Genomic DNA, 56,277 nt, shown 5'->3' on the forward strand with positions numbered 1-56,277 from the left:
TCTGCTGGACTGCCCCACCCCAACCCCTCCCCTGAAGGGGAGGGGCTTAAGAGTAGTTACGCCGCGCCGGTCGCCTTAGGCGTCGTGCGATCCGCACCCCATTCGGACCAGCTGCCGTCATAGACCGCGGCGTTCGCCCCCAGCAGATGCGCGCCGAATGCGAGCGCCGAGGCGGTGATGCCCGAGCCGCAGGTCGTCACCAGCGGCTTGGCGAGGTCGATCCCCGCGCCCTCGAACGCGCTGCGGAGCGCGTCGCCGGCCTTCCACGTGCCGTCTTCGTTGAACAACTGACCGACCGGCAGGTTCTTCGACCCCGGGATATGCCCCGGGTGCGTCGCCGGGCGCGGGTCGGCTTCCTCGCCGGTAAAGCGCGCGGCGGAGCGTGCGTCGAGGACCTGCTCCGCGCCGCTGTCGACGTTGGCCTTCATCTGGTCGAGCGTGCGGACGCCCTTGTCGTCGGCCCAGACGGTGAAGTGCCGGTGGCGGAGCTGTTCTTTGCCGCTGGCGGTGTCGCGACCTTCCGCCTGCCACTTGGAAAGCCCGCCATCGAGGATCGCGACGTCATGCGCGCCGAAGGTGCGGAGCATGAACCACGCGCGCGCCGACGTATGATAGGGCGAGTTGTCGTAGAGCACGATCCGGCTGCCATCGCCGAGCCCGAGCGACTGCATCCGGCTTGCGAATTTCTCGGGCGTGGGAAGCATCGAGGGGAGGTCGCTCGACGTGTCGGCGATTTCGCCCAGGTCCATGAACACCGCGCCGGGGATATGCGCCGCTTCATATTCGGCGGCGGCGTTGCGGTCCCCGAAGCCCGCGAAATAGGTCGCGTCGACGATCCGCAAGTCGTTCGCGCCGAGTTCGTTCGCGAGCCATTCGGTGGTCACCAGCGAGTCCATGTCCCGTCTCCTTTTGCTTGTTTTGGGGAGACTAACCTGCCTCCGCAGCGGCGTCGAGACGGTCGAGAAAGGCTTTTGCCGACCCGCGGATCTCATCCTGGGTCGCTGGGGCCATCTTGCTCCACGTCCGGTACGGCATCGCCATGCGCGGATTGCGCGCGAGCGTGTCCTCGTGGCGGGCGATGAAGTCCCAGTAGAGCGCGTTGAACGGGCAGGCGTCGGGGCCGGTCCGCTGGCGGACGTCGTAGCGGCAACTCTTGCAGTAATCGGACATCTTGTTGATGTACGCGCCGCTTGCCGCATAGGGTTTGGAGCCGAGCAGGCCGCCGTCCGCGAACTGGCTCATGCCGAGCGTGTTGGGCAGTTCGACCCATTCATACGCGTCGATATAAATTTCGAGATACCACAGATGGACCGCGTGCGGGTCCGCGCCGATCAGCAGCGCGAAAGTGCCGGTGACCATCAGCCGCTGGATATGATGCGCATGCGCATTGGCGAGCGTCTGCCCGAGTGCCTCGGCCATGCAGTGCAGGTCGGTCTCGCCGGTCCAGTAGAAAGCGGGGAGCGCGCGGGTCGCGCCGAGCGCGTTGCGCTGGGCATAGTCGGGACCTTCGCGCCAGTAGATCCCGCGGACATATTCACGCCAGCCGATGATCTGGCGGATGAAGCCTTCCGCCGCGTTGACCGGCACCTTGCCCGCGCGGAACCGCTTCTCCACCGCGCGGCAGAGCGCGAGGGGATCAAGCAGCCCGGCGTTGAGATAGGGCGAGAGCAGCGAATGCCACAAGGCAGGCTCGCCGGTCAGCATCGCGTCCTGATAATCGCCGAATCCGGCGAGCGCATGATCGAGGAAGTGCTTCTGCTGCCGTTCGGCGTCGTGCGCGGTCACCGCCCAGGCGAAGCTGTCGAGGCTGCCGGGGTGATCCGCGAACCGGTCCGCCACCAGCGCGAGCACGTCCTGCGTGATCGCATCGGGGGGAAAACGCAGGGGGTGCGGCATCAGCAGGTCGGACTGCGCGGGCTTGCGATTGTCGTGGTCGAAGTTCCACTGCCCGCCGACCGGGTCCTTGCCGTCCATCAGCAAGCCGGTCTCGCGGCGCATCTCGCGGTAGAAATATTCCATGCGGAGTTGCTTGCGGTCCTCTGCCCATGCCTGGAACGCCGCATGAGTCGCGAGGAAGCGATCGTCGCTGCGGATCTCGACCGGAATTCCGAACAGCGTTTCCCACGCCTCGAGCATCGCCTGGACACGCCATTCGCCCGCTTCGGTTACGACGATCCGCTCCGGCTCGAGCCGCGCAACGGCGCGCGCGACCTCGCCGGTGAAGCTGCCGCTGTTGTCGGGATCGTCGAGCGTGACGTACTCCACGGTCCACCCTTGCTCGCGGAGCAGCGCGGCGTGGTGGCGCATTGCGGACAGGATGAACGCGATCTTCTGCTTGTGGTGCCGGACATAGGTCGTCTCGTCGGCGACCTCCATCAGCAGGATCGTGGTGGTCGCCGGGTCCGCATCCTTCAGCGAGGACAGGCCGAGCGACAGTTGGTCGCCGAGTATCGGGATCAGCGTGAGGGGCGGCGGTTTCATTTTTTCTGCTGCTCCCCTATCTTTTGCGCATGACACCACTTCACCTTGGCCAAACCAGCGCGCTGCCCGCTTCCCCAGAAGCCGCAGTGCTCGATTACGTTCCCAACCCCCGCGCGGGATCGCTGTATCTCGTGCGGTTCGCGGTTCCCGAATTCACCTCCCTGTGCCCGGTGACGGGCCAGCCCGATTTTGCGCATCTGGTGATCGACTATGCGCCCGGCGATACGATCGTCGAGTCGAAATCGCTCAAGCTGTTCCTCGGTGCCTTCCGCAACCATCAGGGTTTCCACGAGGATTGCACGGTCGGGATCGGCCAGCGATTGTTCGACGAGATGCAGCCACGCTGGTTGCGAATCGGTGGCTATTGGTATCCGCGCGGCGGCATCCCGATCGACGTGTTCTGGCAATCCGGACCGCCGCCCGAGCATCTGTGGCTCCCGCCGCAGGACGTTCCGGGCTATCGCGGGCGCGGCTGAGACGCTCGTTCCGTCGAGCGAATGATCGAAGTTAACATGAATCCTGTGTTGCGATGCAACATCACTGCAACCATATTGAAACTTGGCCGTTCGTTCGGTGACAGCTGAGGGGTATTCCCCCGATTTCACTCTTAGGATTACGAACATGGTGCATTTGGCAGATGTCGTGACCCCGATCGATCACCTTGCACTGATTGGCAATTTCCTGCCCCGGAAATGCGGCCTTGCAACATACACGACGGACACGTTCACGGCCCTCAAGGGCCGCTTCCCCGATCTGAAGATCGACGTCTATGCGATGGACGACCATCCCGGTCGCTACGTCTACCCGCCCGAGGTAACGCGCAGCATCCCCGAGCAGGACCGTGTCGCCTATCTCGACGCCGCACGCGCGATCGAAGCGAGCGGTGCGCAGGCGATCTGGCTGCAGCACGAATATGGCATTTTCGGCGGTCCGGCCGGCGAGCATATTCTCGCGCTGCTCGACCGCGTCTCTTTGCCGGTCATCGTCACGCTCCACACGATTCTCGAAAAGCCCGACGCCGACCAGCGTCGCGTGATGGAAGGCCTGCTGCAGCGCGCGTCGCGCGTCGTCGTCATGGCCGAGCGTGGTCGCGAGATTCTCGAGCGCGTCTATGGCGCAAGCGGTCGGTCGATCGTGATGATCCCGCATGGTGTGCCGGATCGCGATTTCGTCGAGCCCGATACGCTCAAGCCGCGCTTCGGCTGGGAAGGGCGCAAGGTCGTGCTGACCTTCGGCCTGCTCGCGCCGGGCAAGGGCATCGAAGTGATGATCGAGGCGCTGCCCAAGATCGTCGCGGCGCATCCCGAGACGCTTTACACCGTGCTGGGGGCGACTCACCCGAACCTCGTCGCCTATGAGGGCGAGAAGTATCGGGATGGCCTCAATGCGCTCGCCGAAAAGCTTGGCGTGTCGGACAACATCCAGTTCATCGATGCCTTCCTCGAGCATGACGAACTGATCGACTATCTCCAGGCCGCCGACATTTACGCGACGCCGTATCTGAACCCGGCGCAGATCACGTCGGGCACGCTCAGTTACGCGGTCGGCGTGGGCAAGGCGGTCGTCTCGACGCCGTATGTCCATGCGACCGAGATTCTGGCGGACGGCTACGGCGTACTCGTCGATTTCAGCGACTCGGACGCGTTCGCGCGCGAGATCAACGCGCTGCTCAGCAGCGATCGCAACCGCAAGCGGCTGGAGCAGCGCGCCTATGCGCGCGGTCGCACGATGATCTGGCCGCGCCTCGCCGAGGTCGCGATGCGCGAGATCACCGCGATGGTCGCGGCCAAGCCGCGGCGGCTGCACGGATCGAGCATGTCGTTCACCCCGCTCCAGCCCGATTTCGCCGCGGTCGAGCGGATGAGCGACTCGACCGGCATGCTCCAGCATTCGATCTACTCGGTACCCGACCGTCGCCACGGTTATTGCATCGACGACAATGCGCGCGCGCTCATGCTGGTGAGCCAGATGCCGGGGATGGACGAGGTCCAGCGCGATAAGTGGATGACGATCTATGCCTCGTTCGTCCAATATGCGTGGAACCCGGACGAGCGCCGTTTCCGCAACTTCATGAACTTCGACCGGACCTGGTGCGAGGATACCGGTTCGGAAGATTCGAACGGGCGCGCACTGTGGGCGCTTGGCGTGACCGCGCGCGACGCGCAGTCGTCCAAGCATCGCGACTGGGCGGTCCGGATGTTCGACATGACTGTGTCGATCACGATGGAACTGGGATCGCCGCGCGCGCACGGTTTCGCGATGCTCGGTGCTGCGGCGATGCTCGATGCGCATCCGGGGCATAGCCAGTCCAAACAGATCCTCGCGCGCTACGGCGACGAACTCTGCGCCCTGCTCGAAGTCGCGCGGCGGCCCGAGTGGGAGTGGTTCGAGATCGTCCTCGCCTATGACAACGCGCGCCTGCCCGAAGCGCTGATTCGTGCCGGCATGGCGCTCGACCGGCCCGATTTCGTCAAGTGCGGCCTCGCCACGCTCGACTGGATCGTCGGACGGCAGACCTCGCCCGAGGGGCGCTTCCGCGCAGTCGGCAGCGAGAGCTTCGGGCGCGTTTATGCCGAACCGCTCCAGTTCGACCAGCAGCCGTTGGAAGCACAGGCGACGATCGATGCCTGCCATGCGGCGTATCTGGCCTCGGACGATCTGCGCTGGGTCGAGGAAGCGGGTCGTGCGTATCGCTGGTATCTCGGGGCGAACGATCTCGATCTGCCGCTGGCGACCTCGCAGGATGGCGGGTGTTTCGACGGTCTGATGCCGACCGGATTGAACCGAAACCAGGGTGCCGAGTCGATTCTGGCGCTGCAAATGGCGAATTGCACGATTTCGGGGCTGGCAAAGCGTACGGAAAGCGTGGCAGGACCCCACAGCGCCGTCGCGTAGCCTCGCTCGCGATGCCGCCAAGGCATTGAACGAGGCAATTTGCGCGTGATAGAACTGTTCCAGCATGCCCTGCGGCTGCACGCCGACCCATCCCGAGTCGTCGTGCGGCCGTTCCATCTCGCCTGGTCGCGCAACGGCGGAAGCCGGACCGAGCGGATCGTCGCCGCGGTAATGTCGCTCGATTCGGCGCAGACCCGCGCCGAACTCGAGCTCGTCCTCAAGGACTTCGAGGCACGCCACTGGCAGACGCGCCGCGTCTTCATGACGCGTTACGACGAGATCGAGGACATGCTCGGGATCGACGGCAGCGAGATCGGCGACGAGAAGCGCCAGCTGATCGGCGCCTATTTCTGCCACGAATACAGCTATGCCGCCGCCGCGCTGATGAATCCCAGCGCGGTGCCGCATTTCGACCAGTCGGGCATGCCGGCGGGATCGCAGCGGATCCTGATGTCGCTGCGTGCGGTGGGCGAGGGGCACATTTCCTCGGTCGCGTTCCGCGAAGGGATCATCACCGACGGCAACCAGCTGAAGCTCGCGCCCGAGCCGCCGTTCGCGACCGCGACCGATGCGGTCGGGATCGACGAGGAAACGCTTCCCGAAGGGCCGATCACGGTATTCCGTCATCGCGATTCGACGCTGTCGGGCACGGTGATCTTCCCGATCACCGCGGCGCAGTCGAAGGGGCTCGAGGACCTGCGCCTCGTCCAGTTCACGCATGATGACGGCACGGTCGAATGGCTCGGCACCTATACCGCCTATAACGGCTCGGTGATCCAGTCCGAGCTGATGCGCACCCGCGATTTCCGCGCGTTCGATCTGGTACCGATGACCGGCCCCGCCGCACGCAACAAGGGCATGGCGCTGTTCCCGCGCAAGGTCGGCGGGCAATATCTGATGATCGGCCGGCAGGACGGCGAGAATCTGTTCCTGCTCAAGTCAGATACGCTGACGCATTGGGATGAGGGGCAGAAGCTGCTGACCCCGGCGTTCCCGTGGGAGCTGGTGCAGATCGGCAATTGCGGCCCGCCGATCGAGCTCGACGAGGGCTGGCTGCTGCTGACGCACGGCGTCGGCGCGATGCGCAAATACGCGATCGGTGCGGTGCTGCTCGACAAGGCCGATCCGTCCAAGGTGATCGGCCGGACGCGCGAGCCGATTCTTGCGGCGGCGAACCAGGATCGCGAGGGATATGTGCCCAACGTGGTCTATACGTGTGGCGCGATCCGGCATGGGGATACGCTGTTCGTGCCGTATGGGGTGGCGGACAGCTCGGTGGCGTTTGCGTTTATTCAGATCGGGTCGCTGCTGGAGGCGATGGAATAGCGCTTTTGGGTGGGGTGGCCAGTGTGGTGCAACCCACGCGTCCTTCCCGCGCAGGCGAGCGTTCTGCAAAGCCGTCCGTCATCCTGAACTTGTTTCAGGATCCAGCCCTCCGCGAGTCCGGACTATGCCTGTTGCACGGTGGATGCTGAAACGAGTTCAGCATGACGGCAGCATTTGGGGCGAGGGTGCCGATTAAACTCCCGATTGCCTTTACGCGGAGGGCTTGCGGAGGCGGGAATCCATTGGCACCGTCCGCCGTGTTCTGCGCGGCCAGCCAGTATAGATCCGCGCGTTCGCGGGGATGACGGGGGAGGGGAGGGATGCCCCGGAGCCTGGGATTACGAGTGCGGCGTTTGCGGCCCTGGACTCCTGCTTTCGCAGGAGAACGGTCGGTGGCCTTTCGTGCGCTACCTCGCCACCGTTCGTTTCGAGCGTAGTCGAGAAACCGGGCACGGCTCAGGTTTCTCGAATTCGCTCGAAACTAATGGGGGTGGCCGTGAGGCGTGAAATGTGGCCCCCTGATGCATTGGGATGAACGGCTATAGTTGGTGGGGACCAGACGTTAGCCGTCAGCGGGCAGAAGCAGGTGATGGCTCGTGTCCAGCGACAAATGGCCAGACCTTCCGGCGATCCGATCTGAGAACGTGATCCTCATATCGGGCGTTTGAGCCGTCATTCCAAAGGTCGTATACCGTTGGTCCGCCGACAAGCAGCATACGTCTTCGCTCGCCCGCACGATCAAGCCGCAAGCTGCAACTGTCACGCTCGCCCACTTCAAACAGCGTTTGTTCGGGACCCTTGAGGATACGAACGGCGCGAACTACCGCGTTCTGTCTGCCTTCAATGAAAGGCTGCACGACCTCACCATCAATGATGACTGTTGAGTTTTTGACCGCATCCTTCGCCATTTTCCGGAACTCGGGTGCCCCCCATTCACGCGGGATCACGACCGAGCAGGCGGATGCACACTCGACGTAGCACAGGACAGCTAAGAAAGCCGCGATGGTTTGGAGTCCGGTCCTGCCCATCAACCCATTAAGCACGGGATCATCGATGACCGCAATTGGGCGGAAGCGGAATGAGTGTTTCAGGAGTTGACTGCCAAAGCGCCGGGAACCGTTACGCCCCTTGCGCAACCACCCGCCGCATCGTCGCCCGGTACAACACCGCTACCATCGCCGCGAACAGCACCGTGCCCCCGATCAGCGCAGGCGTCGCGAACCCTGCCCCCACCACCGCCAGCGGCGAATCCGTCCCCGACCCCGCGACGACGAACGCGAACAGCACGCCGAACAGGCTCTCCCCCACGATCAGCCCGGTCGCGGTGAGCACGCCGAAGCGGCGCGCGCGTTCGGGGTTGGCGGTGCGGTCGGCCCAGCGATCGTAACACCAGCCGACCACCGCGCCGATCACCGTCGGCAGGATCACGCTCATCGGCAGGTAGATGCCGATGCCGATCGCGAGCGGCGGCAGGCGCAGCAGCTTCGCGCGCCCGAGCAGTATGTCGACGACGATCGCCACGACCCCGGCAGCGACGCCCCATTCGAGCATCGTCCAGTTGAGGTTGCCCCCGAGCACGCCCTGCGCGAGCGTCGAGATCAGCCCCGCCTGCGGGGCGGCGAGCGCGTTCGGACCCGCGCCTGGCGCGCCGACGAACCCGAACGCGGTGTTGAGCACGTTGAGCACTGGCGGCACCACGAGCGAGCCGAACACCACACCGATGATCAGCGCGACCTGCTGCTTCCACGGCGTCGCGCCGACGAGTTGCCCGGTCTTGAGATCCTGCAGATTGTCGTTCGAGATCGTCGCGACGCCGAACACGATGCCGGTGACGATCAGCGCATAGGCAATCAGTGCCTGCGTCGTTTCCGGGGGCGTGCCGCGCCCGAACAGCCCGACCAGCATCAGCGACGAGGCGATCACCGCGAGGATGCCGATCCCCGAGACGGGCGAATTGGACGCACCGATCAGGCCCGCCATATAGCCGCACACCGCCGCAATCATCAGCCCGATGACGAGGATGAAGACGAGCGCCCCGCCGATCAGCGCAAGCGCGGCGGGGGCGAGCGGGCCGCCCGCGATGACGCTCCACAACAGCCACGCGATCGGCAGCAGCACCGCGAGCGACCCGGCAAAGACGATCCCGATCGGCAAATCGCGTTCCTCGAGCGCGAGCGTAGCGCCCGCGTCGCGCGCGCGCGATGCCGCGAGCGCCGAGCGGACTCCGCCGATCACCGGGCGCGCGATGCTGATGAGGGTCCATACCGCCGCCACGCCGATCACGCCTGCGCCGAAGAAGCGGACGTCCGAGCGGAACACGGTGTTCGCCCAGGTCTCGGCATCGCCCGCGACCGGGTGGAGCGCGGTGAGATACGGCAGCAGGATCCACCAGCCGATCACCATCCCGAGCCCCTGCGCCAGCCCGACCGAGATGCCGACGAGATGCCCGACCCCGAGCAGCGCGAACGACAGCCCGCCCGAAATGCCGGTCGCGCCAGCGCCCGCGCGGAACCACACCGAGGCTTCGGCGAGCGCGAGCTTCATCTGGGTGAGCAGCGCGAACCCTGCTGCGGCGAGGGCGTTGACGGTGATGATCCGCAGGCCCGTCGCGCTTTCGGCGGCGCCGCTTGCGTCGCCATTGCCGCGCACGCCCGATCCGACCTGAAGCACTTCGGCGGCGGCGCGGCCTTCGGGATAGGGGAGGTCGGTGTCGACGACGAGCGCGCGGCGCAAGGGGACCGAGAACATCACGCCGAGGATGCCGCCGGTCATCGTGATCGCCGCGGTCGTCACGAACGGGAAGCCCTGCCACCAGCCGATCATGATCAGCCCGGGCAACACGAAGATGATCGCGGCGAGGGTCCCCGCCGCGCTCGCGATCGTCTGGACGATGTTATTCTCGAGGATCGTCGCGTCCTTGAACGCGCTGAGCACCGCCATCGAGATCACCGCGGCGGGGATCGAGGTCGCGAAGGTCAGCCCGACCTTGAGCCCGAGATAGACGTTGGCGGCGGTGAACAGCAGCGTAATGAGCCCGCCCAGCAGGACTCCGCGCAGCGTGAGTTCGGCGATCGGTTTGGCGGCGCGTGGGTCGGTCATGCGCTACCGTTGCACCAAGCGCCTGCGCCGGGACAGGGGTTTGTGGCACGCGGTATCGCCGACGTGACTTTTCGCGGACTGGTGCGTTGGCGGAACAATGAAGACTCTGTGGTTCATCACCAACCCGAAATCGGGCACCGCGACGCCTGCCAAGGCCAAGGCGCTCGAGGCGATCTGCAGCGAGCGCGGACTGACGCTTGCCGGGCGCACCGCCTTTCCCGAAGAACCCTTGCCGACACCGCGATCCCTCGACGCGGCGGGGGTCGATACCGCGGTGCTGTTCGCGGGCGACGGGACGATCAATGCAGCGGTGACCGCGCTGCTCGACTGGAAGGGGTCGATCCTGATCCTGCCGGGCGGGACGATGAACCTGCTCGCCAAGCTGCTCCACGGCGGCACCGACCCCGCGAAGATCATCGGCGCAGCGCACGACCGGGCGCGCAAGACCGCTTTGCCGTTCGCGCAGGTCGGCGAGAACCGCGCCTTCGTCGGGTTGATCCTCGGCCCGGCGGCGAGTTGGGTCCGTGCGCGCGAGATCGTGCGGAGCGGAAGCCTGCGCGGGCTGGGACGCGCGCTTCGGCATGCGTGGAGCCGGACCTTCGGCAAGGGGATCCGGCTTGAAGGCGTGGCGGGGCTCAAGTCCGGCGCGCAGGCGGTGCTGGTGCGCGCCGAGGATGACCGGCTCGACATCGCCGCGATCGACGCGCGCGATTTCGGCAGCATTACGCGGCTCGGCTGGGAATGGCTGACCGGCGATTGGGTCGCGGCGTCGGAAGTGACGCAGTGCCACGCGACCAGCTTCCGCACGGGGGGCAAGAAACCCGCATTGGCACTGTTCGACGGGGAACCCGCCATGCTGGAACCGGGTAGCGAAGTCCGCATCGGGCGGACGCGCGATCTTTTCCTGACCACGCGCGAACGATAAGAGGCGTCCGATGATCCGTCTGTTTCATGTCAGCGACGTCCATTTCGGACGCGAGGATGCCGCCGCAATCGCGTGGTTCGACGCGCTGGTCCATGCCGAGCGCCCCGATGCGGTGGTGATGACGGGCGACCTGACGATGCGCGCGCGACGGCGCGAATTCGCAGCAGGGCTCGAATGGCTCCAGCGCCTGCCGGTGCCGGTGACGGTCGAGGTCGGCAATCACGACCTGCCGTACTGGAACCTGTTCGACCGGTTCTTCCGCCCCTATCGCCGGATGGGCAAGGTCGAACGAATGGTCGAGCGGCCGATCGATCTGGCGGGCGTGGCGATCGTGCCGCTGGTGACGACCGCGCGCGCGCAGTGGCGGCTCAACTGGTCGAAGGGCTATGTCAGTCGCGGGGCGTTGCGGCGGACGCTCGACCTGATCGCGGCGGTGCCCGAGAACCGGCTGATCTTCATCGCCGCGCACCATCCGCTGATCGAGGCGGACACACACGCCTCCGCCAAGACACGACGGGGTGCCGATGCGCTCGACGCGCTGGCGGCGGCGGGAGCGGACGCTGTGCTGACGGGGCACGTCCACGATCCGTTCGACATCGCGCACGACGTTGATGGTCGTAGCATCCGGATGATCGGCGCGGGGACGCTGTCGGAGCGGACCCGGACGACGCCGCCATCGTTCAACGAGATCCGCGTCGCGGACGGGGGGGTCGAGGTGGTATGCCGGACGATGTCGCCCAAGCCCGACGCGGTGCTGGAGCGCGAGCGGGTTTAGCGCCGGCTCTGCTTACTCTTCCCCGGCGAAGGCCGGGGCCCAGTGGCGATGGCGGCGGTAATCGAGCACGGTCGCCTGCAATCTTCTGTTTCCCGACTGGGCCCCGGCCTTCGCCGGGGAAGGGATCCGAAAAGGGGTCAGCCCTTCCGCATTTCTACCGGGAAGCTGACGACGAAATGCGCGCCCCCGTCCGATTTGGCATCGACGCTGCCGTGCAGGCTGCGCGCCAACGTGCGGATCAGTTGCAGGCCGAGGCTGCTCGAGGAGCCTGCGCGGACGTCGAACGTTGCGGGCAGGCCCGCGCCATAATCGCGGACCGTGAGGCAGACCGACTCGCCGTCACGCGTCGCCGAGACCGAGACCTGGCCGCCGTCCTCGCCATACGCGTGCTTCGCCGCATTGGTGACGAGCTCGGTAATCAGCAAACCGACTGCGACGGCCTGATCCGCGTCGATCGAGATCGCGTCGGACGTGCAGTCGAGCGCGAGGCTCGGCAATTGTCCGGACAGGCTCGCGCACAGATCCTCGAGCAACGCCCGCATATCGACCCGCCCGGTGCCCTGCCGCCACAATTGGTCGTGCGTCCGCGCGATCGCGATGACGTGCCCCGACGCTTCGTTGAGCGCGCTCGATACCTCGGGCAGCGGGTTGCTGCGGGATTGCAGGTGGAGAATGCTCGACAGCATCGTCAGGCTGTTCTTGACGCGGTGGCTCGCTTCCTGGACGAGCACTTTCTGATAGTCGAGCGCCTCGGCCAGCCGCCGCTCGCCCTCCTGCCGGTCCATTGCCACCCCGAGCAAATTGGCGAAGCCCTGCAGGAACGCGATGTCGGCGGCCTCGAACTGGCCAGCGCTCGGGCTGTCGACCTCAAGCACGCCCCAGGCGCCCGCCGTGGTCGAGATCAGCACGTTGATCGCACGGCGCACGCCGTGTTCGACCATGATCTGCGGGGTACGGAAGCGGTCCTCGCCCTCGAGATGGTTGGAGATGACCGGCGTGCCGTTGCGGAACGCGAATCCCGCGGGCGACTTGTCGTCCGCACTCAGCGTGGCCTGACCGATTACCCCGGCGCGCCAGCCGACTCCGGCGCGGAACAACAGGTCGGCCTGTTGGGGACGGAACTCGAGAACCTTGCACAGCCCGGTCCGCATGCCGTCCGCGGCCATTTCGGCGGCCTTGGCGAGCAGCGCGTCATTGTCACGGCATTGCAGCGCGAACAGCCCGAAATCGGACAGGATCGCCTGCTGCTGGAGCCGATAGCCTAGCAGCGACCCCGCGCCGACCTGCTCGATCGCCTCGGTGAAGGACGTCGGCTCATTCGACGTGCCCTCGGCGGTCTCAACGACATCGTCCGAGGATCCGTCCAGCAGGGCGGACTGGGTCGTGGCGTGCGGGGTAGGGTCGTCGGTCACTGGGGCAGGTCCTGCAATCGGGTAAATGGTCGTCCCCACTGTTCGTTTCGAGCGCAGTCGAGAAACCTGCGCTGTGCCGGGTTTCTCGACTTCGCTCGAAACGAACGGACAGGGCATGTCCTTATCGTGCCAAGGTAATGGTTCGGCTCATCAATAAGGAGGACGTGCCCGAGCGGCCCAAACGAAAAAGGCGGCCCGTTGCCGGACCGCCCTTTCGCAAGCATCGATGCTCGGGAAGCTTAGCGCTTCGAGAACTGGAAGCTACGACGTGCCTTCGCACGGCCGTACTTCTTACGCTCGACAGTACGGCTGTCGCGCGTCAGGAAGCCTGCCGCCTTGACGGGCGCACGCAGGATCGGCTCGAACTTGGTCAGTGCCTGACTGATGCCATGCTTGACCGCGCCGGCCTGACCCGAAAGGCCACCACCCTTGACGGTGCAGACGACGTCATACGCACCCTGGCGATCGGTCACGCCGAACACCTGGTTGATGACGAGACGCAGCGTCGGGCGTGCGAAATACACTTCCTGGTCACGACCGTTGATCGTGATCTTGCCCGAACCCGGCTTGATCCAGACACGTGCAACCGCGTCCTTACGACGACCGGTCGCATAGGCGCGGCCGTACTGGTCGAGGATCTGCTCGCGCAGCGGCATCGTCGGAGCAGCTGGCTCCTCGATCTTCCCGGCCATGTAATCCTCGGCCTGTGCGTCCGAAGTCGTTGCGGCGGCCGGTGCTGCAGCAGCAGGCGCCGGAGTGTTGGTCAGAGCGGCGAGATCGGCCAGCGACTGGCGGTTGTCGGACATTATGCGCCCACCTTGTTCTTGCGGTTCATGCTGGCGATGTCGAGAACCTCGGGGTTCTGCGCCTCATGCGGATGCTCCGTGCCGGCGAAGACGCGCAGGTTGCGCATCTGCTGACGGCCGAGCGGGCCGCGCGGAATCATCCGCTCGATGGCCTTTTCGATCACGCGCTCGGGGAAGCGACCTTCGAGCACCTTGCCCGCGGTGATTCCCTTGATGCCGCCGGCATAACCGGTGTGCTTGTAATAGACCTTGTCCTTGAGCTTGTTGCCCGTGAACCGCACCTTGTCCGCGTTGATGATGATGACATTGTCACCGCAATCGACGTGGGGCGTGAAGCTCGGCTTGTGCTTGCCGCGCAGGATGTTCGCGATGATCGAGGCCATGCGGCCAACGACCAGACCATCGGCATCGACGATGATCCATTTTTTCTCCACCTCATACGGCAATGCCGGCTTGGTGGTCTTCATCAGCGCCTTCATGGGGCTTGTGACCTTACATAGCTAAAATGACGGATGCCGCCCCGGGGGACGGCATCGTTGGCGTGGCTAATGCTGGGACGGGCGCGGAAAGTCAAGGTTTCGGCGGGTTTCCCGACAGGTATCGGGATACCGTCCGCTATCCTGCGTCAGATCGTCCGGCGTCCGACGGCATGTGCGGCGCAAATCGCCGCAATCAGCAGCAAGGCGGCATTTGCCTGGTGCGCGACGGCGACGACGATCTCGACGCCGCTGAGCAAAGTGGCGATCCCGAGCAGGATCTGGCCCGCGACCAGCGCAATCGCGATTCCGCCGATTCGCGGCGCGTCCGCCCGGATCGCGCGCCAGCCGAGCGCGACGACCCCCGCCGCCGCGACGAAGGCGAGCCAGCGGTGGATGAACTGGACGACGATCGGATTGTCGATCGCGTTGCGCCACATCGGCTCGGTCATCGGCGTGGCGGCCGGGAAGATCTCGTTCCCCATCAACGGCCAGCTGGAGAAGGCGTAGCCGGCATCAAGCCCGGCAGTGAACGCGCCGAACATGATCTGCGTGAACAACAGCACCAGCGCGGCGGCTGCAAAGGCACGCAGCCGTGCCGGACGCGCGAGGCGAGTTGCGGCGAGATCGCGCAGGTCGAGTGCGGTCCACACCGTTCCCGCCAGCAGCGTCAGCGCGGTGACGAGGTGGATCGCGAGCCGGATATGGCTGACGTCGGTGCGCTTGGTCAGCCCCGACGACACCATCCACCAGCCGATCGCGCCCTGCAGCACGATCAGCGCGACCAGCGCGCCGAGCCGCGGCGCATAACCGCGCGGCAAGCTTCCGCGGGCCCAGAAGTACAGGAAAGGCAGCAGGTACACCATGCCGACCACGCGCCCGAGCAGGCGGTGGACATATTCCCAGAAGAAGATCGCCTGGAAGCCGGCCAGCGTCATCCCCCGGTTGATCTGCTGATATTCGGGGATGCGCTTGTAATTGTCGAACTCGGCCTGCCACTGCGCGGCGTTGAGCGGCGGAATGATTCCGCTGATCGGTTTCCACTGGGTGATCGACAGCCCCGACTCGGTCAGGCGGGTGATCCCGCCGATCACGACCATCGCGACGACCAGCGCCGCCGCGAGAAACAGCCAGAGCGACACCGTACGGGGTCGGACGCGCGAGGGGAGCGAGGATGCCTGGAGCATGATCCCGTCTTACGCGTCCCGCCCGGGCCCGTCGATTGTCGATTGCAGTCCAGCGCATGCAAAAAAGCGCGATGATATGTTGTAACTTAGCGGAGGGCATGCCACATCGCGAACAGCATGACGACTCTTGCCTCCTCACCCGCCTATCGGTGGATCGAACAGCGGTTCGACAATATGGCGATCGGGCTGTCGGGGCTGTGTGTCGTCCATTGCATCGCGAGTTCGGTGTTCCTGGCGCTGGCCGCATCGGCGGGCGGGTTGCTGCTCAATCCGCTGTTCCATGAGATCGGGCTGACGATCGCGATCGGCTTCGGCGTGATCGCGCTCGGCCGCGGGATCTTCACGCACGGCTATATGATGCCCGCGGTGGTCGGCGCGGCTGGCCTGGGCATGATGGCGGGGGCGATCTCGCTGCCGCATGACGGCGACGGGCTGGAGACGGTGTGGACGCTGATCGGCGTCGCGACGCTCGCGCTCGGCCACGATCTCAACCGCCGCGCCGCCTGCTGACCTTCGCTCGGACGTTGCAGCGAAGGCGGGGAGGGCCTATCTCCCGTCCATGGCGACGCACCGACATTATGAACCGCAGGATGCCGATCTTGCGCTCGCGGCCCAGGCAACGCTCGAGCGATCGGGCGAGCAGTGGACCACGATGCGCGCCAACATCTTCCGCGCGCTGGCGGGGTTCGACAAGCCTGCCTCGGCCTATGACATCGCCGAAGCGGTTTCCAAGACCGAAGGGCGCCGCGTCGCCGCGAACAGCGTGTACCGTATCCTCGACCTGTTCGTGACGTCCAACCTGGCCCGCAGGGTGGAAAGCTCGAACGCGTATATCGCCAATGCGCACCCCGATTGCCTGCACGACTGCATCTTCCTGGTGTGCGATTCCTGCGGGCAGATCGTCCATCTCGACGACGATCGGCTGACCAAGGGTGTGCGGACGGCGGCGATCGACGCGGGGTTTGCGCCCGAGCGTCCGGTGATCGAAGTGCGCGGCAAATGCGCGGCGTGTGCGGCGACCGCGAAGGCGGCGTAGCGGCGGGTTTTCTCCCGGCCGTCTCTTTCTGTTGCTTCCCCGGCGAAGGCCGGGCCCCAGTAGTGAAGGTGGTTGTTGAAGACGCAGCGCGAGGCGATCGACGGCCCGCTCTCGGGCCCCGGCCTTCGCCGGGGAAGGAAGGACGGGCGGCTCCTGATTATACCAGCGTCTTCCCCATCCGCACCCCCGGCACCGGCGGCCCCGCCGGGGCCATCCGCGCGACGCGCTCGATCTCGACGTAACCGCAGGCGCGGTACAGCGGTTCGCCCGCAAGCGTCGCCATCATCTCGAGCTGCGTGAACCCTGCGGCGCGCGCGGCATCCTCGCACAACGCGAGCACGAGCCGCCCGACCCCGCTTCGGATGTAATCGGGATGCGTATACATCGCGCGGATTCGCGCGGCATCGGTCGCCGGATCGAGCGTCCGCGCATCGCGCGCGACCGCGCTCGCGTCCCCGCCGAACAGCGTCGCGCGGTAACTCCAGCCACCGCAACCGGCGAGCGCACCCGCTTCCTCGACGACGAAATAGGTCCGGTCCGCAATCAGTTGCGTGTCCAGCCCCATGCTCAACCGACTCGCTGCCACTTCGGCGTCGGAGAGAAACGCGGATTGCAGCGCGGTGATCGCGTCTTCCATCAACGCACTGATCGCGGGGATGTCGGCTTCGGTCGCCACCCGGTGGGAAAAATCGCGCATGCCGCCTTGTCGGTCGCGCAGGCGACGGCCGTCAAGAAAATGTCGCTTTGTAACGGAAGCAACTAGCAGCAATCGACAGCGTGAAGGACCGGCGCTAAACAGGTCCGATGGTTGACTCTCATAAGACGCCGTTGCTCGACACGGTTAACGTTCCCGCGGACCTGCGGACCCTCCCTGCGACAGAGCTGCGCGCGCTTGCCGACGAGCTGCGGCAGGAGACGATCGCCGCGGTCGGTGTGACCGGTGGCCACCTCGGGTCGGGCCTCGGCGTGGTCGAGCTGACCGTCGCGATTCACTATGTCTTCGATACGCCGCGCGACCGCCTCGTGTGGGACGTCGGGCATCAATGCTACCCGCACAAGATCCTCACCGGTCGTCGCGACCGGATCCGCACGCTGCGCATGGGCGGGGGCCTCTCCGGCTTCACCAAGCGGTCCGAAAGCGAATATGACCCGTTCGGCGCGGCGCACAGCTCGACCTCGATCTCGGCCTCGCTCGGCTTCGCGATCGCCAACAAGATCGCGGACAAGCCCGGCAAGGCGATCGCGGTGATCGGCGACGGCGCGATGTCCGCGGGCATGGCGTATGAAGCGATGAACAACGCGGCGCAGGCGGGCAACCGGCTGGTCGTGATCCTCAACGACAACGACATGTCGATCGCGCCGCCGGTCGGCGGGTTGTCGGCGTATCTCTCGCGAATCGTGTCGAGCCGCGAGTTCCTGGGGTTCCGCGAACTCGCCAAGCGGCTTGCCAAAAAGCTGCCACGGCCGTTCGCCTCCAGCCTCAGCAAGGCGGACGAATTCGCGCGCGGGCTTGCGATGGGCGGGACGTTGTTCGAGGAACTCGGCTTCTATTACGTCGGACCGATCGACGGGCATAACCTTGAGCAGCTCATTCCGGTGCTCGAGAACGTCCGCGATGCGGAGGAGGGCCCGATCCTCGTCCATGTCGTGACCAAGAAGGGCAAGGGCTATGCCCCGGCCGAGGCCGCTGCGGACAAGTATCACGGCGTCCAGAAGTTCGACGTGATCTCGGGCGTCCAGACCAAGGCCCCCCCGGGGCCGCCGCAGTATCAGAACGTGTTCGGCGCGCAGCTCCTCAAGGAAGCCGAGAGCGACCCGACGATCTGCGCGATCACCGCGGCGATGCCGTCGGGGACCGGGCTCGACGGATTCTCCAAGGCCTTTCCCGACCGCTTCTTCGACGTCGGCATCGCCGAGCAGCATGCCGTCACCTTCGCGGCGGGGCTTGCCGCGCAGGGGATGCGGCCGTTCTGCGCGATCTATTCGACCTTCCTCCAGCGTGCGTACGACCAGGTCGTCCACGACGTCTGCATCCAGAACCTGCCGGTCCGCTTCGCGATCGACCGTGCCGGGCTGGTCGGCGCGGATGGCGCGACGCATGCCGGGTCGTTCGACGTGACGTATCTCGCGACGCTCCCCAACATGGTTGTGATGGCGCCGTCGGACGAAGCCGAGCTGGTCCATATGACCCACACCGCGGCGTTGCACGACAGCGGGCCGATCGCGGTGCGTTATCCGCGCGGCAACGGCACCGGCGTGGCGATGCCCGAGGTCGCCGAGCGGCTCGAGATCGGCAAGGGGCGGATCGTGCGGCAGGGACACAAGGTCGCGATCATGGCCTTGGGGACTCGTCTCGGCGAGGCCTTGAAGGCGGCGGATGCTCTCGAAGCCAAGGGGTTGTCGACCACCGTCGCCGATCTGCGCTTCGCCAAGCCGCTCGACGAGGAACTGATCCGCAAGCTGCTGACCACGCATGAGGTTGCGGTGACGATCGAGGAATCGTCGGTCGGCGGGCTCGGCGCGCACGTGCTGACCTTTGCGAGCGATACCGGGTTGATCGACGCGGGCCTCAAGCTGCGCACGCTGCGCTTGCCCGACGTGTTCCAAGACCAGGACAAGCCCGAGGCGCAATATGCCGAGGCGGGTCTCGATGCGGACGCGATCGTCGAGACGGTGCTCAAGGCGCTGCGGCATAACTCCGGCGGCGTCGTCGAGGGCGCGCGGGCCTGACTTTACTTAAGCCCCTCCCCTTCAGGGGAGGGGTTGGGGGTGGGGCCGTGCCTTCTTCCGACGGCGGTTCTGCTGAACTGCCCCACCCCAACCCCTCCCCTAAAGGGGAGGGGCTTCAAGAAGTCCCGCCCTTCCCACTCAACCCAAATCCCCCCACACAGGCCCCGGCGGTTCCGCGCCCGAGGGACCGACCATGTGCTTCTCCGCCACCGCCAGCTTCACCGCCGCCGCCGTGCTCGCCACGATCGGCGTTGCCACGCTGCGCCATGTCCGCGAACCGCGCGCGCTGCTCTTCGCGAGCGTGCCGCTGCTGTTCGCTTTCCACCAGTTTTCGGAAGGGCTGGTGTGGCTGTCGCTCGAGGGGCGGCTCGGGCGCTATGCGGTCGATCACAGCGTGTTCTTGTTCTCGCTCTACGCGATCGGAATCCTCCCGCTGCTGATGCCGACCGCGGTCGCGCTGATGGAGCCGCCGGGATGGCGGCGACGCGTGATCCTCATGCTGACCGGCGTGGGGGCGGTGGTGTTCGCGTGGGACATGGCGGGGCTGGTGATCGCGCCGACCTGCGCGGTGATCGACCAGCATTCGATCGCCTATAGCAACCCGGTGACGAGCCGCCTGTGGGTGTCGCTGCTGTACATCGCCTCGACCTGCGGCGCGCTGCTGCTGTCGTCGCATCGCGTCGTGCGCGGCTATGGCGTACTCAACGTGGTCGGGCTGACGATCGTGCATCTGGTGAAGGGCTATGCCTTCGCCTCGGTGTGGTGCTTCTATGCCGCGGTGCTGAGCGTGGTGCTGTACCGCCAGTTCCACCGGCAGGACATCGACGTGGCGGTGCCGAACGGGACGAGCGGGGTGCGGCGGCCGTTTGTTTTGGCGTGATTGCGGTGAGAAATTAAGCCTAGACACTGGTCATTGACTAAACGGCAGTGACGACTTGCCGCTATCTGTGAATGTCAGGCGGCCTTCGATGCCAGCAGTGTCAGTAGGTCTGCAGCGACGAGATAATTTTCACTGCCTTTTCCCATCAGTTTTTCGTCCATACCCAGGTCCTGCCTGACCGCATTTCTAATATCGCTGATCATATCTTTCCTCTTGATCCATTTCCAGTAAGGCCAAGAGCTTATAAGATCTGCGGTAACAGGAGATCCTCCGGTCTTATCATATCGAGTGTTTATATTTTTCCTTTTATTGGAAAATGTCGACTGATATTCTTTGAGGTTATTTTCGATAACCGTATCGATAAGAGAAATTGCGTCCTTTAGGGAGATATTATATATTGTTGATATATAGCCCGGATCACAAAAATAACTTTCCACGTCAGAGCCAGTTGTAATCCAAGTACTAATACTATGGTTTTTGTATTCATTTGCCCACGCTGAAACCTCTTCGTCGGTCAGGCCATCCCGATCACGGTGTACGATAACCTTGTGAGCTCCACCTAATTTTTCTCTTAAGTCGGCTAAGATGCTCCCTTTTCCGAGCGTCGAAACGCCATTAAACGGAAAAACGGCTACTTGACCTTCGAGATCGGGATGCTGCTTTAGCAATTCTATAAGGTCGTTGGCATTCTTATCTTCCGTTATCAGTAATATGGGTTTGTCCAAAGCGCCCCAGCCGAGAAGGCTTTTAATCAACTCGCTTTCTTTTGCTTCGGTTACCCCTCCTGCTTTGACCCAAACAACACTTGATCCAAGAGGTAGGCCCCTTGCCACAAACGGACTATGAGTTGTTATAAGCGCAGATGAACCAGCTTGACCGATCCGACGACGTAGTTGACGCGTAAGCTTTGTCTGCAGAGTCGGATGTAGGTGAGACTCCGGTTCATCGATTAACATTATCGTTGGTTTAAACAAAACAAGATATGAAAAAACCTGAACGACGTGAAGAAAGCCTGTTCCGGCGAACTCAAGTGGTCTAGGAGACTTGTCTGTCCCCAGCATAGTAGTTTCTATAAATAGATCTTTTGTTTCGTTAAAAGAAACGTCAAAGCTGGTTCCTGGATACACACCCCGAACAAACTCTTGAAGCTCTCCCAGCTTGTTCCGCTCTTTTATTAGGAGTAATATATTTCTCAGAACGACATTACTGTCGCCTGAAGCCACCTTGCGATAAATATGACGTTTTGTGAGTCGCTGTTCTTCCAAAGGAATGCCGGCAATCCCTGGAATATACGCAGAGAATACTGCATCTCTATTTCTGAAAAATGGGAACAACGCTTGCGGTATAGTAGGATTGACCGACAGGCCTTCATTTCTTGCAGACTTTAGCCGAACTGATGCCTCTAAAGCCTTGTCGCCATCGCTAAACTTAAAAGTAACGCTGCTTTCAGGTGATGTTTGCGCATTTCCCCATAACGCATTGTGACCCAGCATTTTATAAGAATTGGCGGGCAGATATTCTAAATCGGATATCGATAACGTCGTTTGCTTGTTAGCTTCTGAGGCGGAAGCCATCGCCCGAGCGGCAAAGTGCACTGCCTGCAGAATACTTGACTTTCCGGCATTATTTACACCGACGAGAACCGTAGTGTCTTGTACGGGTATCCTTGCCAGCTTCACCCCTTTAAAGCTTTTGACCTCAATCTCGACCAACTTCATTTTCGACCGCCCCGATGATATGTGGCAAAGTTATGGTTTAGTTGATATTCTCTACAGTCAGCTATTTGTCGCATCGATACGGTAATTAGGTTGCCGGTGAAGGACTTCTAAAGGACGAAGGTGACGGGCGCGCTGATAGCCGTAGTTGAGCTAGTTCTAGTTAACGAGTTGTGAGCTCCCCCCAAATTGGGAGGAGCCCTGCTTTGCTCACTCAGCCGCAACCCCAGCCCGCGAGAACATATCCCCCGCGTCCGAATCCTCGTTCGCCGAGAACAACTCGACCGGCCCGGCCTTCGCCTTCTGGCGCTTGTCGAACCCGTCCCACACCTCGTTCCAGTTGCCGCGCGTCGCTGCCTTCGAATATTCGGTCGCGCGCTGTTCGAAGAAGTTGGCGTGCTCGACGCCGTTGAGCATCGGCGCGAGCCACGGCAGCGGGTGTTCGTCGATCATGTAGATCGGCTTCATGCCCAACTGCCCCAGCCGCCAGTCGGCGATGTAGCGGATGTACTTCTTGATTTCCTTGGGCGTCATGCCGTTGACCGGGCCCATTTCGAACGCGAGGTCGATGAAATTGTCCTCGAGCCGGACGGTGTGCTGGCACATGTCGGCAATGTCGTCGCGCACCGATTTGGTGAGGCAGTTCCGCTCCGCGCAGAAGGCGTGGAACAGCTTGATGATGCCTTCGCAATGCAGCGATTCGTCGCGGATCGACCAGGTGACGATCTGCCCCATGCCCTTCATCTTGTTGAAGCGCGGGAAGTTCATCAGCATCGCGAACGACGCGAACAGCTGCAGCCCCTCGGTGAAGCCGCCGAACATCGCAAGCGTCTTGGCGATGTCCTCGTCGCTGTCGACGCCGAACGTCTGCAGGTAATCGTGCTTGTCCTTCATCTCGCTATATTCGAGGAAGGCGCCGTACTCGCTCTCGGGCATCCCGATCGTGTCGAGAAGATGGCTGTAGGCGGCGATGTGCACCGTCTCCATGTTGCTGAACGCCGCCAGCATCATCTTGATCTCGGTCGGCTTGAAAATGCGGCCGTACTTCTCGTGATAGCAATCCTGCACCTCGACGTCCGCCTGGGTGAAGAAGCGGAAGATCTGGGTGAGCAGGTTGCGCTCGTGGTCGCTGAGCTTCTGCGCCCAGTCGCGGCAATCCTCGCCCAAGGGCACTTCCTCGGGCATCCAGTGGATCTGCTGCTGGCGCTTCCAGAAATCGAATGCCCAGGGGTATTCGAACGGCTTGTACTGCTTGCGGGCTTCGGTGAGGGACATGGGGTTACTCCAGGACGCTTTTCAGGAAAGATAGGAAAGAAGGAGAGGGCAGGCGATCATCCGCCCGCCCGCCGGATCAACAGGCCGCCGACCAGCCCGATCGCGAGCAACACGTAGGCGGTGATGCCGAGCGCGCGACCACGCTGCGGCGTGTACCAGGCGTTGCGGTGCGCCATCACCTGGCGATCGATCAGGTACCACGCAACGATCGCGACCGGGATCGCCAGCAGATAGGACAGCGCCTCCTGCACGACCGACGGCCCGTAGCCGAGCCGGCGCGCCACGGAATGCACCGCGAACCCGCCGATCCAGTGGTTGAGATACAACGGATAGGATATCGCGCCGACGAACACGCCGACTGCCCCGCGCGTCCCCGGGATCGCCGCGGCAAGGACCACCGCAACCGCCAGCAACGCGCGCACCTGCGGGATCGGCCAATAGGCCGCCGCAACGAACAACGCGACGGCGACAACCGCCGCGATCGCAGGGCCGCGATAGCGCACGTTCCACACCACGCCGGCGGCATTGGTCCCATGATCGCGATGGACGATCGCCGCCACGACGCCAAGCGCGATCGGGGTGAATTGCGATCCTTTCAAGAGCAGCAACGCGGCGACCACCAGCCACACCCACAGCCGCTTCCCCCACGCCAGGAACAGCATCAGCAACGGCGCGAAGAGGTAGAACTGCTCCTCGACCGAGATGCTCCAGAAATGATTTCCGGTGCCCAGCAGGGGCATCTCCCCCGAGGCGCGCGGGAATACGGTCCAGGTGTAATGCGTGAAGGACGCGTCGTAGAAAAGATATTTGAACCAGTTGGCGTCGACGCCGTGGACTGCCGCGGCGAGCCCGTAGAGCAGGATGACCGTCGCGAAATACGGGCACCAGATCCGCGTCGCGCGATTGTAGAAAAAGCGCGGTAATTCCGCGCGTTGCGTCTCCAGCAGGATGCCGCCGATCAACCAGCCGCTCAGCGCCAGGAACACGCAGACCGCGAGGTTGCCGTCGAGTGGCGCGGGGAAACGCGCCCCGGCATGGACCAGGACGACGACGGAGGCCAGGACGAACCGCAGCCAGTCGAACAGCGGATAGGCCGCAATCTTGCGCTGCTCGGGATTGGCAAGCGGAAGCGGCGCGGCGTGCGCCATGTTCCGGGTGGCAATCGTATCAGTCATGCGCTCACGCTCCAATGCCACATCGCACTTGCGGACATGATCAGCACCACGCCGAGCGACAGCGCCATGATCCCGACCATCCGGAACGCATAGACGCGCCCCTCGCTCCCCGGGCGGACGAGCGCGAGCAACAGGCCCGCGCCGATCAGCGTGAACACCGCCGCCACCGCATACATGATCGCGATCCCCGGCGTCATCGCCGTACCACGCGCGTGACGTAGACGGTGCGGGTCCGGTTCGCGCCGACGCCCAGGAAGACGATCCCGAGGAAATAGCCGAAATCGTACCAGCCACCGTTGTTCGGCACCGCATAGACCGCGATGTCGGGCACCAGCAGCGACAGGACCCAGGCAACCGGGAAGATGAAGCCGTGCCACACGCCCAGCACGAAGCCCGGCGCGGCCGGCGCGACCGCGCTCGCGACCTGGTGCGCGCACCCGGCCAGCGCGAGCACGCCCGGCAGCACCGCCTGCCCGCGGAGGGTGGGGCCGGTCATGCCGCATTCCTTGCATCGATTTGGACGGGCGTGCGTTGGGAGTCCGCAACCGTAACGAAGGAGCTACCACCATGGTCGACGCATCGCAGATTCAGGAACATGCCGAAGTCATCGGCGCAGACGGCGTCCATGTCGGCACCGTCGACCACGTCGAGGGCGGCCGCATCAAGCTGACCAAGAAGGATTCGGGCGCGCAGGTCAACGAGGGCACCGGCAGCCACGAAGGGCATCACCACTTCATCTCGCTCGGCCTCGTTGCCGATGTCGAGGACGGCAAGGTCCGCCTCAGCGCCAACGCCGATGTGGCCGTGACGTTCGAAGAAGAGAAGTAAGCCCGTCGCCGCGGTGCCACCGGCATCGCGCGTGAGGGATTGGCGGGCGTCGCTCATGCGGTGCCCGCCGTCTTGCGCAGGACAACGGTGACATTGGGCCCAAGCGGAGCACGGAACCCGTAGAGCCGGCACAGAAAGGCCTCGAAGCCGGTACGAACGACACCACGGGCCTTTCGGGCAAGGCCGTGATCGGGGTATGCACTGCTCTCGGCGCGCACGATTTCGAGGACGCTACCGCTGACCAGTTGCGTCATGATCGACGCGGACAGGGTCGAGACATGCGTGTAGTCCCCAGACTGATACAGTCCCGACAAAATGCTCTGACCGTTGGGAAATCGCGCTACGCAATGGCCACCGGGACGCAACATCGCAGAGATCTGGTCGAGCATTCGTCGGATTTCGTCGAGCGACAAATGTTCGAGCACATCGAACGCGGCGATCACCCCGAAACGATCGCGGTGACGGTCTACAGACTGCGACAGATCGGTTGGCAACACGGTGACATCGCGGGCGGCAGCAAGCGCCTTGCCCTGCTCGGACATTTCGGTGCCGTAAAGACGGGCACCTCGTGCCGCCGACCAACCCAGGAACCGGCCGTTGCCGAAACCGATTTCCAGCAGATCCTCCCCTGCCACCGGGATGCCCCGCATCTCGAGATCGAAATAGGCGCGGTCGCTTGGCGTGACGGCCATGAAATCGGTCGAGTTCCAACCCTTCCACACTTCATACCCGTGATAGGCAGTCGCATTGGTCATCGCTTCGCCCCTCGGCTCTGGCGGCGCAACGACCGTCAAGACCGGAACGGGCGACGCGCGCATGGTTGGTGTCTTGTGGACAACAGGATACGCTCGTCTGTGCAAACCCGGCATCGGAATGCTGGTACAGTGCGATTCAAAACGTCTGTCCGCTCTGCGGCGCGGCGCATGGCGCGCAACGCCGGCGGACGGACGAAACGCTGAACCGGAAGCACGCAACCCCGAGAGGCACAACCGCTCCGAATCAGTAACGCATGACAAGCGGCTGCGCCACCTGTCATGCGTCGTCTTGATCTGAGGGTCGAGCATCGTGACTGTTACCTATCTTGGACCGCCGACGCCGGGGTCGCCGTCGGACGGTGCGTAAAATCGGTTGATCCGGCGCGGCCATCCTCCGCGCTCAAGATTATGCCGATGCCCCGCAAAGTGCCTCTATTGGCAGGCGAGACACTCGTCGTAATCGGTCGTCTCGAACTCGTATTGCGGCTTCTCGATCGTGTTGTCGTTCTCGACACCGCCCGCGAAACCGGCGCGCTGCACCGACTTGGAGCGGAGGTAGTAGAGCGACTTGATCCCCAATTCCCACGCGCGGAAGTGGAGCATCAACAGGTCCCACTTCTCGACGTCGGCCGGGATGAACAGGTTGAGCGAGGTCGACTGGTCGATATAGGGCGTGCGGTCGGCCTGGAGCTCGAGCAGCCAGCGCTGGTCGATCTCGAAGCTGGTCTTGAAGCAGTCCTTTTCCTCGACGTCGAGGAAGTCGAGATGCTGGACCGACCCGCCCTGCTCGAGGATCGAATTCCAGATCGCGTCCGAATTCTTCGACTTGGCGATCAGCAGCTTTTCCAGATACGGATTCTTGATCGAGAACGAGCCGCTGAGCGTCTTGTGTGTGTAGATGTTCGCGGGGATCGGCTCGATGCACGCCGAGGTGCCGCCGCAGATGATGCTGATCGACGCGGTCGGCGCGATCGCCATCTTGCAGCTGAACCGCTCCATCACGCCGCGATCCGCCGCGTCGGGGCAGGGCCCGCGCTCGACCGCGAGGTGCATCGACGCTTCGTCGACCTGCGCCTTGATGTGCTTGAACATCCGCAGGTTCCACGACTTGGCCATCGCGCCCTCGAACGCCAACCCACGCGCCTGGAGGAACGAGTGATAGCCCATCACGCCGAGGCCGACCGAGCGCTCGCGCATCGCGGAATAAGCGGCGCGCTCCATGCCGGGTTCGGCGCGGTCGATGAAGTCCTGCAGGACGTTGTCGAGGAACCGCATGACGTCCTCGATGAAGCCCTTCTCGTCCTTCCACTGGTCCCACGTCTCGAGGTTGAGCGACGACAGGCAGCAGACCGCGGTGCGCTCGTTGCCGAGATGGTCGGTCCCGGTCGGGAGCGTGATCTCGCTGCACAGGTTGGAGGTCGACACCTTGAGCCCGAGCTCGCGGTGATGGCGCGGCATGCCCTTGTTCACGTGATCGGCGAAGACGATGTACGGCTCGCCGGTGGCAAGCCGCGTCTCGACCAGCTTCTGGAACAGCGAGCGCGCATCGACCGTGGCGCGCGCCGAGCCGTCCTTGGGGCTGACCAGCGTCCACTCGCCGCCCTCGCGGACCGCTTCCATGAACGCGTCGGTGATCAGCACGCCGTGGTGCAGGTTGAGCGCCTTGCGGTTGAAATCGCCCGAGGGTTTGCGGATTTCGAGGAATTCCTCGATCTCGGGGTGCGACACGTCGAGATAGCAGGCGGCCGAGCCACGGCGGAGCGAGCCCTGGCTGATCGCGAGCGTAAGCGAATCCATCACGCGGACGAAGGGAATGATGCCCGAAGTCTTGCCGTTGAGGCCGACCGGCTCGCCGATCCCGCGGACGTTGCCCCAATAGGTGCCGATCCCGCCGCCGCGCGAGGCGAGCCAGACGTTCTCGTTCCACGTGTCGACGATCCCGCCGAGGCTGTCGGGGACCGAATTGAGGAAGCACGAGATCGGCAGGCCGCGCCCGGTGCCGCCGTTCGACAGCACCGGCGTCGCGGGCATGAACCACAGGCGTGAGATATAGCCGTAGAGCCGCTGCGCATGCGCTTCGTCATCGGCATAGGCCGAGGCGACGCGGACGAACAGGTCCTGGAACGTCTCGCCCGGGAGCAGGTAGCGGTCGCGCAGCGTTTCCTTGCCAAAATCGGTCAGCAGCGCGTCACGCGAGTGATCGACCTCGACCGGATACAGCTGGACGTGGACTTCCTTCGAATCGCCACGCGCCGCGAGCTTGCGATCCGCGCCGTTGCGCCCGCTTTCCTGGGCGGTGTCCTGGGGAGCCTGGACGCTCGCCGCGAGCGCCTCGATCATATCGCTTGCCATATCCGCCTTCACTTCCTCGGTATCCCGAAAATCCATTGTCCCGCCCCTGTTTCCGTCTCAAAGCTACAGGATCGGACACGACATACGTTCCCGATCCGTTCGATCTTCGTTCGACTCGGGGGACGTTCCCCCGTGCTAGCATTTCAGGGGCTTCCGGCGAGAACGAAAAGTGACCATCATCGCGCTCGCGCATCCGGCCCGGGTGCTGTCCCGATATGGGGTCGCCCGCTTCGCTCTACCAGTTCTTGGGTTCGCCCCCGAACCTGACCCCTACAGATTGTGCCCATCGCGTCCATCACGCAATACGATAAATGACAGTTCGGGGACTCAGTTCGTCGCTAATTTCCGCCCGCTCGCGGTGTCGCGAAACCGGGCATGCGCGGCGACGCGTGGTCAAAGCTGGCGTTACGGAAAGGCAAGAGACCGAACCGGGAACATGACATTTATTTCACGCCGACCCGCCCGAGCCGAGCGGCAACGTCACATGGACGGCCAGGCCCCCAAGCGCGGCCGTATCGAGCCGCAGCGTGCCGCCGTAAAGAGTCGCGAGCTCGGTCGCGATCGACAGGCCGAAGCCGTGGCCGTCGCCGCGTTCGTCGAGCCGCTGCCCCGCGGCGAGCGCGGCGGCGCGGGTTGCTTCGGGGATGCCGGGGCCGTCATCCGCGATCGTCAGCACGAGGAACCGGCCGCCGTCGGCGCGCGCCTCCACCGCGATTCGGCGGGTGGCCCAGCGCCACGCGTTGTCGAGCAGATTGCCGATCAGTTCATCGAGATCCTGCGGGTCGACCGCAACCGCCAGCATGGGGTCGATCGCGACCGCTGCGGTGATTCGCCGCTCGGCATGGATTCGCGACAGCGCGTCGACCAGCCCGGCGACGGTCGACGCGAGCGGGGTCGCGACGCGGGAGGCGATTCCCGGCGTCGCGGCGCGCGCGCGACCGAGGTGGTGTCGCACCGCCTGGTCGATCCGTGCGATCTGTGCGCCGAGCGCGCCGTCCGGGTCGAGCGGGCGGACCGTCAGCGCGAGCGTCGCGAGCGGGGTCTTGAGCCCATGCGCGAGATTGGCGACATGCCCGCGCGCGTTGGCGAGCGCGGCGGCGTTCTCCTCCAGCAGCGCGTTGATCTCGCTGGCGAGCGGGGCGAGTTCGCGCGGCTGGTCGGCGGGAATCGCGGTCGCCTGTCCGCTGCGCACCGCCGCAAGACCCTCGCGCATCCGCTTGAGCGGGGCGAGCCCGACGCGCAACTGCACCAGCGTCGCCGCGCCGAGCGCAAGGCCCAGCAGCGCGAGCGAGCCAAGCAGCGGCGCCATCGCCGCGCGCAGCGGCCGGTCGACGATCGCGCGCGGGGCGGACGCGGTGATGCGGACCTGCCCCGCGGGGGTGGCGAGCGTCAGGCTGCGCGCGTGGCGCTGACCGTGGCGGTCGCGCCAGTCGAGCGCGCCCGGTTGCGCGGGATCGCGCCCGGCAAACGGCGGCGGGGGGCCGTCGCGGGGCGGGCGCATCGCGTCGAGATCGGGCGGCGCGGGGGAGGCGACCGTCCGGCCCGCGGCGTCGATCCGCCAGCCCCAGCCGTTCGCGGGATCGTCATAGGGCGCGGCGAGGATCAGCCGGGTGCGGTCGATCCGGCCATCGGGGCGGACCGCCTGCGCGAGGATCGCGATCTGCGCGTCGAGCCGTTCGTCGAGCCCGTGCATCACGAACCGGTCGAGCACCGCGCCGATCGTCAGCGCCGCGAACGCGAGCGCGGCGAGCGTGGCAACGAGCGCGGTGACGAGCAGGCGACCGTAAAGCGAGCGCGGGAGGAGCGTCATGCGGCGCACCCGCTGCCGTCACCCTGAACGCGTTGCAGGGTCCACCGCGCGGCGCTGGCTGTCCGGGGGTGTTGCACGGTGGATGCTGAAACAAGTTCAGCATGACGGCGGGGGGAGGAAGGACGCGCGGCCCCACCACAGCCGGCGTCACCCTGAACGTGTTTCAGGGTCGACCGCGCGGCGCTGGCTGTCCTGGCGTGTTGCACGGTGGATGCTGAAACAAGTTCAGCATGACGGCGGCGAGGGGGTGGGGTGCGGGTGTTTCCACTACACCCGGCGTCACCCTGAACTCGTTTCAGGGTCCACCGCGCGGCGCTGGCTATCCGGAGGTGTTGCGCGGAGGATGCTGAAACAAGTTCAGCATGACGGCGGGGGGAGGAAGGACGCGCGGCCCCACCACAGCCGGCGTCACCCTGAACTCGTTTCAGGGTCCACCGCGTAACGACGGCTGTCCGGGCCTGTCGCACGGTGGATGCTGAAACGAGTTCAGCATGACGGCAGTGTGGAGAAAAAGCGCCGTGTACATTCACGCCGCGACGATCCGATAGCCGCGCCCGCGGACCGTCTCGATCAGGTCCGCGCCGATCTTCTTGCGCAGCCGCCCGACGATCACCTCGAGCGAGTTCGAATCGGGGTCGGCATCGCCTTCGTAGACATGCTCCATCAGGTCGAGCCGCTCGACCACCACGCCCTTGCGCAGCATCAGCGTCGACAGCACGCGCCATTCGAGCGCGGTCAGCCGCAGCGGGAGACCGTCGCGCTCGACCTGCCCGGTCTGCGCGTCGAAGGTGATCGCCCCGCACACGATCCGCGCCGAGGCATGCCCCGCCGAGCGCCGTACCAGTGCGCGCAGCCGCATCACCAGTTCCTCGATCCGGAACGGCTTGACGAGATAATCGTCCGCGCCCGCGCGGAACCCGGCGACCTTTTCCGACCAGCCATCGCGCGCGGTGAGGATCAGCACCGGGAGCATGCGCCCCGCCGCGCGCCATTCCTCGAGCACCGTAATCCCCGATTTGCGCGGCAGCCCGAGGTCGAGCACCGCCGCGTCATAGCTTTCGGTATCGCCGAGATGCGCGCCATCCTCGCCATTCGCGGCAACGTCGACCGCGAAATGCTCCGCGCGGAGCGCCTTGGCGGTCGCCTCGGCGAGTGCGGTGTCGTCCTCGACCAGCAGGATGCGCATGGGTGCAGATCTTTCGTTCGAGCAGGCAGGACGGGTCGCCGCAGCAACATTGCGGCTATCTCCCCGCGCTAAACCCAATCTGAACGACAAGGTTCAGCGGGCCGGGGGCACGACTCGGTAGAAGGCTGCATACCAACCGAAGGAGCATACCGATGACCGAAGAAACCCACACCACCCAGCGCCGCAAGATCTCGACCCGCGGCGCGCTGATCGGCGCCGCCTTGCTTGCGGTCGGGGTCGGCGGCGGCGCGACCGTCGCGCAGATGACCGCGCCCTCGGTCGAGATGGCACCGATCAAGCCGGTCGCGATCCGCAGCCTCAGCGACACCGGAAACATCGTCACGGTGCGCGGCAAGGTCGCCGAGACCTATGGTCCGATGTTCATCCTCGCCGATGGCAGCGGGCGGACGCTGGTCGCCGGCGGACGGCCGGTCGATGGCACCGGCCTCGTCAGCGCAGGGCAGACCGTCAGCGTCCAGGGGCGCTTCGGGCATGGCATGCTCCACGCTTCGTTCCTCGTCGGCGCGGATGGCAAGGTGACCGCGCTCCGTCCGATGCCGCCACGCGGTGGACCCGGTGGGCCCGGTGGCCCGGGCGGCCCGCGTGGCCCGCACGGGCGCGGGGGGCCTGATGGTCCCGGCGGCCCGGGTGGACCGGACGGTCCCGATGGCCCCGGTGCTCAGGATGCCGCCCCGCCGCCGCCGGTCGCTGCGCCCGGCGCAGCCACGGGTGCGACGCCCGCCGTCGCACCGGCTACGCCTGCGGCTACGACCACGACCGCAAGCAAGTAAATGACCGGGCCGCGCGATGTCGTCGCGCGGCCCGTGTTTCCGGCCTTGCCAAACCTTTCCGTCATGATCGTGGAAGTGCGACCTGTGCATAAAGTCAATCGGACGTTCGATCGTCATTCCTCGCCCAAAAACTGCCGTCATGCTGAACTTGTTTCAGCATTCACTTCGCAACAGGCATTGTCCGGACTCGCGGAGGGCTGGATCCTGAAACGAGTTCAGGATGACGGACGTTCTCGCACAAGTCTCGCATTCGCGGGAATGACGGCGTTAGGGGGAAGTCACCCACCACATCCGTCATCTCCGCGCGTTCCCGCCCAGTCTTACCCCGCCTTGCGCGCTGCCTGCGGGACGCTCGGCGCGGCAAGGCGTTCGAGGTTGAAGGTCTCGGCGAATTCGAGCCCCGCGCGGCCATCCGCCGCCCAGCGCAGCTTGGCGGGGAACATCTGGTCCTCGAGCAGCTCGATCAGCACGTCGAGATCGGTCGTGCCGTCGTCGACCTCGATCCCCTCGATCATCGCGCCGGTCGACGAGATGTTGCGGATCCGCACTTCGCCCGACACCGCTCCCGCCTCGATCCGCGCGCTGCGCAGCATTGCGGTGCGCGGGTTGCGCGTGATCTGATAGCCGGTCGCGGTCGCCATCCCCCCGCCGATCGTGAGCTGCTGCAAGACGTCCGCAGCGCGCGCGGGCTTGCCATAGACGAAGCCCTGGATGTGGCTGCACCCCAGATCGCGGATGAGCGTGATCTCGTCACGATTCTCGACCCCCTCGGCGGTGGTTTCCATCCCAAGCGCGTCCGCGAGCGAGACGATCGCGCGGATGATCGCGGCGTTGCGGTTGCCCGGGATCGTCGCGCCCTTGACGAAGCTCTGGTCGATCTTGATCTTGTCGAACGGCGCTTTCTTGAGATAGCCGAGCGACGAATAGCCCGTCCCGAAATCGTCGAGCGCAAGCCGCACGCCGCAGCCCTTCAGCGTCTTGAACATCTGTTCCGATGCGGCGGATTCGTCGAGGAACACGCCTTCGGTGATCTCGAGCTCGAGCCGGTGCGGCGCGATCCCCGATTTCGCGAGCGCGGACGTGACGAGCGAGGGGAGCACCGGATTGGCGAACTGAATCGGCGAGACGTTGACCGCGACGCGGACATCCCCCGGCCAGCCCGCCGCCTCGGTGCAGGCGGTCCGCAGCACCCATTCGCCGATGGTCTCGATCAGCCCGCAATCCTCCGCCACGGGGACGAACTCGGCGGGGCTGACCAGCCCGCGCGTCGGATGCGCCCAGCGCAGCAGCGCCTCATACCCGACGATCCGTTCGGAGCGGGTATCGACCACCGGCTGATAGGCGAGATAGAATTGGTTGCCGACCAGCGCCTGGCGCAGATCGTCCTCGAGCTGCTTGCGGCTTTGCGCGCCGACCAGCAGTTCGTCGCGGAAGAAGCGGTGGATCCCGCGCCCGTCGCCCTTGGCCGCGTACAGCGCGAGATCGGCGTTGCGGATCAGCGTTTCCGAATCGCCGCCGTCCTGCGGCGCGATCGCGATGCCGATCGAGCAGCCGATGCTGATCGCCGAGCCTTCGATCGAATAAGGCTGCGACAAGTCGAAGATCACGCGGCGCGCAAGCTCGGCGAGCTTCTCGCGATCGGCCTGGCCGGGCATGATCACCTGGAACTCGTCGCCGCCGAGCCGCCCGACCAGCCCCGCCTCGCCGATCCCGCGTTGCAGCCGCTGCGCGACCTGCTTGAGCAAGGCATCGCCCATCTGGTGCCCGAGCGTGTCGTTGACCGCCTTGAACCGGTCGAGATCGAGCAGGAACAGGCTGGTCATGCGCTGGGGCGATGCGGGCTGCGCGAGCATCTGGTCGAGCGCGAGGCGGAGCCGCTGGCGGTTGGCGAGCCCGGTCAGCCCGTCGAACAGCGCGAGCCGGGTGATCTCGGCATCCGCGCGGCGGCGTTCGGTCAGGTCGCTGCCGCTGCCGACGAAGCCGATGAAGATGCCGTCCTCGTCGAAGATCGGGCGGCCCGACATCGACCACCAGCGCTCGAGCTTGGCGCGGCTCGCGGGGCGGACCGAATAGTTGGAAAAGGCGGTGCGCGACGAGAGGTGGAACGCGATCGTGCGCTCGGTCTCGGGGAGCGCGCTGTCCATCCGGAACAGCCGGGAGAGCGGCGCGCCGATCGCGGGGGCATCGGGCGTGTCGAGCTCGCGCGCGACCTTGTCGGTCAGATAGGTGACTTCGCCCTCGCTGTTGGTCTGCCAGAACCAGCCGCTCGAATGCGTCTCGAATTCGGCGACGAGGCGAGTCGCCATCCGCCCCTGCGCATGGTCGAGATCGCGCTGCGCGACCGCGCTGCGCTCGAACAGCGCGAGCCGGTAGGTCGAGCTCGTCAGCGCGAGCAGCAGCACCGTGCCGATCCCGAGCCCGATCCCGATCCCGTCCTGCGCCCCCAGCGTCACCAGCAGCCCCGCGCCGAACCCGAGCGTCGCCGCGCGGACCGGATACAGCGCGATCACCAGGACGATCATCGCGCCGAACGCGGTGACGAAACCGGCGAGCCGCGCCGGACCGGGACTGAGCTGAGCGGTCGCGAACACCAGGAGAAGCAACGCCGCCCCGCCGACCGCGCCGAGCGCCATGGCGGTGCGGACCTTGCCGTGCAGCGACCAGCGCCGCGTGATGCCGCGCCGGATCGCCAGCAGCAGCAGCGTGCCGAACAACGCCAGCACCGCCGCGCAGGCCAGCGCGACCAGCATCACCCCCGGCCGCGCCTGCTGCCAGCCGGTCCACGCGACCTGCAGCGGCGCCGCCAGCGCGACCAGCAGCGCAAACGGCCAGCTTTGCGCAAGCTGGCGCAATTGTCGGCGCAAGGTGTTGCGATGCCCCTCGGATTCGGTCGCGCTGGGGGAAAGGTCGGTCCACAGCGCGGCAAACGCGACGCGGAGCGCACGAAAGGGGGTTACACGGATACGCATCGCCGCGATCTTACCGCAGCATCCTTGCACAGAGCCTTGCGGGAGGTGGTTAACGCGGTGCTGTGCGTGCGCGTTTATCGCGGGCGGATGGCTTGGCGAGGCTGCGCGGGGCGCATAAGGCAGGGCAAACGCCAGAACGGAAAGCGCTTATGACCACGATGATCCGCGAAGCCGACCTGATCGAAAGCGTCGCCGACGCGCTGCAATTCATCAGTTTCTATCACCCGATGGATTATATCCGCGCGCTCGGCACCGCGTATGAGGCCGAGCAGGGCCCCGCCGCCAAGGACGCGATCGCGCAGATCCTGACCAACTCGCGGATGTGCGCGGAGGGGCATCGCCCGATCTGCCAGGATACCGGCATCGTCAACGTCTTCATCAAATGGGGGATGGACTGCCGGCTCGACGACACCAGCCGCTCGCTCCAGCAGGTCGTCGACGAAGGCGTGCGGCTGGCGTATCTCAACCCCGAGAACAAGCTGCGCGCGTCGATCCTCGCGGACCCCGCCTTCACGCGGCGCAACACCAAGGACAACACGCCGTCGGTGCTCCACGTCGAGCTGGTGCCGGGGTCGCGCGTCTCGGTCGACGTCGCGGCGAAGGGCGGCGGGAGCGAGAACAAGTCCAAGTTCAAGATGATGAACCCGAGCGATTCGATCGTCGACTGGGTGCTCGAGATGCTCCCGCAGATGGGCGCGGGCTGGTGCCCGCCGGGGATGCTCGGGATCGGCATCGGCGGGACCGCGGAGCATTGCATGCTGCTCGCCAAGCAGGCGCTGATGGAGCCGATCGACATGGGGCCTTTGAAGGCGCGCGGGCCGAAGACCGATATCGAGGCGCTGCGGATCGAGATCTTCGACAAGGTCAACGCGCTCGGCATCGGCGCGCAGGGGCTGGGCGGGCTGTCGACCATCCTCGACGTCAAGATCCTGGACGCGCCGTGCCACGCGGCGGGCAAGCCGGTCGCGATGATCCCCAATTGCGCCGCGACCCGCCACGCGCATTTCGTCCTCGACGGCTCCGGCCCCGCCTATCTCGAGGCGCCCAAGCTCGATGAATGGCCCGACGTCCACTGGGTGCCCGACCAGGCCGCGATCCGCGTCGATCTCGACACGCTGACCCCCGCCGACGTGCAGGGCTGGAAGCAGGGCGACCGGCTGCTGCTCAACGGCAAGATGCTCACCGGGCGCGACGCCGCGCACAAGCGGATCAAGGACATGCTCGACAAGGGCGAGCCGCTGCCGGTCGAGTTCGCTGGGCGCGTCATTTATTACGTCGGCCCGGTCGATCCGGTGGGGGATGAGGTGGTTGGTCCGGCGGGGCCAACGACTGCGACGCGGATGGATTCGTTCACGCGGATGATGCTGGGGCAGGGCCTGCTCGCGATGGTCGGCAAGGCCGAGCGCGGGCCCGATGCGACCAAGGCCATCGCCGAGGGCAAGTCGGCGTATCTGATGGCGGTCGGCGGCGCGGCGTATCTCGTCGCGCGCGCGATCAAGGGCTCGAAGGTCGTCGGGTTCGAGGATCTCGGGATGGAGGCGATCTACGAGTTCGAGGTGGTCGATTTCCCGGTGACGGTGGCGGTCGATTCCTCGGGCGCGAACGTCCACCAGCTCGCGCCGCTGGTGTGGAAAGACAAGATCGCACGGGAGGGCTTGCTGCCCGCATAAGGGTCCGGGGTCCATTGCGCTGCGCTCTCAAGGTTCTGAAATTGCAGCGTAATGGACCCCGCTTCGGTTTCCCCGGGCGGCGGCGGATCGCAGGTCGAGGGCAGGGTGCGCGGCATCTGGATGGCGGCGCGTGGGATGTCGATGCGCGCGCCGAGCTCGAGGATGTCGGCGAGACGATCGACGAACGGCTGGCCGAGGGCGATGGCGACATCGACACGATCGTCGGACACGCCGCGGTGCTGGCGGGGCATATGCCCAAGGTCGGCGCCTCCATCGTCCACGACGGCGGCTGGACGCTCGAGGTGATCGCGGCGGATACGCGGCGCGTGCTGAGCTTGCGGCTGCATCCCCCCAAGCCCGAGCACGGTTAACCCGAGATATCCATGACGATCAGCGGATGTTCAGCTGAAAATGGCAAGTTTCGTTTCGCTATCGTAGCGAAAAGGGGGAATTGCCATGACCTGCCAAGCCGTCGCGGTTACGTTCGTCGGTATCGTCGCCATGCTGTCCGCACCGTCCGCCTCTGCGCAGGCGCGGCCCTTCACCGGGCCGTTCGGCGGCATCGAGGCCGGGGCGCGGGAAGATCATGTCTTTTTCGATGTAGCCAACCTCGACACGGGCGAGACATTGAGCCGTTACTATCGCGCGGTCGGCCCGAGCGGTGGCGCGTTCGTCGGATATGACGTCGCGGTTGCGCAGAACGTCCGCATCGGCGGCGAAGTCGGGGTCAACATCGGTGGCGGGCGACCGGTCGCGCGCTTGCCCGACGGCAGGCGCTTCTTCGAGGAACACCCTCGCTACGGCTATCGCCTGAGCCTGCGCGCCGGATATCTCGCGCCACCGCGCCTGTTGCTTTACGCAACCGGCGGATATGGCGGCAATCGCTATCGAATCGACTTCAACCCCGGGATTTCCGATATCCATCAATGGGGCAGCAGCTTCATCGTCGGCGGTGGCATGGAATATCGGTTCCGCGACCGCACCGCCGTGCGAATCGATTTCAAGCATGTCGACAATCAGGCCAGCCAGCTGATGCTGGGCGTGCCGATCCGCTTTTAGCCCCCGTCGCAAATATCACCCGTCCGATCACTCTCTTCGGTTTAATGCATTTCATCGATCGAGGGGATCGTGGCATTATGCAGTCTCAGATTCAAAAGAGTCGATTGGAGAGACCCATGGACGCAATTACCAAAGGCAGCCCGCTGAGCGACCCGAGCAAGGAACCGGCCGCGATGCGCACGCTGCTCGGCCGCACCAACCGCGATTGGTGGCCGAACCAGCTCAGCCTCGAAATCCTCCAGCAGAACGGCCTGTCGGCAAATCCGATGGGCGACGACTTCGACTATGCCGAAGCCTTCAACGCGCTCGACTATGCCGCGGTCAAGCGCGACCTGACCGCGCTGATGACCGACAGCCAGCCGTGGTGGCCGGCCGATTACGGGCATTACGGCCCGTTCTTCATCCGGATGGCGTGGCATTCGGCGGGCACCTATCGCACCGGTGACGGGCGCGGTGGCTCGTCGTCGGGTTCGCAGCGGTTTGCGCCGCTCAACAGCTGGCCGGACAACGGCAACCTCGACAAGGCGCGTCGCCTGTTGTGGCCGATCAAGTCCAAGTACGGCAAGCAGCTGAGCTGGGCCGATCTGTTCATCATGGCGGGCAACGTCGCGATCGAATCGATGGGCGGACCCGTGTTCGGCTTCGGTGGCGGGCGCGAGGACGTGTTCGAGCCGATGAAGGACATCTACTTCGGCACCGAAGAGGAGTGGCTCGGCGATACGCGAATCGAGGAAGAAGAGGGCCGTGCGCTCGAGAGCCCGCTCGCCGCGATCCAGATGGGCCTCATCTACGTCAACCCGGAAGGCCCGGGCGGTTGCCCCAACCCGATGGGCTCGGCCCGCGACATGCGCGAGACGTTCGCGCGCATGGGCATGAACGACGAGGAAACCGTCGCGCTGACCGCGGGCGGCCACACCTTCGGCAAGGCACATGGTGCGGGTGACGCCTCGCTCGTCGGCGTCGAGCCGGAAGGTGCCGACATCGCGACGCAGGGCATGGGCTGGGTGTCGACGCACGGCACCGGCATGGGCGACGACACGATCACCTCGGGGATCGAAGGCGCCTGGACCCCGACGCCGATCACCTGGGACCAGACCTATTGGGACATGCTGCTCGACCACGAATATGAGCTCGTGAAGAGCCCGGCGGGCGCGCACCAGTGGCAGCCGGTCGGCAACCCCGAGGAAACGCTCGCCCCCAAGGCGCATACGCCGAGCGTCAAGGTCCCGACGATGATGACGACCGCCGACATGGCGCTCAAGAAGGACCCGGCGTACCTCGAGATCAGCAAGCGTTTCCAGAAGGACCCGGCGGCGTTCGCCGATGCCTTCGCGCGTGCCTGGTTCAAGCTGACCCACCGCGACATGGGGCCGAAGGTCCGCTATCTCGGGCCCGACGTTCCGGCCGAGGATCTGATCTGGCAGGACCCGATCCCCAAGGCGGACTATCCGCAGATCGACGCGGGTGATGTCGGTGGCCTCAAGCAGGCGATCGCCAATTCGGGGCTTTCGGTGGCCGAGCTGGTGACGACCGCCTGGGCGTCGGCCTCGACCTATCGACAGTCGGACCACCGCGGTGGGGCGAATGGCGGCCGCATCCGGCTCGCGCCGCAGAAGGACTGGGAGGTCAACCAGCCCGACCAGCTCGCACGGGTGCTTGGCATCTATGAAGGCATCAAGGCCGAGTTCGACGGTCAGGGTGCGAAGAAGGTGTCGATCGCGGATCTGATCGTACTCGGCGGTTCGGTCGGGGTCGAGGCGGCGGCGAAGGCGGCCGGCAAGACGATCGAAGTGCCGTTCCTCCCGGGTCGGACCGATGCGTCGGCCGAGCAGACCGATGCCGAGAGCTTCGACGTACTCGAGCCCAAGGCGGACGGTTTTCGCAACTATCTGTCGGTCAAGTTCAGCGTTCCGACCGAGGAACTGCTGGTCGACAAGGCCCAGTTGCTTGGGCTGAGCGGCCCTCAGATGGCGGTTCTGCTCGGCGGGCTTCGGGTCCTCGGGGCGAACCACCCCAAGGCCGGGAAGCATGGCGTGTTCACCGACCGCGAGGGTCAGCTGACCAACGACTTCTTCGTGCATTTGCTCGACATGCAGACCGCATGGAAGCAGATCAGCGACGACAGCGACGAGGAATATCTCGGCACGCTGCGCGCGACCGGCGAACAGAAGTGGACCGCCTCGCGCACCGACCTGGTGTTCGGCGCGAACTCGCAGCTGCGCACGGTGGCGGAGGTCTATGCTTCGTCCGACGCTGGCGACAAGTTCGTCAAGGACTTCGTCGACGCGTGGGTCAAGGTGATGAACGCGGACCGGTTCGACGTCGCGTCGGGCCATGTCGAAGGCGAGCCTGCGGTCGCCTGATCGCGGTTGCGGCGTTGAATGCGGGAGCTTCGGGGTTGCGGGCGTTTGCTCGTACCTCCGGGCTCCCGTTTTCGTATCGAAGTGCGGCCCCGCCGCGTGGCGGTGGGACTGGCCCGGTCAGATATGAGAAACGGAAAACCCCCATCCGTTCGTTTCGAGCGTAGTCGAGAAACCCGGCACAGCGCAGGTTTCTCGACTTCGCTCGAAACGAACGGTTGTGGAGAGGTGCCTCCCCCAACTCTAGCCCTTCCACCGGGCGGCGGCGCACCCTATCAAGCGGTATGCGCAAACATATTTTCATCCTCCTCGGCATCTTCGCGGTCGTCGGGGCGGCGGTCCTCTGGTGGATGTTCCAGCCCGAACCCGCCCAACTCCCGATCGCCCAGGTCGAAGGCGAACGCCCGACCATCTCCGCACCGCGTGAGCAGACGATCCCGACGACCAAGGTCGCCAAGGCGGTCGGCTGGCCCGCGGGCACGACTCCGGTCCCCGCCGCCGGGCTCAAGGTGGCCGCGTTCGCGCGAGGGTTGGAGCATCCGCGCTGGCTCTACCGCCTGCCCAACGGAGACGTGCTGGTCGCCGAAACCAATTCCCCACCGCGCAAGGGCCGCAGCATCACCGACACCGTGATGCGCTATCTGCTCGGCCGGGCGGGCGCGGGCGTTCCCTCCGCCAACCGCATCACGCTGCTGCGCGATGCAAATAATGACGGCGTCGCGGAACAGAAGACCGTGCTGATCGGCGGGCTCAACTCGCCCACCGGCATGGCGCTGCTCGGGGGCTATCTCTACATCGCGAACACCGACGCGCTGGTCCGCGTGCCGTTCACGCCCGGTGAGACGAAGATCACCGCGACCCCCGAGAAGGTGATCGCGCTCAACGGCGGCGGCAACCACTGGGCGCGCACGCTGCTCGCGGACCCGAACGGCAAATATCTCTACGTCGGAGTCGGCTCGTCGTCGAACATCGCCGAAAACGGCATGGACAAGGAAAAATACCGCGCCAACATCCTCCAGGTCGACCCGCAGGCGAAGACGTTCCGTGTGTTCGGCGCGGGCCTGCGCAACCCGCAGGGGATGGCGTTCGAACCCAAGTCGGGTGGGCTGTGGGTCGCAGTCAACGAGCGCGACATGCTCGGGTCGGATATCGTCCCCGATTACATCACGCGGGTCGGCCTCGGCGATAACTTCGGGTGGCCGTGGTATTATTGGGGCGGCTACCCGGACACGCGCGTGAAGCCCGAGAACCCGGCGCTGCAGGAATATTCCAAGCGTCCCGATTTCGCGATGGGGCCGCACGTGGCGGCGCTTGGGCTGACCTTCGCGTCCGAGGCGAAACTCGGGGCGGCGTATGCAAACGGTGCGTTCGTCGGCGAGCATGGCTCGTGGAACCGCGTGCCGGTGTCGGGCTACAAGGTCGCGTTCGTGCCGTTCGGGGAGCTTGGCTTTCCCAGGAAGGGTGTGAAGCCGGTCGACGTGCTGACGGGGTTCCTCAACGCCAAGGGCGAGGCGCAGGGCCGTCCGGTCGGGGTGACGTTCGATCGCGGCGGCGCGCTGCTGGTCGCGGACGACGTGGGCAACACCGTGTGGCGGGTCACCGCGAAGTAGCGCGCGCCCACCCCCAATCCGCCGTCATGCTGAACTTGTTTCAGCATCCACCGTGGTCTTGTCCTGCCGGCCGCAGGATGCATTCACCGGTGGATGCTGAAACAAGTTCAGCATGACGGTCGTATAGGGGAGCGTTACTCCAGCATCTTCGGCGCTTCCTTCGCCAGCTTCGCGCGGATCTTGTCCGCGAACAGTGCGAGGAACGGCGGCAGGTCGACCTCGGCGCGGACCGAGGTCTCCGCGACCGTCAGCCGGCTCGCGACGCGTTGACCCATCGCGGCGACGGTGAAGAACATCGTGTCCCCCTCCCAACGATGATCGACCGCGGCACCGCCCGGGAACATCCCGGCGAGCTTGCCGATCCCGCCATCGATGCGCGCGCGCGCGGCGGCAAGGCCCAGCTTGTGGGGGATATCGACGACAATTGGTTCGCTCATGGTCTGTCCTTCACGCGACGGCGTATCACTGCGCGAAGATCATCGCGTCGTCGGCAAACGCCTTGAACTCAAGCGCGTTGCCGCTCGGGTCATAAAAGAACATCGTGGCCTGCTCGCCCGGCTGACCGACGAAACGCGTGTGTGGTTCGATTCCGAAGCGAGTCCCCGCCGCGGTCAGCCGCTCGGCGAGCGCGTGCCAGTCGGGCATCGTCAGCACGACGCCGAAATGCGGCACCGGCACCGCATGCCCGTCGACCGCGTTCGACACCGCGACCGGCTTTGCGGCTGGGTCGAGATGCGCGACGATCTGGTGGCCGTAGAGGTCGAAGTCGATCCAGTGATCCGAACTGCGCCCCTCGGTGCACCTGAGCGTCCCGCCGTAGAAGGCGCGGGCCGCGGCGAGATCGTGGACGGGGAAGGCGAGGTGGAAGGGGCGAGTCATGCGGGGACGATAGCGGCGGGGGTGGGGGGCGTCACGTTCAAGATGCCCGCCAAGTTGAAGCCACTTCCCCGGCGAAGGCCGGGGCCCAGGAGAGGAACGGCAGATTGCGAGCCTCTGCACTTCGTTATCTTGGCCATCGCTCCTGGGCCCCGGCCTTCGCCGGGGAAGGGTAGAGAAGAGAAGAGAAGCGGAAGAGGAAGAAGTGCAAGGGGGGAGGCGGCAACGGGCGGGGCGTGGTTCGCGCTCCCCGTTGCGTCCCCACCTCGATCACGCGATAGCGACCGCATGACCCAGCGCCCCGCTCTTTTCTCTTTCCTCCTCGGCGGGATCGCCGCGGTCGGCTTCGCGCCGCTCGCGCTGTGGCCCGTCACGCTCGGCTGTTTCGCAGTCTGGATGCTGCTGGTGCATCAGGCGCCGACGCGGCGTGCGGCGCTGTGGCGCGGATGGCTGTTCGGGGTCGCGCATTTCTCGATCGGCAACAACTGGATCGCCAAGGCCTTCAGCTTCCAGGACGCGATGCCGCATGCGCTCGGCTTCTTCGCGCCAATCCTGCTATCGCTGTATCTCGCGATCTTCCCGATGGCGGCTGCGGGGGTCGCATGGCGGCTGCGCAAGCCCGCGCTCGACGCATCCTACGTGCTGATCTTCGCCACCGTCTGGATCGCGACCGAATATCTGCGCGGCACACTGCTGACGGGGTATCCGTGGAACCCGCTCTCCGAAATCTGGCTCCCGACCCCGGTCGCGGCGAGCGGGGCCTGGCTCGGCACCTATGCGCTGTCGGGAATCGCGGTGCTGACGGCAGGTGCGGTCCTGCTTGCCGCGCGGCGGACGTGGCGCTTCCCGGTGTCAGTCGGCGTGTTGCTCGTCGTGCTGTCCTTGTCGGCGCTCGACACCGCGCCCGCGCCAAAGCCGCTCGCCAACGCCCCGCGCATCCGTGTCGTCCAGCCCGATCTCGACCAGGAACAGCGCCCGCGCGAGGATTATGCCGAGACCAACCTCCGCGCGCTGTCCGGCCTCAGCGGCACGCCGCACGCCGCGCCACGGCTGATCGTCTGGCCCGAGGGCGCGCTGCGTTATCTCCCCGAGGACGGCTATCCCCCGCAATATTACTTCCGCGGCGCGCCGTTCGTCATCCGCTCGCGGATCGCCGCGCTGCTCGGCCCGCGCGATGTCGTGCTGACCGGCGGCAATGCCCTGAAATTCGACGCATCCGGCGAGGTCAACGCCGCCACCAACGCGATCTTCGCGATCGACGCGAACGCCAGGGTCATCGGCCGCTACGACAAGGCGCACCTCGTGCCGTGGGGCGAATATCTCCCCGCGCGCCCGCTGATGTCCGCGATCGGGCTGTCGCGGCTCGTCCCCGGCGACCTTGATTTCGCGTCCGGCAAGGGGCCGGACGGGCTCGACATTCCCGGCATCGGCCGGGTCGGTTTCGCGATCTGTTACGAAATGATCTTCTCGGGCTCGATCGTCGACCGCAAGCATCGTCCGGCGCTGATCTTCAACCCCTCGAACGACAGCTGGTACGGCAGCTGGGGCCCGGCGCAGCATCTCGCGCAGGCGCGGATGCGCGCGATCGAGGAAGGCCTGCCGATCATCCGTGCGACGCCGACCGGCATTTCCGCGATCATCGATGCGCGCGGTCATGTCCTCGCGTCGATCCCGTGGGAGACGAAGGGCGCGATCGAACTGCCGATCCCGCCGGCCGCACCGCCCACCCTGTTCGCACGGTTCGGCAACCTGATGGCGCTGCTGACCGCCCTCATGTTGGCGCTAACGGCAATTGCCATCCGACGGCGGGCACGATAGGAGCACATATAAGGAAAGCTTTATATGCGTGTTCCGGTCGCACCGGTCCGCGCCCAGACGAGGGTTTCATCAATGCGCGCATCGTTTCTCTTCACCTCCGAGTCGGTCTCGGAAGGTCATCCCGACAAGGTCGCCGACCAGATTTCGGACACCGTCGTCGATCTGTTCCTGAGCAAGGACCCGCAGGCGCGCATCGCGTGCGAGACGCTGACCACGACCAACCTCGTCGTCCTCGCAGGCGAGATCCGCTGCAAGGGCGTGTACGAGAACGGCGCCTGGGCCGATGGCGCGCTCGAGGAGATCGAGGCGGCAGTGCGCAATACCGTACGCGAGATCGGCTATGAGCAGTCGGGCTTCCATTGGGAAAACTTCCGCTTCGAGAACAACCTCCACGGCCAGTCCGCCGAAATCGCGATGGGCGTCGACGAGGGCGCGAACAAGGACGAGGGTGCCGGCGACCAGGGCATCATGTTCGGCTACGCGACCGACGAGACCCCGGGCCTGATGCCCGCGACTCTCTATTACAGCCACAAGATCCTGCAGCAGATGGCCGCCGACCGGCACTCGGGGGCGGCCCCGTTCCTCGAGCCCGACGCCAAGAGCCAGGTCACGCTCGAATATAAGGACGAAAAGCCGGTCCGCGCGACCGCGCTGGTCGTGTCGACCCAGCACAAGGCGGGCTATTGCCTGCAGGGCGACAACGCCAACCCGGCGCTGTACGAGGAACTCCGCAGCTACGTCGCTGGCGTGATGAAGGACACGTTGCCCGAGGGCTTCGTGACCGACGACACCAAGATCTACATCAACCCGACCGGCGCGTTCGAGATCGGCGGACCGGACGGCGACGCGGGCGTCACCGGGCGCAAGATCATCGTCGACACCTACGGCGGTGCGGCGCCGCACGGCGGCGGCGCGTTTTCGGGCAAGGATCCGACCAAGGTCGATCGCTCGGCCGCCTATGTCTCGCGCTATCTCGCGAAGAACGTCGTTGCTGCGGGCCTCGCGCGCCGCTGCACGATCCAGCTGAGCTATGCGATCGGCATCGCCGAGCCGCTGTCGCTCTACGTCGACCTGCACGGCACGGGTACGGTGCCTGAGTCGAAGATCGAGGAAGTGCTCCCGCAGCTCGTCCGCCTGACGCCGAAGGGCATCCGCGAGCACCTCAAGCTCAATGCGCCGATCTACAAGCGCACCGCTGCTTACGGCCATTTCGGGCGCGAGCCCGATGCGGATGGCTTCACCTGGGAAAAGACCGACCTGGTCGACGCGCTCAAGGCCGCCGTCGCCTGAAGCCGATCGGGCGCGGGTTCTCCCGCGCCCGGTTCCCGCGACGGATCCCGCCGTCGCATTCCAGCCCCTAGCGCTGGCTGCTCGAAAATACCGACGGATCGAACCGCGCGGGCAAAGCGCGCTGCATCTGGCCGGGACTATCCGGCAAGGCAGCCACGGCCTGACCGCCGTCCGACTGCACCGTGAAGCGAAGGTCGTCGGCAAGATAGGCGGTGATCGGCGTATCGGCCGGCAGGCGACCGCTGGTCCCGTGGATGAACATCATCGGCCAGGACACGACGAGCGCTCCGCCGATCGACAACAGCCCTTGCCCGGTTCCGTTGCGCGATGTCCGCCCCGAAATGCGCACGGGTCCGCTCGGCGTCTGGACATAGCTGAGCCGGACGTCGATCGTCCCGCGCTTGCCGAAATGACCGTTGCGTTCTGCCCGCATCACCTCACCGACAGCGACGGCCCCGGCGGGTATGACGACCTGCCCGCGGTATACCAGCGGTTCCGCGACCTCGAGGTAGAAGCGGTCCCCGGCATGGCGTTCCTTGGTGTTGAGTTCCGTCCGCGTCGTCAGGTGCAGCGCGGTCCCCAATGGGAAGAAGGCGGTTTGACCGGTCATGGCGGCGGGGGCCGACCATTGCACCACCTCTTGCGCACCCGCCGCGACCGGCATCGAAAGCGCGAGCGCAACACTTGTCCAGAAAATCGCCTTCATGATATTCCCCTTGCAAATTCAAGGGGCAGGTAACCGATACAAACTTGCGTTCGGCCTATCGCATATCGTGAACTCGTTCTTTAGGATGAATGTCGCCGCCGCCGTCTGATCGCCCCAACCAGCGCGCGTTCGGCAAGGCGGACGGCGGTGTTCGCCGCACGCTGCGCGACGAAGCCGACCACGGCACCCGCGACGGTATCGAGAACATAGTGCTTCCCGCGCGGCATCTGAACCGCAGCGACGCCGCTTGCGAGCGCATAGGCGGGGGCGCCCAGCGCCGGCACGTCCTTCGCCAGCGCCCCCGCGACCGCCACCGCGCCCGCGGTATGACCAGAGGGGAACGAGCTTTCGTCGTGCGCCGTATTGTCGCCGGGCTTGAAGTCGTGCTTCCCCGTCTCGATCGCCTTCTTCGGCCGGGTGCGATCGACCGAGCGCTTGATGATCGACTTGATTCCCGTCGCCACCGCCTCGCTCGCGAGCATCCGCGCGCCGGTGCGCAGCATCACCGGCTGGCGGAGCAGCGCGCCGACCACCATGGTTCCCACGCCGAGCAGCAGCAAGGGCGGCTGGTCCGCGCCTTCGCTGAGCGCGCCGAACGCCTTGACGACGGGCGCGTCGCGGTGTTGCGCCGCTTCGTGCGTGACCTTGCGATCGGCCTTTGCCAGTTTGCTTGCCGCCTTGCTGATCGTGTTCATCGTCCGCCTCTCCATCTGTGCCGCACCGAACGGGCGAAGCGGACGTTTCGGTCCATCGACGGCGCGATCATACCCCCTCCTCGCGCACCTGCGCATGCGCCAGCACGGCGAACAGCCCCGCGCCGCCGAACAGATTGCCGAGCACCGCGGGCACGAGGAACGACAGCGCGCCGCCGATCCCGATCTTGCCCGTCCACAACAGCAGGAACGCCTCGCTCGAGCCGACGACCGAATGGCTGAACCCGCCGATCGCGACGACATAGACGATCCCGAAGATCACGAAGAACGCCTGCTCGCGCGCATTGGGGAGCGACCAGGCGACGATCGCGATCAGGAACCCGGCGGGCACCGCATTGAAGAACGTCTCCAGCGCAGCGTGTTCGGTAATCTTCATCGACACCTCGATCATCCCCGCATCGAGCGACGAATCGCCGAGCCCGAGCCCCGCGAACGCGCCGGTCGCCAGCGCCGTGCCGATGCAGTTGGCGAGCAACACCACGGCCCACAACCGCAGCGTCCGTCCCAGCGCATCCCACGACGGCGTGGTGACGAGCGGGATCATCGCGGTGACGGTGCTTTCGGTAAACAGCTGCATCCGCCCCAGGATCACCATCACGAAGCCGATCGGATAGCCCAGCGCGATCAGCAGCGGGCGCGTCGGCCCCGGCGGAACGTGCGACGCGATCGCGCCCTCCGCGATCAGCGAGGCGGTGACCGCGAGCCCCGCCGCCACGCCCGACCAGAACAGCGCGCTGACCGGTCGTTCGAGCTCCTCCTGCCCCTCTTCGCGCACCGCGCGGTGGAGCTCCTTGGCGTTGGCGGCCTTCAGTTCCTCGACCGTGCCGGTGCCCGCTTCCGTGTTCTCGTCCTGCGACGTCGTGTCAGCCATGCTGCCCCAATCCTTCGTTACCCCGCTGTAACGACGGCAACGGTGCTTTGCTCCCCCTTTAACGACGCGGCGTCCCGCGCTACACGCCCGCCCGATGACCGATCCGATGACGACACGCCGCCTCTATGGCCGGCGCCAGGGCCACAAACTGCGGCTGGGCCAGGCCGACCTCGTCGAAACGCTGCTCCCGCAGATCAGCGTGCCGACCGACGGCCCGCTCGATGCGACGACGTTGTTCGGCGCGGATCGCCCGCTCGAGGTCGAGATCGGCTTTGGCGCGGGCGAGCATCTTGCGGGGCAGGCGGGGATGCGGCCCGACACCGGGTTCATCGGCTGCGAGCCGTTCCTCAACGGCGTGGTCGGCGCGCTTGCGCATATCCGCGACGATGCGCTCGACAACGTCCGGATCCACATGGGCGATGCGCTCGACGTGGTGGAGCGGCTCCCCGACGCCTCGCTGTCACGGCTGTATCTGTTGCACCCCGATCCGTGGCGCAAGGCGCGCCATGCCAAGCGTCGGATGGTCAACCACGGCCCGCTCGACCTGATCGCGGCAAAATTAAAGCCCGGGTGCGAGTTCCGGCTCGGCACCGACGATCCGACCTATTGCCGCTGGGCGATGATGGTGATGGGGCAGCGCCGCGACTTCGAATGGACCGCGCGCACGCCCGCCGATTTCCTGACCCGCCCGGAGGACTGGCCCGAGACCCGCTACGAGCGCAAGGCGCGGCGGCAGGGGCGGGAAGTGTGGTATTTCCGCCACCTGCGGGTCTGACCCCCTGGGGTGGCGCTAGCGCTTGCGCGACCGCCCCTTCGTCATCAGGTCCGGCTTGGGGGGTGGCGTCCAGCCCTTGGGCGGGGTCATCCGCTGCTGGCTGGAGCCAAGCCCCATCGCGCCGGGCTGTTGCCGCACCAGCCCCGCGGTGTCCGCCGCCGCAGCATCCTGCGCGCCCGCGCCGCCCCGCAGCAGGCTGATCCGGTCACGCAACCGCCGCGCTTCCTCATAGTCGAGCGCCGCGGCGGCGGCTTCCATCTGTGCCTGCAAGTCCTCGAGTTCGCTCATCGTCCTATAACGCCGAAATCACCGGTCCGCTCCGTCCGGCTTGCGTCGTCGCCACGCATTGCCCACAAAGCCTGCAATGAACCCCTATCCCGCCGTCACCACGATCGCCCAGACGATCCAGCTCTCGCTGTCCCCCGTCTTCATGCTCGCCGGGATCGGCGCGCTGCTCAACGTGCTCGCGGGGCGGCTGTCGCGCGTGGTCGACCGCGCGCGCGCGGTCGAGGCGCTGCATCCGGCCTCGCAGGGGCCGGAGCATGACCGGCACGTGTGGGAATTGCGCCTGCTCGACAAACGGATGATCGTCATCAACGCGTCGCTGGTGCTCGCGGTGTCGAGCGCGGTGATGACCTGCCTCGTCGTCGCGCTGCTGTTCGTCGCCGAACTGGTCAAGCTGCATATCGGCACGGTGGTGGCGCTGTCGTTCATCCTCGCGATGGGGCTGCTGATCGCCTCGCTCATTTCCTTCCTGATCGAAGTGCGGATGTCGCTGATCGCGATTCACATCCGGCCGGAATTGCTGGAGAAATAGCGTTGCTCTGAGCGGCGCGGTGATGACGGGCGATGACGGCTTTTCTTCCCGTTCGTTTCGAGCGAAGTCGAGAAACCCCGCGCTGTGCCAGGTTTCTCGACTACGCTCGAAACGAACGGGAAGGTTGGGGTGACCTCAGCTAAGATCGTCAAGGTCACCCGCCGCGGCGTTACCGCGCGCCCGCCAGCCCCGGCCCGGCATCGTTGGTCGCCAGATACCCCGGCGCGACCCGCGCCTTGGCCGCCTGTTCGAACACATAGCCCGCGTTGAGCACCGCCTGGTCCGCCCAGCGCGTCGCGATGAACGACAGCCCTACCGGAACCCCGCGGACCAGCCCCATCGGCACCGTCAGATGCGGATAGCCCGAGATCGCAGGCAATTCGCTCGCGCTCGGGCCATTGAAATTGTCGCCGTAGACGGTGTCGGAGAGCCACGGCATCCCGTAGGTCGGCGCGACGACCAGCGTCGCCTGCGCCTTCGTCAGCAGCGCGTCGATCCCCTCCGCACCCGCCAGCCGCAGCGACTTCGCGCGCGCACCGAGATATTCGGGATCGCGCAGCCCCCGCGTCTTGGCCGCGGCAACGAACGTCTCCTGCTCGAAGAACGGCATTTCGCTGGTGGCATTGGCGGTGTCGAATGCGATCACCTGATCGAGCGTCCGCGTCTTCACCGCCGCTGGCGTGGTTGCGAGATATGTATCCAGATCCGCCTTGAGCTCGGTCTGGAGCACCAGCAGTTCGGCCTCGCCGATCCCGTCGAGCTTGGGCGTCTCTACGTCGACGAGCACCGCGCCCTGCGCCTTGAGCACCGCGAGCGATGCCTCATACTTTGCCTTCAGCACGTCGGACATGTCGGGCCGCAGGACCGCAACGCGCACGCCCGACAGCGACGCGGTCGCGAGCGGGGCGGCGAAATCGTGGAGATGCGTCCGACTGTCGCGCGTCGCCGCGTCCTCGGGATCGACCCCGACCATCGCGTTGAACAGCAACGCGGCATCGCGCACGTTCCGCGCCATCGGGCCGGGCGTATCCTGGCTGTGGCTGATCGGCACGACACGGCTACGGCTGACCATCCCGAGCGTCGGCTTCAGTCCGACCAGCCCGTTCATCGACGACGGGCAGACGACCGATCCGTCGGTCTCGGTCCCGATCGCCACCGCCGCGAAGCTCGCCGCGACCGCCGCGCCCGACCCGCTGGAGGATCCGCACGAGGTCCGGTCGAGCGCATAGGGGTTGCGCACCAGCCCGCCGACCGCGCTCCACCCGCTGATCGAATGCGTCGAGCGGATGTTCGCCCATTCGCTGAGGTTGGTCTTGCCGAGGATCACCGCGCCCTGTTTGCGCAACGCCGCGACCACGGGCGCGTCGCGCCGCGTGACGTTGTCCTTGAGCGCGAGGCTCCCCGCGGTCGTCGCGATCGGATCCTTCGTCTCGATATTGTCCTTGATCAGCACCGGGATGCCATCGAGCGGGCCGAGCGGTTTGCCCGCCTTGCGCCGCGCGTCGCTGGCCTTGGCCTGCTCGAGCGCATCGGGGTTGGTCGCGATCACCGCGCGGAGGGTCGGCCCGGTGCGGTCCATCGCGGCGATCCGCGCAAGATACGCCTGGGTGATCGCGACGCTGCTCGTCCCGTGCGCGAGTTGCGCGCGCAAGCCGTCGATCGACTGCTCCTCGACCACGGGCGCCTGTTGCGCCGAAGCGGCCGCGGAAACCATCACCATCGCCGCAAACGCTGCCCGTATCCGCATGCCCGTCATCCCCTTTTATCGTTCGAGACGCCGATCATGCGATCATCCTTGCAGGACAACAAGCGGGGGGAAGGGGCTTTTTTCAGAGGTCGCGCGGCGCCCCAAATGAAAAGAGGCTGCCGGGGGTCTTCACGACACCCCGGCAACCTCCTGACATGGTCAGCGGCCGGAAGCTCCAGCTTGGGAGACCATGCGAACCGCTAGTGCCTCGATCGCCGCTTCGCGTTGACTGGGGGACCATACCCCCCGCGCCGGCGATCGAACGGGTTTCCCCAAAGGCCTAGCGGTGCGTCCCCCGCACGAACTGAACCGACCCCATTGCTGAACCATGAGACATCGGATCACCTCCTTTCGCCAGTTGAAAAGTGCGTGACCTGCGCTGGTCACGACTCGTGTTTGAATCATCTAAATTCGCGAAACAAGTCTTGTAATAATCCGCAGATTCGACGATTCTCCTCCGCCTGCCCGAAGCGCGCCGAAGCGCTGGCTTCAGCGGCGGCAATCCTCCGTAACCCGCGCGATTTCGGCCCATGCCGGCACCACCAGCGTCGTTGTGCCCGCCTGTTCGACGATGAAGCGGCCCCGGCTGAACACCATCGCGTCGAGCAGCGGGTCGCGCGCGGTGAGCCGCGTCGCGACATAGCTCGGCGCGCCGACCGGGCCCGGACTGGTCGGCTGGACGGGCACGCTGCGCGCGACGCTCGACGTCCGCACGGTGAGCGGCGTGACCACCGACCCCTGCCGCGACAGATACAGCGTCGCGCTTGCGCTGTCGCAGCGCAGCGTCAGCAGCGCGTTGCCGCCGGTCGTGCCGAACAGCGCGGTCGATCCGCCCTGATCCTGCCGATACGCCCAGTCGCCGGGCGTGACCGCCCAGTCGCGCCAGTCCGCGCTTGCCACCGGGACGGGCCGCGGGACGACGGCGGGGCGGACGACAGGCGCGGCGACGGGACGCGGCGCGACCGGTTTCGCCACGCACCCGGCAAGAACGGCCAAGGCCACCAAGGGAATAATGTTACGCATAGCCAAGTCTATGCGCGATGCGGACGGCCCGCTCAACCGCGCGCGCGACGCCGCCCCGCGTTTTCCACCCACTCAGCCGCATGGAGGAGGGGAACCGGGAGCGGCCTCTCTCCGTTACGCCCGCGAACTGTTAGGATTGATCCATGTCACAAACCGAACCCACCCAGCTGCTGCTCCAGTCGAACAAGAGCGACGCGATGCAGGTCCGTAGCCGCGACGGCGACAAGATCGGCTCGGTCCTGACGCTGATGGTCAACAAGCGCACCGGCCAGACGATCTACGCGGTGCTGACGATCGGCGGCTTCCTCGGCATGGGCAAGGCCTATTACCCGATCCCCTTCTCGCTGCTCCAGTTCGACCCGGTCAACGACACGTACATCGTGACGATCGACCGCCGCGTCCTCGAAGGCGGCCCGAGCTGGGCGAGCAACGCACCGACGTTCGACCAGGCCTATGCCGACCGCGTGTCGAAATATTACGACGTGGCGAGCGAAGACCTGTCGGTCGATTAAGCCGCGCGGGGGACGATCCGGTCAAGCGCGCCATTGAGGGCGCGCTTGGCCTCGACGATTTCGTAGCGATCTTGCAATCGTAGGAAGAATCCTTCGGACATCCTGAAATAGCGTGCGAGACGCAGATCCAATTCTGCGTCCATCGGACGCGTACCGTCTATCACGGCGGAGATCCGCTCCGGGCTTACCTCGATAGCAGCAGCCAGCCCTTCAACGCTTAGCGCGTCGGGCTCCAAAAACTCGCTTACCAGCAATTGCCCGGCGTGTTCGTTTTCAAGCCAGTCCGGATCAGTGAGTCAACGATTGCGACGTCATATGCGTCTCCGTTCTTCCATACGAAGCATATACGCCATTGGTCATTGATGGAAATGGAATGCTGCCCGGCGCGATCGCCGGTAAGGCGATGCAGCCGGGTTCCGCGCAGATTTCCAAGCTCTTCCAACGAATTTGCAGAATCTAGCAGCGTCAAACGGCGCATGGCTCGTAGCTGAATCTCGGGCGGCAGTCGGCGGCTGAATTACCGATTCTATATACATTCGGCATCAGCTGAAGCGAAGGTTCTTATCATGGCGTCGTCTCCGTCGGACACGGCAAAACTAACGCCTAGATTTCGTTTATAAGGGTCGGTTCGATAGCCTCGCAAGCGATCTTACGCCACGTCATTCATGGCAACCGTCGACTTCGCGCGAAACCCGAACCCCCTGATCACCGAGCCCGCCGAGAACTCCCCGCCATCCCAGCGCGCATCTTCTGGCTCTTGCCGTACCGCGTCTTGCGGGTCCCCGGCTTGCCCTCGTTCGAGCGCCCCATGATCGGCAACTTCTGCTGCTCCACCGGAAGCCCGAGCTCTTCCTGCTCGAGCTGCCGGATCTCGTCGCGCAGACGGCCCGCGGTCTCGAACTCGAGATCTGACGCCGCCGCGCGCATCTTCTTCTCGAGATCCTCGATGTACGCGCGCAAATTGTGCCCGACCATGTGCGGACGGTCCTCGTCGATCTCGACCGTGACCTGATCGCGGCTCGACACGTCCTGAATGATGTCGCCGATGTTGCGCTTGATCGTGGTCGGCGTGATGCCGTGTTCTTCATTATACGCGCGCTGCTTTTCGCGGCGACGCTCGGTCTCGTTCATCGCGCGCTCCATCGAGCCGGTGATGCGGTCGGCATAGAGGATCACGCGCCCGTCGACGTTGCGCGCCGCACGGCCGATCGTCTGGATCAGCGAGGTTTCCGAGCGAAGGAAGCCTTCCTTGTCCGCATCGAGGATGGCGACCAGCCCGCACTCTGGAATATCGAGCCCCTCGCGCAACAGGTTGATCCCGATCAGCACGTCGTACACGCCAAGCCGCAAGTCGCGGATCAGCTCGATACGCTCCAGCGTCTCGACGTCGCTGTGCATGTAGCGGACGCGCAAACCCGCCTCGTGCATGAACTCGGTCAGATCCTCCGCCATCCGCTTGGTCAGCGTCGTCACCAGCGTGCGATAGCCAAGCTCGGCGGTCTTGCGCGCCTCGACGATCAGGTCTTGCACCTGCTCCTCGACCGGCTTGATCTCGATCGGCGGATCGATCAGCCCGGTCGGGCGAATGACCTGCTCGGCGAACACGCCGCCGGTCTGCTCCATTTCCCACGCGCCCGGCGTCGCCGAGACATAGGTCGTCTGCGGACGCATCGCTTCCCATTCGTTGAAGCGCAGCGGCCGGTTGTCGATCGCCGAGGGCAGACGGAAGCCATATTCGGCCAGCGTCAGCTTGCGACGGTGATCGCCGCGCGACATGCCGTTGATCTGGCCGATCGTCTGGTGGCTCTCGTCGACGAACAGCAACGAATTCTCGGGAAGATATTCGAACAAAGTGGGGGGCGGCTCGCCGGGCATGCGCCCGGTGAGGAAGCGCGAGTAATTCTCGATCCCCGCGCACGAACCCGTCGCCGCGATCATCTCGAGATCGAAGTTCGTGCGCTGCTCCAGCCGCTGCGCCTCGAGCAACTTGCCCTCGGGCACCAGCTCCTTGAGCCGCTCGGACAGCTCGAACTTGATCGCTTCCATCGCCTGCTTGAGCGTCGGCCCCGGCGTCACATAGTGCGAATTGGCGTAGATGCGGATGGTGCCGAGGCTCGCGATCTTCTTGCCGGTCAGCGGATCGAACTCGACGATATCCTCGATCTCGTCGCCGAAGAACGACACGCGCCATGCGGTGTCATCATAATGCGACGGGAAGATTTCGAGCGCATCGCCGCGCACGCGGAAATTGCCGCGCTGGAACGCCGCATCGTTGCGCTTGTACTGGAGCGCGACGAGCTTGCGCACGATCTCGCGCTGGTCGACGGTCTGGCCCTTCTTGAGGTCGAAGATCATCGCCGAATAGGTCTCGACCGAGCCGATGCCGTACAGGCACGACACCGACGCGACGATGATCACGTCGTCGCGTTCGAGCAGCGATCGGGTCGCCGCGTGACGCATCCGGTCGATCGCCTCGTTGGTCGAGCTTTCCTTCTCGATGTACGTGTCCGACCGCGCGACGTACGCCTCGGGCTGGTAGTAATCATAGTAACTGACGAAATATTCGACCGCATTCTCGGGGAAGAACGACTTCATCTCGCCGTAGAGCTGCGCCGCGAGGATCTTGTTGGGCGCGAGGATCAGCGCGGGGCGCTGCACCGCCTCGATCACCTTTGCCATCGTGAAGGTCTTGCCCGACCCCGTCACGCCCAGCAGCACCTGGTCGCGCTCGCCAGCTTGCGTCTGCGCGACGAGCTCGGCGATCGCAGTCGGCTGGTCGCCCGCTGCGGTATATTCGGAGACGAGCTTGAACCTTTTGCCCCCTTCCGCCTTGAGCGGCCGCGCCGGGCGGTGGGGGACGAAGCTGACCCCGGTTTCGGGTTCATCGAGCGTGGTGCGAATCTGGATTGCCATCACCGAGCAATATGGGAAGGGATGCGGCAACAGACAATCGTGCCCGGCCCCGTGTCGCGTACAGCTTTCCCCGGGGATATCTCATGGCGTTTCATCGCATCGCGGCACTCGCGCTGCCGGTCCTCGCGGTCGCGGCATGTTCGTCCGAGCCGGTGATCCGGCGCCAACCCGGTAGCTGGTCGCAGAAGGTCGAGATCCTCCGGCTCGAGGGCAAGGGCGCGACGCCGCAGGTCAAGGCGCAGATGCAGGCGATGTTCGATGCGATGGCGGGGATGTCGATCTGCCTCACCCCCCAGGCGGCCGCGAAGGAAGACCTCGCGCAGACGACGGAGCAGATCGGCCCGCGCGGCCAGAACTGCAAGATCGGCAAGCGGGACGACACCGGTCCAACGGTCGGGCTCAGCGCGGTCTGCCCGCAGGATGGCGGCGGGACGGTCAAGGTCAGCGTCACCGGCACCAATGCGGCCGGCGATCGCAACCTGACGATGAAGTCGGAAGGTTTCGATGCCAGCGGCGTGGCGGAGGGCGTGATGGAGATGCGCGTCCACACCGTTCGCAGCGGCCCGTGCAGGGCGGGCGACATCACGCCGCCGCCCGCGCCAATGGCGGTGAAGCGCTAGCACGCCGCAACCG

Annotated in this window: 51 protein-coding genes and 1 pseudogene; 22 read left to right on the forward strand and 30 right to left on the reverse strand. The window is 65.5% G+C overall.

Features of this window, described 5'->3' with window-relative positions; all coding sequences use genetic code 11:
* Positions 1-56 precede the first annotated feature (56 nt).
* Together sseA and RH91_RS07545 are read right to left on the reverse strand one after the other, a co-directional pair.
* Positions 57-896, reverse strand: coding sequence for a 3-mercaptopyruvate sulfurtransferase (gene sseA, locus RH91_RS07540; RefSeq protein WP_010162041.1), 840 nt, complete (start codon positions 894-896; stop codon positions 57-59).
* A gap of 31 nt (positions 897-927) precedes the next feature.
* Positions 928-2,481, reverse strand: coding sequence for a cryptochrome/photolyase family protein (locus RH91_RS07545; protein WP_010162042.1), 1,554 nt, complete (start codon positions 2,479-2,481; stop codon positions 928-930).
* 29 nt (positions 2,482-2,510) lie between these two features.
* Between RH91_RS07545 and queF the strand changes: the two genes are divergently transcribed.
* From queF to RH91_RS07560, 3 genes are all read left to right on the forward strand, one after another.
* On the forward strand, positions 2,511-2,957 hold the full coding sequence (gene queF / locus RH91_RS07550) for a preQ(1) synthase (RefSeq protein WP_037478623.1): 447 nt from the start codon (positions 2,511-2,513) through the stop codon (positions 2,955-2,957).
* Between the two features lie 145 nt (positions 2,958-3,102).
* Positions 3,103-5,376 (forward strand): glycosyltransferase family 4 protein, encoded by a 2,274-nt coding sequence (locus RH91_RS07555; RefSeq protein WP_010162044.1) that lies wholly within the window; start codon positions 3,103-3,105, stop codon positions 5,374-5,376.
* A gap of 45 nt (positions 5,377-5,421) precedes the next feature.
* Complete coding sequence (locus tag RH91_RS07560; RefSeq protein ID WP_010162045.1) at positions 5,422-6,702, forward strand: glycoside hydrolase family 130 protein; 1,281 nt, start codon at positions 5,422-5,424, stop codon at positions 6,700-6,702.
* Positions 6,703-7,271: 569 nt separating this feature from the next.
* Here the strand turns inward: RH91_RS07560 and RH91_RS23080 are convergent.
* Both RH91_RS23080 and RH91_RS07565 read right to left on the reverse strand, forming a co-directional pair.
* Positions 7,272-7,838: a hypothetical protein gene (locus RH91_RS23080; protein ID WP_157136878.1), complete on the reverse strand. Its 567-nt coding sequence runs from the start codon at positions 7,836-7,838 to the stop codon at positions 7,272-7,274.
* Entirely contained in the window at positions 7,822-9,801 is a 1,980-nt protein-coding gene (locus tag RH91_RS07565) for an OPT family oligopeptide transporter (protein ID WP_010162046.1), read from the reverse strand. The genes RH91_RS23080 and RH91_RS07565 overlap by 17 nt, the downstream gene beginning before the upstream one ends.
* A 97-nt stretch (positions 9,802-9,898) precedes the next feature.
* Between RH91_RS07565 and RH91_RS07570 the strand changes: the two genes are divergently transcribed.
* Both RH91_RS07570 and RH91_RS07575 read left to right on the forward strand, forming a co-directional pair.
* Positions 9,899-10,726, forward strand: coding sequence for a diacylglycerol/lipid kinase family protein (locus RH91_RS07570; RefSeq protein ID WP_010162047.1), 828 nt, complete (start codon positions 9,899-9,901; stop codon positions 10,724-10,726).
* 10 nt (positions 10,727-10,736) lie between these two features.
* A complete protein-coding gene (locus RH91_RS07575; protein ID WP_010162048.1) occupies positions 10,737-11,501 on the forward strand; it encodes a metallophosphoesterase family protein in 765 nt (254 codons plus the stop codon).
* A gap of 137 nt (positions 11,502-11,638) precedes the next feature.
* Here RH91_RS07575 and RH91_RS07580 read toward each other — a convergent pair whose 3' ends face one another.
* The 4 genes from RH91_RS07580 to RH91_RS07595 form a co-directional block, all read right to left on the reverse strand.
* Positions 11,639-12,913 carry a sensor histidine kinase gene (locus tag RH91_RS07580; RefSeq protein WP_010162049.1) on the reverse strand — a complete coding sequence of 425 codons (1,275 nt, stop codon included), beginning with the start codon at positions 12,911-12,913 and terminating at the stop codon, positions 11,639-11,641.
* A gap of 239 nt (positions 12,914-13,152) precedes the next feature.
* Positions 13,153-13,719, reverse strand: coding sequence for a 30S ribosomal protein S9 (rpsI, locus tag RH91_RS07585; protein ID WP_010162050.1), 567 nt, complete (start codon positions 13,717-13,719; stop codon positions 13,153-13,155).
* On the reverse strand, positions 13,719-14,198 hold the full coding sequence (gene rplM / locus RH91_RS07590) for a 50S ribosomal protein L13 (protein ID WP_010162051.1): 480 nt from the start codon (positions 14,196-14,198) through the stop codon (positions 13,719-13,721). The genes rpsI and rplM overlap by 1 nt, the downstream gene beginning before the upstream one ends.
* A gap of 146 nt (positions 14,199-14,344) precedes the next feature.
* On the reverse strand, positions 14,345-15,382 hold the full coding sequence (locus tag RH91_RS07595) for a COX15/CtaA family protein (protein WP_029623695.1): 1,038 nt from the start codon (positions 15,380-15,382) through the stop codon (positions 14,345-14,347).
* Between the two features lie 117 nt (positions 15,383-15,499).
* On the opposite strand from RH91_RS07595, the gene RH91_RS07600 reads away from it, so the two are divergent.
* Positions 15,500-15,892 (forward strand): MerC domain-containing protein, encoded by a 393-nt coding sequence (locus RH91_RS07600; protein ID WP_010162054.1) that lies wholly within the window; start codon positions 15,500-15,502, stop codon positions 15,890-15,892.
* 49 nt (positions 15,893-15,941) lie between these two features.
* Positions 15,942-16,418 (forward strand): Fur family transcriptional regulator, encoded by a 477-nt coding sequence (locus RH91_RS07605; protein WP_010162055.1) that lies wholly within the window; start codon positions 15,942-15,944, stop codon positions 16,416-16,418.
* Between the two features lie 157 nt (positions 16,419-16,575).
* Here the strand turns inward: RH91_RS07605 and RH91_RS07610 are convergent, their stop codons facing one another.
* On the reverse strand, positions 16,576-17,115 hold the full coding sequence (locus tag RH91_RS07610) for a GNAT family N-acetyltransferase (protein WP_010162056.1): 540 nt from the start codon (positions 17,113-17,115) through the stop codon (positions 16,576-16,578).
* Positions 17,116-17,222: 107 nt separating this feature from the next.
* On the opposite strand from RH91_RS07610, the gene dxs reads away from it, so the two are divergent.
* A complete protein-coding gene (gene dxs, locus RH91_RS07615) occupies positions 17,223-19,148 on the forward strand; it encodes a 1-deoxy-D-xylulose-5-phosphate synthase (RefSeq protein ID WP_010162057.1) in 1,926 nt (641 codons plus the stop codon).
* 193 nt (positions 19,149-19,341) lie between these two features.
* On the forward strand, positions 19,342-20,028 hold the full coding sequence (locus tag RH91_RS07620) for a DUF6629 family protein (protein WP_010162058.1): 687 nt from the start codon (positions 19,342-19,344) through the stop codon (positions 20,026-20,028).
* A 74-nt stretch (positions 20,029-20,102) separates the two neighbouring features.
* Here the strand turns inward: RH91_RS07620 and RH91_RS21570 are convergent, their stop codons facing one another.
* From RH91_RS21570 to RH91_RS07640, 5 genes are all read right to left on the reverse strand, one after another.
* Positions 20,103-21,746, reverse strand: coding sequence for an ATP-dependent nuclease (locus RH91_RS21570; RefSeq protein WP_081469521.1), 1,644 nt, complete (start codon positions 21,744-21,746; stop codon positions 20,103-20,105).
* Positions 21,747-21,953: 207 nt separating this feature from the next.
* Complete coding sequence (locus RH91_RS07625) at positions 21,954-23,018, reverse strand: ribonucleotide-diphosphate reductase subunit beta (RefSeq protein ID WP_010162059.1); 1,065 nt, start codon at positions 23,016-23,018, stop codon at positions 21,954-21,956.
* Between the two features lie 56 nt (positions 23,019-23,074).
* Entirely contained in the window at positions 23,075-24,193 is a 1,119-nt protein-coding gene (locus tag RH91_RS07630; protein ID WP_051116678.1) for an acyltransferase family protein, read from the reverse strand.
* The gene (locus RH91_RS07635) at positions 24,190-24,390 is read right to left on the reverse strand and encodes a hypothetical protein (RefSeq protein ID WP_010162061.1); all 201 of its coding nucleotides are present in this window, start codon (positions 24,388-24,390) and stop codon (positions 24,190-24,192) included. The genes RH91_RS07630 and RH91_RS07635 overlap by 4 nt, the downstream gene beginning before the upstream one ends.
* Entirely contained in the window at positions 24,387-24,689 is a 303-nt protein-coding gene (locus RH91_RS07640) for a hypothetical protein (protein ID WP_010162062.1), read from the reverse strand. Before RH91_RS07640 ends, RH91_RS07635 begins: the two co-directional genes overlap by 4 nt.
* Positions 24,690-24,760: 71 nt before the next feature.
* Between RH91_RS07640 and RH91_RS07645 the strand changes: the two genes are divergently transcribed.
* On the forward strand, positions 24,761-25,021 hold the full coding sequence (locus RH91_RS07645; protein ID WP_010162063.1) for a DUF2171 domain-containing protein: 261 nt from the start codon (positions 24,761-24,763) through the stop codon (positions 25,019-25,021).
* A gap of 53 nt (positions 25,022-25,074) precedes the next feature.
* Here RH91_RS07645 and RH91_RS07650 read toward each other — a convergent pair whose 3' ends face one another.
* The 4 genes from RH91_RS07650 to RH91_RS07665 form a co-directional block, all read right to left on the reverse strand.
* A complete protein-coding gene (locus RH91_RS07650; RefSeq protein WP_010162064.1) occupies positions 25,075-25,839 on the reverse strand; it encodes a class I SAM-dependent methyltransferase in 765 nt (254 codons plus the stop codon).
* A gap of 369 nt (positions 25,840-26,208) precedes the next feature.
* A complete protein-coding gene (locus RH91_RS07655; RefSeq protein WP_010162065.1) occupies positions 26,209-28,164 on the reverse strand; it encodes a ribonucleoside-diphosphate reductase subunit alpha in 1,956 nt (651 codons plus the stop codon).
* A 412-nt stretch (positions 28,165-28,576) separates the two neighbouring features.
* Positions 28,577-29,938, reverse strand: coding sequence for a sensor histidine kinase (locus tag RH91_RS07660; protein ID WP_037478626.1), 1,362 nt, complete (start codon positions 29,936-29,938; stop codon positions 28,577-28,579).
* Between the two features lie 526 nt (positions 29,939-30,464).
* Positions 30,465-31,124: a response regulator gene (locus tag RH91_RS07665; RefSeq protein WP_010162067.1), complete on the reverse strand. Its 660-nt coding sequence runs from the start codon at positions 31,122-31,124 to the stop codon at positions 30,465-30,467.
* 152 nt (positions 31,125-31,276) lie between these two features.
* On the opposite strand from RH91_RS07665, the gene RH91_RS07670 reads away from it, so the two are divergent.
* Entirely contained in the window at positions 31,277-31,915 is a 639-nt protein-coding gene (locus RH91_RS07670) for a hypothetical protein (RefSeq protein ID WP_010162069.1), read from the forward strand.
* 320 nt (positions 31,916-32,235) lie between these two features.
* Here RH91_RS07670 and RH91_RS07675 read toward each other — a convergent pair whose 3' ends face one another.
* Entirely contained in the window at positions 32,236-34,884 is a 2,649-nt protein-coding gene (locus RH91_RS07675) for a putative bifunctional diguanylate cyclase/phosphodiesterase (RefSeq protein WP_010162070.1), read from the reverse strand.
* Between the two features lie 149 nt (positions 34,885-35,033).
* Between RH91_RS07675 and RH91_RS07680 the strand changes: the two genes are divergently transcribed.
* The 5 genes and pseudogenes from RH91_RS07680 (at position 35,034) to RH91_RS07700 (ending at position 41,583) form a co-directional block, all read left to right on the forward strand.
* Entirely contained in the window at positions 35,034-36,554 is a 1,521-nt protein-coding gene (locus tag RH91_RS07680) for a fumarate hydratase (RefSeq protein ID WP_010162071.1), read from the forward strand.
* A gap of 116 nt (positions 36,555-36,670) precedes the next feature.
* Positions 36,671-36,925: pseudogene (locus tag RH91_RS07685) on the forward strand (transporter associated domain-containing protein); the annotation flags it as partial.
* Positions 36,926-37,010: 85 nt separating this feature from the next.
* Positions 37,011-37,613: an outer membrane protein gene (locus RH91_RS07690; protein WP_010162073.1), complete on the forward strand. Its 603-nt coding sequence runs from the start codon at positions 37,011-37,013 to the stop codon at positions 37,611-37,613.
* A 116-nt stretch (positions 37,614-37,729) separates the two neighbouring features.
* Positions 37,730-39,976, forward strand: coding sequence for a catalase/peroxidase HPI (gene katG, locus RH91_RS07695; RefSeq protein ID WP_010162074.1), 2,247 nt, complete (start codon positions 37,730-37,732; stop codon positions 39,974-39,976).
* 281 nt (positions 39,977-40,257) lie between these two features.
* Positions 40,258-41,583 (forward strand): PQQ-dependent sugar dehydrogenase, encoded by a 1,326-nt coding sequence (locus RH91_RS07700; protein ID WP_010162075.1) that lies wholly within the window; start codon positions 40,258-40,260, stop codon positions 41,581-41,583.
* A gap of 134 nt (positions 41,584-41,717) precedes the next feature.
* On the opposite strand, the gene RH91_RS07705 is transcribed toward RH91_RS07700, so the two are convergent.
* Together RH91_RS07705 and RH91_RS07710 are read right to left on the reverse strand one after the other, a co-directional pair.
* A complete protein-coding gene (locus RH91_RS07705) occupies positions 41,718-42,020 on the reverse strand; it encodes a polyhydroxyalkanoic acid system family protein (protein ID WP_010162076.1) in 303 nt (100 codons plus the stop codon).
* Between the two features lie 25 nt (positions 42,021-42,045).
* On the reverse strand, positions 42,046-42,462 hold the full coding sequence (locus tag RH91_RS07710; RefSeq protein ID WP_010162077.1) for a VOC family protein: 417 nt from the start codon (positions 42,460-42,462) through the stop codon (positions 42,046-42,048).
* A 285-nt stretch (positions 42,463-42,747) separates the two neighbouring features.
* On the opposite strand from RH91_RS07710, the gene lnt reads away from it, so the two are divergent.
* Positions 42,748-44,277 (forward strand): apolipoprotein N-acyltransferase, encoded by a 1,530-nt coding sequence (lnt, locus tag RH91_RS07715; protein ID WP_010162078.1) that lies wholly within the window; start codon positions 42,748-42,750, stop codon positions 44,275-44,277.
* Between the two features lie 72 nt (positions 44,278-44,349).
* Positions 44,350-45,567: a methionine adenosyltransferase gene (gene metK / locus RH91_RS07720; protein WP_010162080.1), complete on the forward strand. Its 1,218-nt coding sequence runs from the start codon at positions 44,350-44,352 to the stop codon at positions 45,565-45,567.
* Positions 45,568-45,634: 67 nt separating this feature from the next.
* Here metK and RH91_RS07725 read toward each other — a convergent pair whose 3' ends face one another.
* The 3 genes from RH91_RS07725 to RH91_RS07735 form a co-directional block, all read right to left on the reverse strand.
* Entirely contained in the window at positions 45,635-46,273 is a 639-nt protein-coding gene (locus RH91_RS07725; protein ID WP_010162081.1) for a hypothetical protein, read from the reverse strand.
* Between the two features lie 80 nt (positions 46,274-46,353).
* On the reverse strand, positions 46,354-46,968 hold the full coding sequence (locus RH91_RS07730) for a phosphatase PAP2 family protein (protein ID WP_010162082.1): 615 nt from the start codon (positions 46,966-46,968) through the stop codon (positions 46,354-46,356).
* A gap of 67 nt (positions 46,969-47,035) precedes the next feature.
* A complete protein-coding gene (locus tag RH91_RS07735; protein WP_010162083.1) occupies positions 47,036-47,857 on the reverse strand; it encodes a formate/nitrite transporter family protein in 822 nt (273 codons plus the stop codon).
* Between the two features lie 94 nt (positions 47,858-47,951).
* Between RH91_RS07735 and trmB the strand changes: the two genes are divergently transcribed.
* Complete coding sequence (gene trmB / locus RH91_RS07740; protein WP_010162084.1) at positions 47,952-48,632, forward strand: tRNA (guanine(46)-N(7))-methyltransferase TrmB; 681 nt, start codon at positions 47,952-47,954, stop codon at positions 48,630-48,632.
* A 15-nt stretch (positions 48,633-48,647) separates the two neighbouring features.
* Here trmB and RH91_RS07745 read toward each other — a convergent pair whose 3' ends face one another.
* A complete protein-coding gene (locus tag RH91_RS07745; RefSeq protein WP_010162085.1) occupies positions 48,648-48,920 on the reverse strand; it encodes a UvrB/UvrC motif-containing protein in 273 nt (90 codons plus the stop codon).
* Between the two features lie 76 nt (positions 48,921-48,996).
* Between RH91_RS07745 and RH91_RS07750 the strand changes: the two genes are divergently transcribed.
* Positions 48,997-49,449, forward strand: coding sequence for a DUF2721 domain-containing protein (locus tag RH91_RS07750; RefSeq protein WP_010162086.1), 453 nt, complete (start codon positions 48,997-48,999; stop codon positions 49,447-49,449).
* A gap of 169 nt (positions 49,450-49,618) precedes the next feature.
* On the opposite strand, the gene RH91_RS07755 is transcribed toward RH91_RS07750, so the two are convergent.
* Together RH91_RS07755 and RH91_RS07760 are read right to left on the reverse strand one after the other, a co-directional pair.
* On the reverse strand, positions 49,619-51,205 hold the full coding sequence (locus tag RH91_RS07755; protein ID WP_010162087.1) for an amidase: 1,587 nt from the start codon (positions 51,203-51,205) through the stop codon (positions 49,619-49,621).
* Positions 51,206-51,685: 480 nt separating this feature from the next.
* Positions 51,686-52,219 (reverse strand): hypothetical protein, encoded by a 534-nt coding sequence (locus RH91_RS07760; RefSeq protein ID WP_029623696.1) that lies wholly within the window; start codon positions 52,217-52,219, stop codon positions 51,686-51,688.
* Between the two features lie 143 nt (positions 52,220-52,362).
* Between RH91_RS07760 and RH91_RS07765 the strand changes: the two genes are divergently transcribed.
* Complete coding sequence (locus RH91_RS07765) at positions 52,363-52,731, forward strand: PRC-barrel domain-containing protein (protein ID WP_010162090.1); 369 nt, start codon at positions 52,363-52,365, stop codon at positions 52,729-52,731.
* Here RH91_RS07765 and RH91_RS07770 read toward each other — a convergent pair.
* The 3 genes from RH91_RS07770 to uvrB all read right to left on the reverse strand — a co-directional run bounded on the left by RH91_RS07770 (position 52,728) and on the right by uvrB (position 55,644).
* Positions 52,728-52,985: a HigA family addiction module antitoxin gene (locus tag RH91_RS07770; RefSeq protein WP_010162091.1), complete on the reverse strand. Its 258-nt coding sequence runs from the start codon at positions 52,983-52,985 to the stop codon at positions 52,728-52,730. The genes RH91_RS07765 and RH91_RS07770 overlap by 4 nt on opposite strands.
* Positions 52,976-53,209 carry a type II toxin-antitoxin system RelE/ParE family toxin gene (locus RH91_RS21575; RefSeq protein WP_010162092.1) on the reverse strand — a complete coding sequence of 78 codons (234 nt, stop codon included), beginning with the start codon at positions 53,207-53,209 and terminating at the stop codon, positions 52,976-52,978. The genes RH91_RS07770 and RH91_RS21575 overlap by 10 nt, the downstream gene beginning before the upstream one ends.
* Before the next feature lie 227 nt (positions 53,210-53,436).
* Positions 53,437-55,644 carry an excinuclease ABC subunit UvrB gene (gene uvrB / locus RH91_RS07775; protein ID WP_010162093.1) on the reverse strand — a complete coding sequence of 736 codons (2,208 nt, stop codon included), beginning with the start codon at positions 55,642-55,644 and terminating at the stop codon, positions 53,437-53,439.
* Positions 55,645-55,727: 83 nt separating this feature from the next.
* Here uvrB and RH91_RS07780 point away from each other — a divergent pair, with 83 nt between their 5' ends.
* Positions 55,728-56,264 (forward strand): DUF3617 domain-containing protein, encoded by a 537-nt coding sequence (locus tag RH91_RS07780; RefSeq protein ID WP_010162094.1) that lies wholly within the window; start codon positions 55,728-55,730, stop codon positions 56,262-56,264.
* Positions 56,265-56,277: the final 13 nt, after the last annotated feature.

It is taken from the genome of Sphingomonas sp. PAMC 26617, assembly GCF_000242835.1.
Lineage (GTDB): Bacteria > Pseudomonadota > Alphaproteobacteria > Sphingomonadales > Sphingomonadaceae > Sphingomonas.

Excerpts from the sequence above, each read along its gene's own strand:
- RH91_RS07735 (WP_010162083.1), bottom strand. The coding sequence starts at position 47,857 with ATGGCTGACACGACGTCGCAGGACGAGAACACGGAAGCGGGCACCGGC.
- RH91_RS07575 (WP_010162048.1), top strand. The coding sequence starts at position 10,737 with ATGATCCGTCTGTTTCATGTCAGCGACGTCCATTTCGGACGCGAGGAT.
- RH91_RS07595 (WP_029623695.1), bottom strand. The coding sequence starts at position 15,382 with ATGCTCCAGGCATCCTCGCTCCCCTCGCGCGTCCGACCCCGTACGGTG.
- RH91_RS07690 (WP_010162073.1), top strand. The coding sequence starts at position 37,011 with ATGACCTGCCAAGCCGTCGCGGTTACGTTCGTCGGTATCGTCGCCATG.
- RH91_RS07620 (WP_010162058.1), top strand. The coding sequence starts at position 19,342 with ATGTGCTTCTCCGCCACCGCCAGCTTCACCGCCGCCGCCGTGCTCGCC.
- RH91_RS07640 (WP_010162062.1), bottom strand. The coding sequence starts at position 24,689 with ATGACCGGCCCCACCCTCCGCGGGCAGGCGGTGCTGCCGGGCGTGCTC.
- queF (WP_037478623.1), top strand. The coding sequence starts at position 2,511 with ATGACACCACTTCACCTTGGCCAAACCAGCGCGCTGCCCGCTTCCCCA.
- RH91_RS07570 (WP_010162047.1), top strand. The coding sequence starts at position 9,899 with ATGAAGACTCTGTGGTTCATCACCAACCCGAAATCGGGCACCGCGACG.
- RH91_RS07700 (WP_010162075.1), top strand. The coding sequence starts at position 40,258 with ATGCGCAAACATATTTTCATCCTCCTCGGCATCTTCGCGGTCGTCGGG.
- RH91_RS07760 (WP_029623696.1), bottom strand. The coding sequence starts at position 52,219 with ATGCGTAACATTATTCCCTTGGTGGCCTTGGCCGTTCTTGCCGGGTGC.
- uvrB (WP_010162093.1), bottom strand. The coding sequence starts at position 55,644 with ATGGCAATCCAGATTCGCACCACGCTCGATGAACCCGAAACCGGGGTC.
- sseA (WP_010162041.1), bottom strand. The coding sequence starts at position 896 with ATGGACTCGCTGGTGACCACCGAATGGCTCGCGAACGAACTCGGCGCG.
- RH91_RS07730 (WP_010162082.1), bottom strand. The coding sequence starts at position 46,968 with ATGAACACGATCAGCAAGGCGGCAAGCAAACTGGCAAAGGCCGATCGC.
- RH91_RS07650 (WP_010162064.1), bottom strand. The coding sequence starts at position 25,839 with ATGCGCGCGTCGCCCGTTCCGGTCTTGACGGTCGTTGCGCCGCCAGAG.
- RH91_RS07555 (WP_010162044.1), top strand. The coding sequence starts at position 3,103 with ATGGTGCATTTGGCAGATGTCGTGACCCCGATCGATCACCTTGCACTG.
- RH91_RS21575 (WP_010162092.1), bottom strand. The coding sequence starts at position 53,209 with ATGCGCCGTTTGACGCTGCTAGATTCTGCAAATTCGTTGGAAGAGCTT.
- RH91_RS07780 (WP_010162094.1), top strand. The coding sequence starts at position 55,728 with ATGGCGTTTCATCGCATCGCGGCACTCGCGCTGCCGGTCCTCGCGGTC.
- RH91_RS07765 (WP_010162090.1), top strand. The coding sequence starts at position 52,363 with ATGTCACAAACCGAACCCACCCAGCTGCTGCTCCAGTCGAACAAGAGC.
- RH91_RS21570 (WP_081469521.1), bottom strand. The coding sequence starts at position 21,746 with ATGAAGTTGGTCGAGATTGAGGTCAAAAGCTTTAAAGGGGTGAAGCTG.
- trmB (WP_010162084.1), top strand. The coding sequence starts at position 47,952 with ATGACCGATCCGATGACGACACGCCGCCTCTATGGCCGGCGCCAGGGC.
- RH91_RS07680 (WP_010162071.1), top strand. The coding sequence starts at position 35,034 with ATGACCACGATGATCCGCGAAGCCGACCTGATCGAAAGCGTCGCCGAC.
- RH91_RS07545 (WP_010162042.1), bottom strand. The coding sequence starts at position 2,481 with ATGAAACCGCCGCCCCTCACGCTGATCCCGATACTCGGCGACCAACTG.
- RH91_RS07630 (WP_051116678.1), bottom strand. The coding sequence starts at position 24,193 with ATGACTGATACGATTGCCACCCGGAACATGGCGCACGCCGCGCCGCTT.
- RH91_RS07755 (WP_010162087.1), bottom strand. The coding sequence starts at position 51,205 with ATGACGGGCATGCGGATACGGGCAGCGTTTGCGGCGATGGTGATGGTT.
- RH91_RS07600 (WP_010162054.1), top strand. The coding sequence starts at position 15,500 with ATGACGACTCTTGCCTCCTCACCCGCCTATCGGTGGATCGAACAGCGG.
- RH91_RS07665 (WP_010162067.1), bottom strand. The coding sequence starts at position 31,124 with ATGCGCATCCTGCTGGTCGAGGACGACACCGCACTCGCCGAGGCGACC.
- RH91_RS07565 (WP_010162046.1), bottom strand. The coding sequence starts at position 9,801 with ATGACCGACCCACGCGCCGCCAAACCGATCGCCGAACTCACGCTGCGC.
- RH91_RS07670 (WP_010162069.1), top strand. The coding sequence starts at position 31,277 with ATGACCGAAGAAACCCACACCACCCAGCGCCGCAAGATCTCGACCCGC.
- RH91_RS07625 (WP_010162059.1), bottom strand. The coding sequence starts at position 23,018 with ATGTCCCTCACCGAAGCCCGCAAGCAGTACAAGCCGTTCGAATACCCC.
- RH91_RS07750 (WP_010162086.1), top strand. The coding sequence starts at position 48,997 with ATGAACCCCTATCCCGCCGTCACCACGATCGCCCAGACGATCCAGCTC.
- RH91_RS07675 (WP_010162070.1), bottom strand. The coding sequence starts at position 34,884 with ATGCGTATCCGTGTAACCCCCTTTCGTGCGCTCCGCGTCGCGTTTGCC.
- RH91_RS07605 (WP_010162055.1), top strand. The coding sequence starts at position 15,942 with ATGGCGACGCACCGACATTATGAACCGCAGGATGCCGATCTTGCGCTC.
- RH91_RS07660 (WP_037478626.1), bottom strand. The coding sequence starts at position 29,938 with ATGACGCTCCTCCCGCGCTCGCTTTACGGTCGCCTGCTCGTCACCGCG.
- lnt (WP_010162078.1), top strand. The coding sequence starts at position 42,748 with ATGACCCAGCGCCCCGCTCTTTTCTCTTTCCTCCTCGGCGGGATCGCC.
- RH91_RS07705 (WP_010162076.1), bottom strand. The coding sequence starts at position 42,020 with ATGAGCGAACCAATTGTCGTCGATATCCCCCACAAGCTGGGCCTTGCC.
- rpsI (WP_010162050.1), bottom strand. The coding sequence starts at position 13,719 with ATGTCCGACAACCGCCAGTCGCTGGCCGATCTCGCCGCTCTGACCAAC.
- RH91_RS07635 (WP_010162061.1), bottom strand. The coding sequence starts at position 24,390 with ATGACGCCGGGGATCGCGATCATGTATGCGGTGGCGGCGGTGTTCACG.
- katG (WP_010162074.1), top strand. The coding sequence starts at position 37,730 with ATGGACGCAATTACCAAAGGCAGCCCGCTGAGCGACCCGAGCAAGGAA.
- RH91_RS07645 (WP_010162063.1), top strand. The coding sequence starts at position 24,761 with ATGGTCGACGCATCGCAGATTCAGGAACATGCCGAAGTCATCGGCGCA.
- RH91_RS07655 (WP_010162065.1), bottom strand. The coding sequence starts at position 28,164 with ATGGATTTTCGGGATACCGAGGAAGTGAAGGCGGATATGGCAAGCGAT.
- metK (WP_010162080.1), top strand. The coding sequence starts at position 44,350 with ATGCGCGCATCGTTTCTCTTCACCTCCGAGTCGGTCTCGGAAGGTCAT.
- rplM (WP_010162051.1), bottom strand. The coding sequence starts at position 14,198 with ATGAAGGCGCTGATGAAGACCACCAAGCCGGCATTGCCGTATGAGGTG.
- RH91_RS07725 (WP_010162081.1), bottom strand. The coding sequence starts at position 46,273 with ATGAAGGCGATTTTCTGGACAAGTGTTGCGCTCGCGCTTTCGATGCCG.
- RH91_RS07710 (WP_010162077.1), bottom strand. The coding sequence starts at position 42,462 with ATGACTCGCCCCTTCCACCTCGCCTTCCCCGTCCACGATCTCGCCGCG.
- RH91_RS07610 (WP_010162056.1), bottom strand. The coding sequence starts at position 17,115 with ATGCGCGATTTTTCCCACCGGGTGGCGACCGAAGCCGACATCCCCGCG.
- RH91_RS07745 (WP_010162085.1), bottom strand. The coding sequence starts at position 48,920 with ATGAGCGAACTCGAGGACTTGCAGGCACAGATGGAAGCCGCCGCCGCG.
- dxs (WP_010162057.1), top strand. The coding sequence starts at position 17,223 with ATGGTTGACTCTCATAAGACGCCGTTGCTCGACACGGTTAACGTTCCC.